Raw genomic sequence first — 57671 nt, 5'->3', positions numbered from 1 at the left:
GGCACTGTGCCCAAAATCTCCCTTACCCCACCTTCTATGACGCATGGCACTATCCACCCACCACACCCCATCCCCAAGTTCCCAACTGGCAAACTTTCCCCCAAGACATTGCCAGAGAAATCAATAATCAAGCCGAATTATCCAATCAAATCCAACTTTTGTGCATCGACAGCAAAAACTTCATCAACCCCGACAACCCCGCCACCAAGATTTACACCCAAATGCTGAAACAAGGCTGTCCCAAATGTGAGGATGGCACACCGAAAACAATGGCAGATTTACAAACCTATTGGGATTTGCTGCTGATGGATAGCGAGAAATCTTGCATCTTTGTATTCTACAACTCGCGGGGGGAAGAGGCGACTGGATTTAGCGAGACTTTTGTCAATGATTTAAGCAAGTTTGACGGTAATATTGCGATTGTTGGCGACTATAACGCGGATTCGCTGACAGTTTTTTCACCCAGTCAATCTGATATGATTGGAGCGATTGTGCGGTGGATTTGCCAAATTGTGTGGGAAAGTTAATTAATATAGTTGTAGTATTCGTAGGGTGCGTCGCTATAAAAAATCCCTAGGAAAAGATAGACAATCTTATGGCGACGCACCTTACAAAATACTGGAGTAAACTACCTGGAGTTTCACGGGGCCCAACACTTCTTTTGTAACATAAGTGTTGCATTGTTTTAAAGTCTGTGAGTGATGGGATAGGTGCGTCGCTTTCAGATTATCGATATTTAGTTAGAGATTTTTCATAGCGACGCACCCTACGACTACTACACTTTTCAATCTTATATAAATCAATACGGTTCAGATAAGAGATTCCTACATATAAAACATATGAAAAATAGATACTGCGATTGCTTCGTTCCTCGCAATGACAATCTTAACTGAACCGTATTGTTATATAAATTATGTTTTATTGGCAGAGTCCCCCGCCGGATACTGCACGTGCCGTTTCCCTACAGATGATTCGCTTTTTCAAAGGTATTGCTACACTTTTCAATCCATACAAATTATCTTTTATTGGCAGAGTCCCCCGCCGGAGACTGCACGTGCTATTAGATTGTCGATATGTAAGTCAGAGATTTTTGGTGGCGGCGCACCCTACGAACTAACTATAAGTGCGATCGGGTGATACGCATCCATAACCCACGAGAGAAGTTTTTAAGTCTCGCTTTTGGGTTTTTCTGGCCCAGAGGGTACTTCTCCCCTTTGTTGGGCTTCCAATAAAGCTGTTTCCACGAGAAAGGCTATCAGGTTAGCTGTGGATCTGCCTTGTTTGTCAGCCCATCGATCTAAAGCTTCATATACGTAATCAGGAAAGGTGACGTGAACGCGCTTGCTCAATGTAAAAGTTGGTTGGTTGACTAACGCTTTTAATGGTACAAGCTTAGGCTCCCGATCGTGTTGTTACTCTGTTCTTAAAACTGGACTGACACAAATTTGGGCTTATTATGTTACAATTCCTCTAATCCGATTTCGGATCAGTCAAAAGCCAGTCCGACGCTTCCGAGGGCTCAGGACTGGCTTTGGCTCCAATTTACAAAGGAGATACATCTATTATGCGGTATGAAAAGCTTCTCAAACCGTGGATTGTGGTTCGTTTGCTTCCGAACCTGCAAAGGACAGTTGTGGGTCGGTTTCGCAGTTGGTCTGATGCAGATGGTCACTTGCGAGTTCTCAAACAACTGCTTCCCGGTGCTCGATTGACTCTACTGTTCGATCCGATCGACTAATTTGGGTTGCGACTGTCTGAAAGTGCGCGCGAGCTTCGCCACGCGCATTTTCGGACAATGTTAAACTGGACGCAAGATATGAATTAAGTTGGGTAAAAAACCGTGACAGCTACTCTACAAGTAACAGAACAGCCAACATCACAGCGCTACTTTACTCCAGAAGAATATCTAGCTTTGGAAGAAGCAGCAGAAGACAAAAGCGAATATCTCGACGGAGAAATTATTCCTATGACAGGCGGATCTACCAATCACAATCAAATTTCTGGTAATTTGTACATTGCTTTGAGTCTTGCTATCAAAAAACAGAATTATCGCATCTTCATGGGTGACGTGCGCCTGTGGATGCCGAAAAAGCGATTTTATACTTATCCCGATGTGATGGTAATTGCGGGCAAACCTGAGTATTACAACAATCGCAAAGATACTGTAATAAATCCTCAAGTGATTGTAGAAGTTTTATCGAAATCTACCAGAAATTACGATCGCAGCGATAAGTTTCAGTTTTATCAAACGCTGCCGACCTTTCAAGAGTATATTCTAATTGACCAATCGCGAGTTTATGTGGAGCAGTATTGCAAGTTGGCAAACAAGCGTTGGTCGTACACTCAGTACGATGAGGAAGATGCAGCGCTAGTTTTTAATTTCTTTCAAGTTGAAGTGCCGCTGGCAGATATGTATGAGAAGGTGGATTTTGAGGCGGAAAATGAGCCTGAAGAGAGTATGGCGGCAGAATAAGACTGTCTAAAAGTGCGATCGACTAATTTTAGTGTAGCAATTTTTCTCGCGGTCGATCGCACTTTCAGATACCTCCACCTAAACACTTTCCAAACATTCACGTTTCCCCGACTCTGATTCTGGCTGATTTCTACGCTGCAACAGCGCATCTATCGCCGGATTGATCACTTCCTGAACTTCCCCACTTTCACCATAAATTACCACCTCAAGCCATCTAGCTTTTGCTGAACCCACGGCATATTTTAAAGCTGCTTCCTGAGTAGCAAACACCTTTTCACTTGACTCTACATTGTCCTCGCTCACAGCCCACCCATTGGCATGAGGTACTACGTATAGTTTGTGATTTAATTCCTTTAATACCCGCTGCCGCAACCCAATTAAAGTAATGCCGACAATTGTTTCACTATCCTCATGATAACGGGCGATAACTCCATCGCTAATATCCACAGCTACACCCTCTCGCGGTTCTCCTAGGGAGAGATAGAGAACATCCGCTTCCCGATCGTAGAAACCTGTAATAGTTGTGGAATCTTCGAGAATTTTTACTGTTGTGTCCATATTATTCGCTTATTTGATGATGGCTGTCTTCTGAGGTAAGCTGTTGTGATAAATCCATCATAGTTATTTATTTCTAAATACACCACTACCACAAATTTCCTACTTTCGGGAATTAAGGGATAGAAGCGCAGAGCAAGTAACCCACCTGTAACGTCATCGATTTGAATCAAATCGGGGTTCTCTAAAGTTTCTAAAACTCGCTCATATTGAGCTTGCATTTCAGGGTGCTCTTTCAAGATATGCTGCCACCGCTCTCTAGTGAGGCGTATTGGAACATTATTGAATGAATAACCAGTCCAAAGTAGATTACTATCCTGTGTCATTTTATCTGAAATTTGATAAATAAGCAAGGGCATCCACAACAGATGCCCTCACCTAACTAACTACGCGCCGACAGCTTCCTTGGCTGCGTACAACACCTCAGCATTAATTAAAGCAATACCGCGCTCGCGAGCAAACTTCTCAGTATTCCGCTTCACTTTACCCCGCACAAAACCAGGGATTTTATTCAACTCTGCTTGTCCATCCTTTGTCCAATTCATATCAGAATCAGCCGAAATACCTTTAGTAATCACTTCCTTAGTATCGTGGCCGCCGAAGATTTCTAGCAAGTGGTCTTCCATTCCCAAAGTAAAGGAATTGTAGACTAAATCTACGCACTGATTCGTGCCTTCATAACCCAAAAATGGCTTGTAGCCGATCGGGAAATTTTGCACGTGAATCGGCGCAGCAATCACACCGCACGGAATATCAAGCCTTTTACCCACGTGGCGTTCCATTTGCGTGCCGAAAATCGCGGAAGGTTCTGCTTTGGCGATCGCATCTCCGATCGCACCGTGATCCTCCGTCACCAGCACTTCATCACAATACCCTTTTACCTCTTCCCGGAACCAATCAGCATCGTGTTTGCAGTAGGTTCCAGCCCACACAACGTGGATTCCCATCTCGCGAGCCAAAATCTTCGTCATCGCCGCAGCGTGCGTGTTATCGCCAAATACGACCGCTTTTTTGCCGGTTAAGTTTTGGCAGTCGATCGACCTTGAGAACCAAGCAGCCTGAGACACAAACCGCGTTTGTTGGTCAATAAAATCTTCATAATCAACATTCGCACCTTGCGCGTTCAGAACTTCCTGAATCTTGCGGATGCAGCGCGCCGTTTCCACCACACCCATCGGCGTAATATCCACGCAAGGTGTGCCGAATTCTTGCTCCAAATAACTCGCCGCCATCATCCCCAATTCCCGATAAGGAACCAAGTTAAACCAAGCGCGCGGCAGTCTTTTCAAGTTATGAACCGAAGCACCTTCGGGAATAACTTCGTTAACTTCAATTCCCAAATCCGCCATCAAACGCTTCAACTCGGTGCAGTCGTGCTGGTTGTGGAAACCCAGCGTAGACATACCGATAATATTCACCGATGGTTTTTCGCTTTTACCTTCTAAATCGCCTTTTTTGCGGGCTTTGTTAATGTAAAATTGGACGATTTGATCTAAAGTGCGATCGGCTGCTTGCAGTTCGTTTACCCGGTAATGGTTAACATCCGCCAGCATTACGTCACCTTTCGCATCCAATTGAGCTCGGTTAACAAAGTTTTCCAAGTCTTCTTGCAGAATGCTAGAGGTGCAAGTCGGAGTCAACACGATTAAATCTGGCTGCTCTTCTCTGTCTTTGCGGGTGATATTGTCCACCACCCGTTCCTGGGAGCCCCGCGCCAGTACGTGTCTGTCTACGACGCTGGTAGTTACCGGAGTGAAGTCCCGTTCTCTCTCCAACATGGAGCGCATGACGTTAAAATAGTCGTCTCCAATCGGTGCGTGCATGATTGCGTGGACGTTTTTGAAGGAAGTCGCCACGCGCAAAGTGCCGATGTGGGCTGGGCCTGCATACATCCAATAAGCCAATTTCATAGGTATTTTTCCTGATGCTGGTTGAGATTTGCCCGATCGGGCGATTACTGCTAAATTTTAAGGTTGTTTGAGATTTTCTCACCGAATGAATCCTTTAGAAATAGTAACTTTCTCAGGATTTACAGATGGAAAAAATGCTCGAACGCTTTTGCTGGTTGGGATTTGACTCGCCATTCTCACAACTTTACCTGTGTTTTATGGCAATAATTCTTAATTTATTGTCAAGTTTCGTTAAGAAACCGACACATCCGATCAAAGTAGGGTGTGCAATACGAACCTTACTCAATAAAGCTGTTGCGTGAGTCTGCGATCGAAAAAAAAACCGCAGATGTTAGGCAGATAAACACAGATAAACGCAGATAATTTTAGAAGAGGAAAGCTGGGAGCGGCACAGGTCTAATTTCTTTAAGCAAGCGACAAATTTTATCAAAGTAGGGTCGCAACGCCCATTTTACACATAAAGATATATAGATTGACTTTTTAGCCAACTCGGCATACATTATTAATGAATCCACTATTTCCCGGTGCCGAAACTTGCAAAGGGCGGGAGATATTGAGGCAAGACAAATCCTTGTTGACAAATCCCATGAAACTATCCAAAATTGACTTGAGCAATGTCCTAGCGGTGGGTCACTCTAACGGCCAGTTAGGACTGTTGATCGATCGCGGTGAAGCAGTCGAATTGATCGAAATTGCCGCACCTGAAGCTGCCATGCACGGCCTGCAAATGGTTGATTTCATCGCCAATACAGATGCTGCCGAACTCAATGGCGGTATTGAATTAACAGAAATTGCTCCGGGCTGCGAACCGATTGCGATGATGTCGGTTGATTCGGCCATGGCTAGGGCGATCGGATACAATGAAGACGATCGAGTTTTGCAAATAGAATTTAGCAGCGGGTCAGTCTATCAATACAGCGACGTAGAACCGGAAATTTGGGAATCTCTGCAAGATACTGATTCTACAGGCAGGTTTTTTAACTCCGAGATCAAAGGTGCTTATTCGAGCCTGCGCCTAGATGAATCGCCCTAAAACGGATACAGTGCCCTCGCAGGGCTATTCTCGAAAGATTAAAATTTTAGAGTTTTGTTCCTGCTCCTTTGATTCATCTGCTGAGTCAATCTCAAATATCAGATTCTGCAAATCTCAAATCGACGCTAGGCACCTATACTGAAGCATTGCACCTTTAACGGCTTTGATGGATGTGTCATGGCTTGCGTATTTTCAGAAAACACCCAGGTGCGAAGCTAACCCAAGCAATCTCCTAAAAGCTGAGATTGTTTTTTGTCAGCGGTGCGTGCGATCGCCACCTTCAAAATTTATTGTTGCTTCAGCATAGCAAAATAGCTGCCTCTCTTTCTTGGCACTTGCACAAATCCTGTATTTGTGCTTTTGTTTACCTAAATGCTGAGGTGACGAAAGCCCCTGTGCCAGAAGTCAGCAGCAGCTCTTGGCTGGATACACTATGTCTTGCCACACATCCCAAAATATATGTCTTGAGCGATAATGAAGGATAACATAGGATTTACCAAAACAAACCCGGTTCATACGAAAAAATCTGCGGTTTGTCAACGACTAGCAACGAAGAAACCGGGTTTTTAGCCCGCCGCGCGTATTAAGTCCTATAACATTGACCAAGCACACCTAATTTGAGAGAACCCAACTATGATGGCAATTCCCGGCGTTGCAGTTCTCGCTCTCATTTATGAAAGCAGCACTTCCCTAGTTTACCGCGGCCGCAACGAGCAAGACAACCAACCTGTTATTATCAAACTTATCAAAGAAGACTATCCGACTCTCGAAGAACTGAATAGATACAAGCGAGAATATGATATTACTGCTAACTTAAACCTGCTGGATGGAGTTGTTAAAGTATACAAGTTGCAGCAGGTCAGAAATAGTCTGGCAATGATTTTAGAAGATTTTGGAGGCGAATCTTTAAAAATCTTCATGAATTCTCAAAAATTTACCACTTTAGGATTTTTGACAACTGCCATCAAAGTTGCCGAAACCTTGGGTGAAATTCACGCCAAAAATGTGATTCATAAAGATATTAACCCATCTAATATAGTTTTTAATCCAGCTACAGGCAAAGTAAAGTTAATAGATTTTAGCATCTCAACTGCATCAAATCAAGAAAACGTTCCTAATAAAAATCCCAATTTTTTAGAAGGCACTTTAGCCTATATGTCGCCGGAGCAAACCGGGAGAATGAGCCGCGTAATCGATTACCGCACGGACTTTTATTCCCTCGGCGTCACCTTCTATGAAGTGCTAGCAGGACAACTCCCTTTTACCACTACCGATCCAATGGAGTTAGTTCACTGTCACATCGCCAAACAGCCCTTACCTCTGGCTGAAGTTGCGCCAGAAATTCCTCAAGCTATTTCCGACATTGTGATGAAATTACTAGGAAAAGCCGCAGAGGATCGCTATCAAAGTGCTTGGGGACTGAAAGCAGATTTGGAATCCTGTCTGTTTCAGTTGCAAACATCAGGGTTTATTTCCGAATTTGCTCTCGGCAGCCAAGATATTTCCGACAAATTTCAAATCCCTCAAAAACTTTATGGAAGACAGCGAGAATTTGAGACTCTTTTAGCCGCTTTTGAACGGGTAGCAGCCACCAGCCATCGCTCCTACCGCATCGAACAGTCCCAAATTTCTGTCATCAAGAAAGAAGTCACATCGAAAAAAGAAAGTTCCCTGTCAGTGCTGACGAGAGGACAGCATAAATCCCGCAGCGAGATGATGCTGATTGCTGGTTATTCTGGCATTGGCAAATCTGCAATGGTCAAGAATTTAGATAAACCTATTACCCGCAGGCGCGGCTATTTTATTTGGGGAAAATTTGACCAGTACAAGCGCACTATTCCTTACTCGGCAGTTGTTAGCGCTTTTTCGGAATTGGTGCGGCAACTTTTAACTGAAAGCGAAGCTCAATTAGCCGTTTGGCGCGAAAAACTCCGCACTTCCTTCGGGCAAAACGGGCAAATTATTATTGATGTACTTCCCGAAGTTGAACTGATTGTCGGAGCTCAGTCTCCTGTAGCTGAATTGGGGCCGACGGAATCTCTAAACCGCTTTAATTTAGTATTTCAAAATTTCATTCGCGTGTTTTGCCAGCCCGAACATCCGCTGGTGATTTTTCTCGACGATTTGCAGTGGGCAGATTCTGCTACTCTCAAATTGATCGAGTTGATGATGACAGATGAAGCTACGCAATATCTGTTTTTGATTGGCGCTTATCGGGATAATGAAGTCAGTCCCACTCATCCTTTAATGATGACTGTGGAGACGCTGCGAAATCAGGAAGCCATCATTAATGAGATTGCTTTGGCGCCGCTGGGGGTGGACAATATCACTCATTTGATTGCCGAGACTTTGCACAGCGATCGCGAATCTGTCAAACCCTTAGCTGAACTCGTTGTCAGCAAAACAGACGGCAATCCTTTTTTTGTAAATCAATTTCTCCAAACATTGTATCAGGAAAACTTGCTAGTTTTTCATCCGCCACAGTCGGGGAGCAAGGGTGGCTGGCATTGGGATATGACCCAAATTGAACAGTGCGCCATCACTGATAATGTAGTAGATTTGATGGTGCAAAAGTTGAGAAAATTGCCGACTCCAACGCAGCAAGTTTTGCGTTTAGTGGCTTGTTTGGGCAACGAATTTGACTTGAATACTCTCTCTTTAATTAATGAAAAAGAAGCCTCGGAAACTTTTTCGCAGTTGCTGCCGGCGATTAAGTCGGGACTGATTCTCCCAACTTCGGAATTGGAAAGCAAGTCCTTAGATTACGTGATGTTTCCGCTGTTGATTCTCAATTACAAATTTTTGCACGATCGCGTGCAGCAAGCAGCTTACGCCCTGATCGACGACTCGCAAAAAAAAGACGTTCACCTCAAAATCGGTCGGCAAATCCTCGAAAACACTCCGGCTGAGTATCGCGCTGACAGAATTTTTGAATTAGTCGATCACTTGAATGTCGCGCGATCGCTAATTCGAGACGAGCGAGAATTAATTGAACTGGCAACGCTGAATTTAGACGCCGCCCGCCGAGCCAAAGATGCCACTGCTTATGTGGCTGCCTTGCAGTATTTAACCGCAGGTATGGACGGTTTAACCGCCGATATCTGGGATTCCCACTACGACTTAGCCTTTGCCCTGCACATGGAGCGCGCTAACGTTGAGTATCTCAACGGCTATTTCGAGCATTCTGAAGAATTTATCAACATAACTTTGCAAAAAGCGCGATCGCCCTTAGAAAAAGTAGAAATTTACAACCTGCTGATCGTGCAGTACACCCTCCGCGCGAAGTACGAAGAAGCCGTCAAAGCCGGAATCCAAGCTTTGAACTTGCTCGGAATTGACTTGCCGCTAGACGGACTGCAAACAGTCATCTCCGAAGAATTTGCAGCAGCCACAAACTTTTTAGCAGGTAGAGAAATAGCTTCCTTAATTGACGCACCCGAAATGACTGTACCCGACAAAAAAGTCGCAGTCAAATTAATCACCAACTTGCTGACATCGGCATACCTCAACAATCCCGATTTGTGGAAAGTCAGCGTATTAAAAGGAGTCAATCTCTCACTCACCTACGGTTTAGTTCCCGAAGCATCCCTGTGCTACGCCGGCTACGGTATGTTCTTAAACGCAGTTTCGGGAGATTACAAAGCAGCATATCAATTTGCCATGCTGTCGCTAAATTTAAGCGAAAAATCAGGAAACATCGGCTTGAAATGCAGAGCTTGTTCCTCCCTAGTCAGTATTTTTTATTACTGGTTCAATCACATCAAAGATTCCCACACAATTAGCAATGAAGGATATCAAGCAGCCTTAGAATCAGGCGACTTAGAATACGCAGGTTATATTCTCTCCAACCGCATAGCGAATTCTTTTTTTCAAGGCAAAGAAATCTCGCAAATTCTGGCAGATACCAGCAGGTATTTGCAGTTCAGCCAAAAAACCAAAAATCAGCTTGTAACCGATACATTATTAGGAGCGGAGTTAATCCTCCGCAACTTAAGCCAGCTCACTCTCGAAAAGTTTGTATTTGAAAGCGAAGAGTTCACCGAGGCTGAATACGTAGACAACTGTCAAGCTCATCAAAATTTGTACTCGCTCTGCCTGTATCAGATTCGCAAATGCCAAGTAATGTACTGGTACGGCAACTTCAACGAAGCGCTGCAACTAGCTTTGGAAGTAGAAAAGCAGCTATCTTTTATTACCGGAGCCATCCCCGCTACCGAATGGAATTTTTTCTTTTCTCTAACTTTAGCGGCAGTTTTTCCTAATGTTTCAAAAACCAAACAAAAACAATACTTAGATAAGTTAGAAGCCAATCAAAAACAAATGAAAATTTGGGCTGACAACTGTCGCGAAAACTTTCTGCACAAGTATATGTTAGTACAAGCAGAAATAGCCAGAATTTCCAAGAAAGATTCCGAAGCCGTAGAGCTGTACGATTTTTCGATAAATTTAGCCCAAGACAGCGAGTTCGTGCAAAACGAAGCGCTGGCTAACGAACTAGCAGCCAAGTTTTGGTTGAGTAAAGGCAAATATCAATATGCCAAAATCCACTTGCGCGAAGCTCACTCGTGCTACTTGCGCTGGGGAGCAGTCCGCAAAGTTCAAGATTTAGAACAAAAGTATCCGCAGTTGAAGGAAATGACGCCGCTCAACGGAAGTTTCCAAAACAATCAAACTACCACAACTATTCATACTTCTACTGGTAGCGATGCGAGAGTTTTGGATTTAGGCACTGTCATGAAAGCATCTCTAGCGATTTCCAGCGAAATTGTCCTCGACAAACTGCTGGCTTCTTTGATGAGGATATCGCTGGAAAATGCGGGGGCACAATCTGGTTTTTTAATCCTGCTCAGAGATGGAAAACTGTTAATTTCAGCTAAGGCGTCAGTCGTTGTTGAAGATGTAGCTGTGCTGCAATTTACGCCTGTTGAACAATGTCAGGATTTACCTGTGACGGTGATTAATTTTGTGGAAAGGACTCGCTCGGATGTGGTGTTGAGCAATGCGGCTGCTGAGGGGCGATTTACGGCAGATCCTTACATCAGCAGACAGCAGCTCAAATCTCTTTTGTGTACGCCCATAGTCAATCAAGGCAAACTGATCGGCATTCTTTATTTGGAAAACAATTTAACTATCGGGGCGTTTAATGCCCACCGCTTGGAAGTTTTAAGGCTGCTTTCTTCCCAAGTTGCTATTTCTTTGGACAATGCTCTGCTTTACAATTCGGTGGAGCAGAAAGTGCAAGAGCGGACGCAGGAGTTAAATGAAAAGAACGAGCGTTTAGAAAAAACTTTGCGCGAGCTGAAATTAACGCAAGCTCAATTAATTCAAACGGAAAAGATGTCGAGTTTGGGGCAAATGGTGGCTGGCGTAGCTCACGAAATCAACAATCCTGTAAGTTTCATTTACGGCAATCTCAACCCTGCCAGCGAGTACGTTAAAGATTTGCTAAAATTAATCGATCTTTACCAGCATCATTACCCAGAACCTGCTGATGAAATTATCGATGAAATAGAAACTATCGAACTGGAATTTTTGATCGAAGATTTGCAAAAGCTGCTGGATTCTATGAAAGTCGGAGCCGAAAGAATCCGGGATATCGTGTTGAGCTTGCGGAATTTTTCGCGCCTCGACGAAGCGCAAATGAAGTCGGTTGATATCCATGAAGGCATCGACAGTACAGTGATGCTGCTGCAACCGCGTTTGAGAAAAGAGGGCGGGCGTTTGGGTATTGATGTGATTAAAAATTACAGCAAGCTGCCTTTAATTACTTGTTATGCGTCGCAGTTGAATCAGGTTTTTATGAATATTTTGACAAATGGGATCGATGCGCTACTTTTGGCAAGAGATTGCCCGGAAAGCTCTCAAAGACAGCCTACTATTACAATTTCTACAGAGGTGACTGACAGGAATTCTGCGATAATTAGAATTGCTGATACCGGCCCGGGAATGAGCATTGAAGTGCTGCACAAAATATTCGATCCGTTTTTTACAACTAAGCCTGTGGGTTCGGGTACTGGTTTGGGATTGTCGATTTCTCACTCGATTGTTGTGAGCTCTCACGGCGGAAAGTTGACTTGCGTTTCTGCACCGTCCGAGGGAAGTGAGTTTATTATTGAAATTCCGATCGCCCCACGGCAAGTTTTGTAAAGAAAGAAAAATGGCGAAGTCAAGTAAGACGGCGGTTGAAACCGCGCCTACACAAGCAAAACCCGCCTCCGCGGGTTGAAGATCGGAGGTACGGTTTCAACCGCCGTCTGCATCTAAGAAAACTTTACTTGCCGGTACAAATCGCCGATCGCAATTTCGACATCCACTGATTCGAGTCGCAAAGTATCGCCCAAAGCATACTCCGACAGCACCCACAGCCCTTGTTCGTTGCGCCGAAACAGCTCTACTCCGGGCTGTTCGGCTTGCACCAAGACGTACTCTTGCAGGGTTGAAAATTGGCGATATTTAGCAAATTTTACGCCGCGATCCACAGCTTCCGTTGAAGGTGATAAAACTTCGACAATCAAGGAAGGATATTGTACCAATTGCGGATCGTTATCGCGATCGTCGCAAGTTACCACAACATCAGGATAAAAATACTTTCGCCCTGGTTCCACTTGGACTTTGACAGCTAGGATGTAAATTTCGTAGGGCAGATTAAGGCGATCGTCTAATAGCTTGAAGAAGTTAACGCAAATCCGATTGTGATTGCGGCTTTTGCCACTCATGGCGACAACTTCGCCATCCCAATACTCGTAGCGTTCCTCTTGGGTGGGTTCCCAAGTCAGGTATTCTGCTGCACTCATCGATAGGCGATCGGGTAAAGCAACCATAATGCGATCGGGGAATCAAGTATGTTTCTAGGATAACTCAAAGATGGCGATCCCGATTCTGCGTTGCCACTTATCCCCGCCGATAGGTTCCGAGTCCACTTCCCCTTCTACTAGCCTCAATCTATCCTACGTTTTTTTTAGGTAGAGCTACTTAGAATCGGGTTTTCTATGCCAAGTATTCAGCTTTTCTCCATTTATTACACCATTTTTTAGCCGATACACACCAGAAAGTTCTAAGCGTCCATGCCATTCATTATGATTTCCACCAATCAATTGACGTTCTCCTAATACTGTCCAAATAATGTCTAAATTATTTTCAGTGAGAAAGTTAACAAGTTTATTTTTGGAGATTAAAAAGTTGGCTGGAGACAGTTCATCTAAAGGATTAAATGCAACAACTTCATTATTTGAATTCCTAAATTTAAAATAGTCTCCTGACCATCTTAATTTCATATTCTTCATTAGCCAAGCCGAAGGAATTAAAGCAGATATTGTTTCATCAGTTGAACAATCAAAACTACTACTAGCAGAATATTCTGCTGTTGTTACAACGACTGGATAAGGTAAGTCTCCGTTATTTGTGTGAGACTCCCAATAATTATCTGCATTCCATGTATGATAGGGTAAACCCCAAGAAAATTCGCCAAGAAAATCACAAATATCTCCAGATTCTGGCATCCATCTCCCTTCAAAGTTCTTATTTTTTAACCATTTGTAAGTTTCTTCCATATTTTCACAACGCACAATATAGCTTCGTATCTGATACCACATTTCTCGTTGAGAAGTTTCATATTTTTCTTCTTCTAAAGGTTCTTTTTCTGCCCAACCATAATGACCTTCAAGAGTTAACCAAACTGTTTGATCATTAGGATTAGTTAATTCAATGAGTTGACATGGATCTGGACAGTCATCTTGTTGTTTTATCCAGTCTATCTGTCCTTGTTTATCAACTTCGTCAAATGTATAGTCAAGAGATTTTAACCAATTTTTTTGATTATTTTGTTGAGATTCAGGAATTTTTTTTAACAAAAAGGATGGATCTATATCTCGGATTCCTATCTGCCAAGTTCCTTCATAAACAGGTGATTCAGATGCTTCATCTAACCCATAAGATAATCTAAATTCTAAATTATCTGCCATGCAACCAAGAAATTCATGAAGGGCAATCCATTGGTATTTTTTACCAATTCGTTCTGGTTTATTCGCAGCACGACCATGACTACCACAACGTCTATCAAACCAGCCGAACTTATCAATTGTCCATCCTAATTCAAGGACTCGCTTAACAATCCAGCGTTTGGCAATAGAAGTATCGAACCGACATTTATCTTCTCTTGGATTTTCTAAAAATGGTACAACATACTTTTCAAAACTTTCTGCTTTTTCCTGGTCAACAATTCTCAAAAAAGATGCTTTACCACATGAAACAGCTTCCTGCAATTCTTCGTCTGTAAATTCTTGTTCAAAATATTCTATACGACTTTTCGTATCTAATTCTTCATACAAATTTACATTTTCGTATATTGTTTGATATTCTTCCAATGCTTGTTTCTGTGTAGTTGTAAGAGAGTCTATAAATTGCTCATATCTATCTTTTTTAGTGGGTTCTTTTGGATCTCCTAATATACAGGAAGACCAGTAATGAGTACGATATTCTATAACATACTGAGAAAAATCGCCTCCCCTAAGATAGTGCATAACTGATGTGTATAGAAGATCAAGGCTCCATTTAGGATCGTCTTTAAGACTATTAAATTTAGTTTCCTTTGAAACACTTCTTAGCTTACATATAATTAAAAAATTTGAATCCCCGGACTTAAATAATAAAAGTAATAGTAATAGAGGTAGATTGATGTCAAAATCGAGCTTGATTAATTCAATATATAGTTTTAATTCTTCTTCTGTTGGTAGATCGAGATTCCAATCACTTTTATAAGGGGGATGAGTTTTATCAATATCTACCTTGTCTGATAAAGTACCCAAATGATTAGCTATTTCAATAACACCACGAGCATAATCACGCAAAAGTATATGTACTGGTGGTGTACCTTCTTTAAATACCCATTCATAGATTTTGTTGGCAAGTTCTCCTATTTTTTCAGCATCATTGCTAACCATTGCGACTCCATAAGCAACAGCATAAAGACGTTCTAATACATAAATATCATCAACTTCTAAAAACTGCTCGATAACTTTGACTAAAACTTGAGGTCTTGGATGTAGCATTGAAACAAGAGCTTTTGTTGCACGATCGCGAAGAAAACGATGAGATGTTGTTAAAAACCATGTCAAAGCAATTGCACAAAGTTCGATGGATTCATCTGAGATATGGTCTTTTTCGGTTTCCCATGCCCATTCAAGTAAACGATCGACTGCCCCTTTTTGTTCATACTGATCGAATAAATAAATAGACCAAATTTCATCGCGCTCTGGCATTCTCAGATTTATGAGATGACGATGAAGAGATTTTGCATTTAAAGGATGTTCAGGATCGGTAGCTACTGTCAGTAGTACATTATAAACTTTTTCTTTGTTTCTTTCTTCTTGGAATATTTCATTAAGATAATCTTTAGTTTTCTGGGTTATTTTAGTTGGATTACGCCAAATAAGACTTTGTAAAAATTGACGTTCAAACCACCATAATGGCATGGATGTTAATTCCATTACTTCTTTTTCAAGTAGTTCAGGAATTTGAATAAATAAAGCTTCCAGTAAACCACTTATACTCTGTGTATTCCATCTAGCTGCTACTAACCGGCCTAGCGGTTTATTTTCATCAAAGGATGTAGTTGGATTATTTTTATCTAGGTGGTTTTTCAGCAAATAACGGACTATTAAATGATCGCTAAATTTTTCATAGGGAAATTTAATAATATCAACCCTTTGATTTTGTTCTTCATATTCGTTTTCTGAGGGACGATAAATTAAATCTTCTGAAAGTAATCCCTCAGCACGCAGATTATAAAATAAGCTCTGTGAAAAATTATTATGAGGCAAGACAGAATTAACAATATTTTTGGCTTCTTCTCTATCTATCCAAGGCTGTTCCTTTTCTGCCATCCGACGGGCTAAAGCTTCTACTGATTGTCTTACTAAATTGGTTTTATCATCATAATCGATTCGTTCACATAAAACCTCGTTGATTGAATCTATAAATAGATTTAAAACAGCACTAATTCCTTTAATTCCTTTAGGTATTCGTGTTAAATGACGATTTTTAATTCCTTTACAAAGTGTTTTCAAAAAAAGTGGATTAGAAAACTCTGGAACTAACAAAGGAACGTTAGGCTGTTCAATACCATAATGATTGAAAAAGGTTTTCGTAGCAATATATTCATGGTTGGCAAATCCATGATGTTCAACTTTGACTAACTTTTCTTCTGAAACTAGGTTTTCTGGTATTGTTGCTTTCTCGTATGAAGTACGACAGCTTACTGCAATAGTAATGCGTGGATAGTTATTATGCAAAACAGCTAATATACCTGCTAGCTCCTTTTTCCATAGACCTTTATCATCACTCTCATTAAGAGCATCAATCAAAATCATTGCATGACTACCACAAGCTTGTGCAGCAGCATCTAATGCGCCTAAAAACTCGTCACGATTGTGACAAGAAAGGTGCAATCTCTGCATTATATGAATCCAAGGGTCGCCTTGACAAAAGTGCTGACCCAATAAAATTATGGTCGGAAGTGAGTTATCTAGACGACGTTTAGCTATATCACAGAAGAGATGAGTTTTACCTGTTCCAGCTTCACCCGTAAGTAGAAGTGCGCCTTGATTACACGCAGCAGTAATATCACTGGTAGCAAAATCGTAAATTTCTTCTCCTATTTCTTTGACTTTGAAAATTTTATTACGAACTGTTTGTAATAAGTCTTCTATTGAACGATTAATGTCTCTATTTCCTATTTTTTCTCCTTGCTGTTCGTTATGAGATGGATTCACTTGTCGAATTTGTGTGTAACTATCATATTGAAAAACTTTTTTTGACAAACAAGCAATTGAATCAAAATCAATTGATGACAAGGCCTGTCTATCAGATGCTTTTTTCAATGCAGTGATGAGTAAGTTGATATCTTTACTCAGATTGTTTACAGAGTTAGCTACATTAGGAACTTTCTCCTGTAAATCTTCTGATGGCTTCTTGGCATCTTTCCACTTTCGACAAAGCTGACTGTATAAGTTGTCAATGCGGTCAAAGAAAATATCGGTTCTACCAAGTCCTTCAAATATTTGAGCTTCTGGTAAATCAACATGAATTTCTGGTGTGTATCGTGCCCCAGCATTTTCTCTAACTTCTTGAAAATGCTGAATCATCCATTCATTAGTTAGTTCTTGTTTATTAAACCAAAAATAGGCACGACCTGCATACTGAGGTTGTGGGCGAGAAAGCCTTTCAAGAATTTCTGATTCTCCCCAATAAACAAAATCAACTTTCATATCACGTTCTTCAGCCCATCCTTTCCATTTTTGAACACGCTTATTCCAGCGAGCCATTTGGGAGTTCTGTCCCTCTTGGCGTCCATCAGTACGGTTAATGTGCAAACACACTATATATTCAATTAACTTTGGATGTTTATCCAAGGCCGGTTTAACGGATTTATCAATTTGTTGCCATTGGCTATCTCCCAATTGATCACGAAAATATTTTGCTTGCCAAACCTTCTCATTTCCATTAGGTAATTGCCAGTAACATTCAACACCACCATCTCCTCCAGGACCTTTGCGACGAAAAATAGAGCCTTTCGGTACTTCCTCAAATGATGCTAGTTGACAGCATAGTTCTTCAAATCCTTCATCTTGACTACCTTTGTGAGTGCGAATGTCTTTGAAATCGATTTTAGTCATTACTAATACTCTCCTAGACAAAACTAACTTTCTACTTAGCTAACCTCTGATTCACGGACAGGCTTATATTTTATTCATCTGCCCGATCGAGTACATAAAACTGACTGCTGACTAATGACTAATGACTGCTGACTAAAGCTTGCCGCTGAGCTTCCAACAATTCCTGAATCCCTGTTTCTGCCAAATCCAAAATTTGATTTAACTGCGGGCAGCTGAAACTTCCCGATTCGGCAGTTCCTTGAATTTCGATGATATTCAAATCTCCATTCATTACCACATTACAGTCAGTATCCGGCTGTTGGTAGCCAGCAATCACCACAATCCGCGCAAACAAGTCAGCAGCCGGCTTTAACGGCAATATTGTCGGTACTCCCAGCACAATTTGATGGATGCCCACAGACAGTTGCCGGCCGCCCAGTTTAAAGAAATGGTGCGCGTTTTCCTCCGCCACCCTGATCCGCATTCGCGACAAATCCCTGGGGCGATCGCGCTTCAGGGTGATTTTCCCGTGTTTGTCAGGATGTCCCGCCACCGTCAGCAGCCGAATTGTGCGATCGGCCCGCAACATCGGCACCAGTTCGCAAATCGCCGCAAACAGCCCGTAACCGTGGTCTGCTGGGAGTTCTAAGCCGTGCACTATGAAAGAAATGTCTGTCGAGCTTTCAACACGGAGAACAGACATTTTATTTGGGAGATCGGTAGTATTCACTAACTTTCTCTGGAGTGATGAGTTTATCGCCTGACGGCATCAAAGGTTTGGGGAGTTGAAAGCAATGGCTGTTCGCGTCCCTGCATTAATTGCGTAGCTTTCACTACTCGGAGCACAGAGTGATCAACTTGCGATCGACGTTTGCGCTTTCAGCGTTACCTACCATACATAGCGCGTTGAGGAATTTTTGTCAAGCCCTTTTTTTGATAAATCCTACCAAAGAAACCGGGTTTTTTGGAGATCGAGGGTTTCAACCGAGTATTTTCGCGAAAAAACCCGGTTTCTAGCTACCCTTGAGTCTTGGACTATAAATATGATGAATGATGAGTGTTTGAGTCAGGAATTCCAGATGGGCGATCGCCTACAATAATACTATCCAAATCTCAAATCTACAATCTACAATCTAAAATCTAAAATCTAAAATCTAAAATCGTATGACTGCACTGATTAAACCTAAGCCCAGCTTAGAACATTTCCTGAAACTTCCCGAAACCAAGCCAGCCTCAGAATTTCTCAGCGGACAAATCATTCAAAAACCTATGCCTCAAGGCGAACACAGCACATTACAGGGTGAACTTTGCACTGCGATTAACCAGATAGCCAAAGTACATAAAATTGCTTGTGCATTTCCAGAGTTACGCTGCACTTTTGGGGGTGCATCAATTGTCCCAGATGTCGCAGTATTCCGATGGGAAAGAATTCCCTTTTTGCCATCGGGAAGAATTGCTAACCGTTTTGAAATTCATCCAGACTGGTCGATTGAAATTCTGTCCCCGGAACAAAGCTAAACAAAAGTATTGAATAAATTACTGCATTGTTCCCGCAATGGTACTGAATTGGGATGGTTGCTCGCTCCTGAAGAATAAACTATTTTAGCTATATTCCCAGGGCAGAAAGTGGAATTGTACGCAGGTGCAACTCAGTTACCAATACTCAAGGGCATCGAGTTGGAATTGACCGTTGAAACTATTTTTGGGTGGTTGAGTTTTAGTTGAGTTTCGGCGAGCGATCGCCCAAAAAGATATCAAATTTGTTAAACGCTCATAAAATATGATACGATCGGTAAAAAATACCTTCAGGAGAAACAGATGAAAGCTGTTGAAGTATTCGGAACAATAGATGAGAAAGGTCAATTATTGCTCGATCGCGCGCTCGAAGACTTTCCCCCCAGCCGCGTGCGAGTTATCGTACTTTTTGCCGAAGTAGCAGAGGAAGTCGAAGTCGATCCTGATGATACTCCTATTGCCGAAGTGAAAGCAAGCCTCAGGAGAGCATTAAAGGAAGCAAAAGCTGGACAACGCATCCCCCTTTCGGAAATGTGGGAGGGAATAGATGTCGAATGAAACGCCTGTCGTACAGATTGATTTAACGCCTGAGTACAAACGTAATTTGCGTGAATTATCAAAAAAATATCGCAATGTCAGGTTAGATACTCAGGAAATTATTCAACAATTCCAAGGGGGGAACTTTATTGGCGATCGCATCCCTGGAATGGGTGAAAATTATGTCATCTTGAAGGTGAGAGTCAGAAATAGCAATATCCAAAAAGGGAAAAGCGCTGGTTATCGACTGATCTATCAAGTTGAGTCACCGACTAGCGTACTTCTATTAACCATTTATGCTAAATCAGACCAAGAAGATATAAGTCCTAATGAGATTCGTAGCATTTTAGCTGAGTTCGATGGGGATGAATAAAAAATTTCCGTGTTAAAAAGCTTGACGTTGAGCCTCCAACAATTCCTGAATCCCTGTTTCTGCCAAATCCAAGATTTGATTTAACTGACTGCGGCTGAAACTTCCTGATTCGGCAGTTCCCTGAATTTCGATGATGTTTAAATCTCCATTCATTACCACATTACAGTCAATTTCCGCCGCCACATCTTCCAGATAATTCAAATCTAAAAACGGCTCCCCTTCCAAAAGTCCGACAGACACGGCCGCTACTTGACGAATTATGGGCGATCGCTCTAAATCACCTTTTTTTACCAACTTGTTCAAAGCATCAGCCACAGCCACAAACCCGCCATTAATTGAAGTTGTGCGAGTCCCCGCGTCTGCTTGCAAAACATCCGCATCGACAAGTATCGTGCGATCGCCCAACAGTTGCATATCCAAGCACGATCGCAAACTCCGCCCGATCAGCCGCTGAATCTCTTGAGTGCGTCCCGATAATTTCATAAATTCCCGCTCTTGTCGCTGCGGCGTAGCTCCCGGTAGCATTCGGTACTCCGCCGTCAGCCAGCCTTGTCCGGTATTCTCCAGAAACCTAGGCACTCCCGGCTTGATTGTAACGCTGCAAAGTACCTGAGTATCGCCGCTTTTGGCGAGCACGGAACCGCTAGCAAATTTGTTGAATTCGCGATCGAAACTAATCGAACGAAGTTGATTTGATTTTCTGCCGTCAGGACGCTGGAAAGACATAATATTTAGGGAATTGGGAATTGGGAATTGGGAATTGGGCATTGGGCATTGGGCATTGGGAATTGGGAATTGGGCATTGGGCATTGGGAATTGGGAATTGGGAATTGGTAATTGGGAATTGGTAATTGGGAATTGGTAATTGGGAATTGGTAATTTTCTACCTAACTAATGCCCCATGCCCCATGCCCCATGCCCCATGCCCCATGCCCCATGACTAATGACTATTAGCTTCGATAATAGCAAGAATATCCTGCTGGACTTGTTCTGGGGATTGGTCGCCGTTGATAGTTAACAATTTGTGGCGGTATTCGTAATACTCTAAAATAGGAATAGTACGTTCCTCAAACAAATCGAGACGCCGCTGCAAAATTTCTGGCTCATCGTCCGATCGGGCGCGATCGATCGATCGACTCAGCAACACCTCAGTAGGCACTTTCAACCAAATCGCCCAATCTATCTCCTGCGCCAAATCCTCTAATAAAAAATCCAATTCCTCAGCTTGAAAAGCCGTTCGCGGATATCCCTCCAACACCCAGCCATTAAAGACATCCCACAGCAGCAGCCGACGGCCGATAAATCGAATCAAAATGTCATCGGGAACTAGCTCGCCTTTTTCCACATAAGGCACCGCCAACTTGCCCAAGTCTGTTTCACCAGCGATTTGGGCGCGGAGAATATCTCCTAGCGCCAGCAAAGGAATGCTCAAATTGTTGCACAGTTGTTCTGCCTGCGTTCCCTTTCCCGCTCCTGGCCCTCCCAGAATTACCAATCTCACAGTGCTTGCTCCTAGTGCTGCGACACTCAAATTCTACGCGATGTTTACCTTTTGTTAACACTCCTAGAGTCTAGCTGACTCTCATCACCTGAGCTTTTCACCCGATAAGTCTGGCACTCCCCGCCCTATTTTGCTACCCCAACCCGGTTTCTGTGCAAGTGCTTGTCTCAGGAGAGGAAAATCTGACACACGACTGCAAATGCCTCTTCTGCTAGCTTTTAACAACTTGTATATCTAGCGTGCGATCGGATGTACACTCGGCCCAGTACACTATATATTGTTAAGCAGGCTTCAACCGCGCTCTTCGGTCGGAGCCGCACTCGATACTTAGTTGCTAATTAAATATTGCCCTATGGTTGCTCAGTTACAAACCCCTAAACTCAATTTAACCCACAGCTTGCCCTACACAGTTCAAGGGCTGGTGCAAGTTTTTACAGGCCCGCACCGCTGCTTTTTTACCAGTGTCATGGCTGGGGCCCTGAGAATTGCAGGACAGGGATCTCCGGTGTTGGCGGTGCAGTTCCTCAAAGGGGGCATCAATCAAGGGCATCAGCATCCGGTGCGCCTCGGGCAAAATTTAGATTGGGTGCGGTGCGATTTGCCTCGCTGCATTGACAAAGCCGATTTAGATGAGATAGAAACGCGATCGATCGCCCAATTGTGGGAGTACGTTCAAAATGCCGCAATCTCCGGCCGTTACGCTTTAATTATTCTCGACGAGTTGAGTTTGGCGGTGAATTTAGGCTTAATTTCCGAAGCAGAAGTGCTGGCATTGATTGACAGCAAGCCACAGGATTTGGATCTGATTTTGACTGGGCCTTCTATGCCGCCAGCAATTTTGGATGTGGCCGACCAAGTTACAGAAATTCGCCGCAGTTAAGGACAATACACAAGATTGCCTCAGTCCTTTTCATCAAATTTTCGGACGGGCTCTTATAGCCCGTCCCAGAACCAAAAAATATTCGCACTGCTGTCTCGAAAGCATCCACTTCAGAACATCAATCAAAAATTTCTGCAATAACTTCCCTCTTCCCTCTTCCCTCTTCCCTCTTTCATCTTCCCTCTTCCTTCTTCCTTATTCCTTCAATCCGTTACAAAATCCGCTGCCTAACTTCCTTCTTCCTTCTTCCTTCGATCAACTGTCAACCCCTCGACTCCGCTCGGGGCTCTTCTGTCAACTGTCAACTGTCAACCCCTCGACTCCGCTCGGGGCTCTTCTGTCAACTGTCAACTGTCAACTCTTCGACTCCGCTCGGGGCTCTTCTGTCAACTGTCAACTGTCAACTGTCAACTGTTCCTACAAATCTCGCCGCGAGAGCAGAAACCACACGCCGCCCAAACCCAAAACACCGCACAAAACTCCGCCTTCCCACCCAAAAACAGTCCCCCCCGGCAAATGTCCCGGCAAAGCCTTAGAAGTAAAATTCAGTTCAGTATAGTATACCCACTGATTGTTAATCCGCCAGCCCACTCGATCGCCAAACTTCTCCCAAACTGTAGCATCATAAACACCAGCCTTTCCCCCCGACTTGAGCCACAAACCCTTCTGCACCGAAAAACCGAACCTGCGGTGACTGTGACGCACCCAAAGTTGGTCAATAGTCTGCAAATCTTTAGCGGGAAACTTCCTAATATCTTCCTCGCTCAGATAACCCCGCGAAATTTGCTGCATCACCTCCAGCATTTTTACAGAAGTTTCCTCATCAGCACCCCGCCAATTTTTAGCAGCCAGCAGCCTTTCCAAATGAGAATAATCAATCCCTTTTTCCGACTCTAAATTCACCGAAAATTGTGAATTTTCGGTCACTGGTTGAGTCGGTACAGAAGCACTCAGAACAGTTGCTTGCTGCGACTTTTCTACCGCTGGTAGCAGGACAACAGCAGGTTGTAAAACATCCAAAACTTCCACCGCCGACTTGTAGCGGTCTTTGACATATTCCTGAATCAACTTATCCAAAATCTGAGCTAAATCCTGCCCGATCTTGGTTCCTTTCGGCAAAGCCTCCCTCCACAGCCAGCGACCTTCGAGCGGGTCGTAAAGGTCATCGTGAATGTCCCCGTAGATATCGAGATAAGGCATCACAGAAGTCAGCAAGCGAATGCAAGTCACCCCCAAACTGTAAAGGTCGCTAGCAGGAACAGCCCTACCGTGGCGCTGTTCTAGCGCCGCATAACCGGGAGTTCCCAACTTAGTCCCCGTTTTGGTGGGAGCCTCAGCTACTACCTGTTTGGAAACCCCAAAATCTATCAGTACCAACTTGCGATCGCGATTGCGGCGGATCACGTTCTCAGGCTTAATATCGCGGTGAATTACATTCCGCTCGTGAACAAAATTCAGCAAAGGCAACAAATCTAACAGCAGTTCCCTGGTTTTTAATTCGCTATAAGCACCGTACTTTTCTAACTCATCCTTTAAATTATTGCCATCAATAAACTCTTGCACTAAATACAAGCGTCCATCTTCCTCAAAATAAGAAATTAGCTGAGGAATTTGCGGGTGTTTCAGTTCGTAAAGCCGCCTTGCCTCTTGTTCAAACAGTCTGACATACTTTTTGAAATGACCGGGCTTGCGCTGAAACTCCTGGGGCGGCGACAACTGTTTTATAACGCACAGTTCCTCAAATTTTCCATGATTGACCGCTCTAAAAGTCCTGCCAAATCCACCATCGCGCAGCGGCTCAGTTGCTGCATACAGGTCTTTTAGTAGTAGCTTTGAACCACAATTAAGACAATACTTTGTGCCTGGTGGGTTCTGACGCTTTTCTCTTGGGCAATCGAGATTAAGGCAGTATGTCATATATTAAAAAAATGCGAACAAAATTATATTCAGGCTGTCATTTTATTCAAGAGTCCGATCGCGAGCTGGTTTTTGTTGAGCCGAGACCCCGAACCTTACTATAATGGCAGCCACCTTCGCGAACCCAGGGGCCCTCTCGCCTCGCGAGCCCCTGAGCAAGTATAACTCTCTTGAGGGTTTGACCTCAAACTCGAAGTCCAAATCTAACCTTAAACTGCGATCGGTGCAATACATTTGATTTAGCGGTCAAACAGCCAGCCGATCGAACAAAAAGAATAATTTATGACCGGCCCAGTTAGCTCTGCAACACCGAAAAAACACTCAGGATTCTGCCTGAGATATAATTTTATTACCCGAGAGAACCAAACTAACGCGAGCTGCTGCTGCCCTCAAGTACGCGCCAATCAGCTATCTGGAGCATGAATCGACCTTAATATTTGTCAAGTATAAAATTTTACCCTAGCGACCAAATGAACCATCCAAAACTGCGTACAAACTGGAGTTAAAATAAATACTAGCAAGCTAGGGGCGAGCAACCAGAGCGCAGCGATAAAATTAGCCAGTTTTGCCTGTTGCCGATAGCAGCTATTAGCATTTACATTTATTGCGTTCGGTATACTTAATTAGGAACTGCCAGTGACACCAAAACTACAGCCATCTAAAACTTCCCCCACCCGCAAAGAATCAGTCAAAGTCCAATGGTTCGAGCGGTTCGTGGCACTGGTCGCCCTCGGAAATTTAAGTCTAGTATTATTTGACATCAGTTACATCCCCTGGCGAGATTTCTACTTCCGGCAACTGCCAGCTATTACCAAAATATACGACCCGCTTAAAGGAATTAAACCCCACCGAGACACCCAGAAATATCTAGAAACCTTACAAGAATTAAAAAATCAAGTAGTGCAAACAGGCTTAGGCTCTCCCCAAGTAGCAGCCAAATTGCAGGAAATAAACAATGTGACCGCGAAAATGATCGACGAAGATCCTTTCCGAGTAGCATCCAAAAGCGGCACCTTAGAAAAAATTAAAGACAGGATGCGCGATCGCGTCCCGAATCCCCAAGACTCCGCCAAACAATCATTCCAAACATTCTGGAGCCCTGAGTATTTAAACAAACAAGGCTGGCAACCAGAAATTAAGTGGTTTGACACCAAAATCAAGCCGTTAATCGCCATCAACTATTACCGCACGATGGGAGAAAACGGCGAATTTATAGACAACTTCTGGCAAATCGACCTGCCGTTTATGGCCATATTCGCGATCGAATTTCTAGCCCGCACCTACTTCATCAGCCGCCGCCACCGCAGCGTCACTTGGCGATCGGCCATGCTCTGGCGGTGGTACGACATATTTCTGTTCCTCCCCGGATGGCGCTTGTTGCGACTATTGCCCGTGACAATTCGCATCCACCAAGCCAAAATGCCCGACCTTCAACCCATACGCACCCAAATCAGCCGGGGTTTCGTCGCCAACTTCGCTCAAGAATTAACCGAAGTAGTAGTAATTCAACTCATCAACCAGATGCAAAAATCTATTACCACAGGCGAACTCGCCCGTCAACTATTTCAATCCCAAAAACAACGCTATCTAGACATCAACAATATCAATGAAATAGAAGCGATCGCCACCCGTCTAGTCCAAATCACCGTCTACAAAGTCCTGCCCCAACTCCAGCCAGACCTAGAAGCCCTGCTCCGCTACAATATAGAATTATTTCTCAAACAATCCCCTGTATATCAAGGATGGAAGCAAGTACCCGGACTGGGAAACCTGCCCGCACAACTAGGACAGCAATTAGTTGCAGAACTCTCCAAATTAGTCACCCTCGGCCCCCAAGATGCCTACGAAGCCTTTAAAATCGCCAGCGAAGACCCCGTAGGTAACAAACTCTCCAGCCAGCTAGTCCAACATTTCGGGCAAGCTTTAGGAACCGAACTGCAACAGCAGCAAACTTGGCAAGAAATACAACTGCTGCTGTGCGACTTCCTAGAAGAGTTCAAAATCAACTACATCCAGCGGTTGAGCGAAGAAGACTTCGAGAAAATTTTAGAACAAGCTAAACAACTGCAAGGCATAGCCCCCCATTAAGCTAACGGATGTTGGGGCAAGAAGTCATTTGTCATTTGTCATTTGTCATTTGTCATGAGCCAGATAGAATCTTTTTGCCACTCTCGCCTCTCCCCCTCTCTATCCCTCTCTATCCCTCTCGCCTCTCGCTCTCCCCTCTCCCCCTGTGGCACACTCCGCTAGCGCGATCGGTTTGTCACAGGGCGGGCGATCGAGCTAAACTGAGAACTGAGGTCAACTTCGATCGGAAGTAGCCCTGAAACTTCTTGGAAGAAACTGTTTCACCTAGGAGTGGGTCAAGCCCACTTTTTTTGTTGCATAAGTTGCAGCCAAACAGCTTGGGGCATCACACCCGCAAGTAGAAGACAAACAGCCGCGGGCGACGCCACCAAGTCATCCGCCGGCTAGAAAGCAGAAACTAGAAGGTAGAATTTAAACCCCACAAGCTCATCCTCGGGCTTGAAAATCTGACCTCTTTTTCTCCATTCCACAAATCAATTTGAGGGTTTATACCCTCATATCTTGGGGTCAAAAACCAGGTCAGTCGATTTTCCATTTTCGATTTGAGATTTACTCCACAGATGAATCTGGGAGCAGGAACTTTAGTCTAAAATTTTGGGCTGCTCACTCCTGGCGTCGGGGGGTTGTCTCCGTTGTTTGGCGGGGTCAAAGCAAAGCAATCTCAACACCTGATTTTTCCTGACCCATGTCCGAGTTCAGGAGTGTTAACTTAAGTATTCGATATGACTCACCCCCTAATCCCACAAATCATTGACTTAGCTACCCCCGTTGCGGAAACACTGGGATTGGAAGTAGTGGGAGCAGTGTTTCACACCAACCAAAATCCTCCCGTCTTGCGGGTAGACATCCGCAACCTCCAGCAAGACACCGGTTTAGCTGACTGCGAGCGGATGAGCACAGCCCTGGAAGCCGAGTTAGACGCATCCGAAATCATCCCCGACGCCTACGTGCTAGAGATTTCCAGTCCCGGAATATCCCGATTGCTTAGCAGCGATCGAGAATTCATTACTTTTAAAGGTTTCCCCGTCACAGTCAAAGCCACCGAACCCGACTCGCGAATCAAAGAGTGGAAAGGACTACTTGTGGGCAGGGATGAAACAACGGTTTATCTCAATCAAAAAGGGCGATCGATTAAAATTTCCCGCCCTCTGATTGTCAAAGTTGAACTAGACGAAGGTAAGGAGTAGTTAAGGGAAATTTTTAATTGTGAGTTGAGAGTTGTAGGGGTGGTGCCCATGTCCGGCCGAGAGATTTGAGTTTTGAGATTGCCTCGCAGTAAGCTGAAAATGCTTCGCTGCGAGTTAATTTTTAAGGCTCACATCTTTAGCTGCGGGGTTTAATTGGAACAACCAATAAAGTGTTACAGCAGCCAGCTTCCCTAATTCTATCTTTGTAACTCATCAATCATCAGCCACCACTTTTTCTCAAAAATTACCGATTACCAATTACGTATTGTCAAAGCAAAAAAGGAGTGTTTTATATGTCAATGGTTCCCCTGCCCGGACTAAAAGAAATGGTCGAAGGTATTAGCAAAGAGCGAAATTTACCCAAACACGCCGTCCAAGCAGCCTTGCGAGAAGCCCTGCTCAAAGGATACGAACGCTACCGTCGCACCCAAAAACTAGACCATTTCAGCGAAGAATACTTCGACAATTTTGATGTAGAACTCGACGCAGAACAAGAAGGTTTTCGCGTTTTGGCAAACAAAACTATTGTCGAAGAAGTCACAAACCCCGATCACGAAATATCGCTTTCGGAAGTGCAAGAAGTAGCCACGGAAGCTCAACCTGGGAGCATCGTGCTCGTAGATGTAACGCCAAATCAAAAAGAATTTGGTCGCATGGCTGCGATCCAAACAAAACAAGTCCTAGCTCAAAAACTGCGCGACCAACAGCGCAAAATGATTCAAGAAGAGTTCAAAGATTTAGAAGAAACTGTGCTTCAGGCAAGAGTGCTCAGGTTTGAAAGGCAGTCGGTGATTTTAGCAGTTACTAGCAGCTTCGGTCAGCCCGAAGTAGATGCCGAACTCCCCAAGCGCGAACAGTTGCCTAACGACAATTATCGTGCCAACGCTACATTCAAGGTTTATCTCAAAAAAGTAGGCGAAGGCTCTACTAGAGGGCCGCAGTTACTTGTTTCTAGAGCAGATGCAGGTTTGGTGGTGTACCTGTTTGCTAACGAAGTACCAGAAATAGAAGACGGGGTGGTGAGGATTGTCGCCGTAGCTAGGGAGGCAAATCCGCCCTCCCGCCACGTCGGCCCCCGGACTAAAATAGCAGTTGATACTCTCGATCGCGACGTAGACCCCGTAGGAGCCTGCATCGGAGCGCGGGGATCGCGGATTCAGGTAGTAGTTAACGAATTGCGCGGCGAAAAAATAGACGTGATCCGCTGGTCACCAGACCCTGCAACCTATATTGCTAACGCTCTGAGTCCTGCTAGAGTAGACGAAGTGCGTTTGGTGGCCCCAGAAGGCAGGCGCGCTCACATCCTAGTCGCGGAAGACCAACTGAGTCTTGCCATTGGTAAAGAAGGTCAGAACGTCCGCCTCGCAGCCCGCCTGACCGGTTGGAAAATCGATATCAAAGATATTGCTAAGTACGATCGCGACGCCGAAGACAGTAAACTGGCAGCAGAAGCAACCAGGCTCGAAGAACTAGGAGGCGATGACGGCTACGCAGACGAAGCATTCGGCTACGATGGCGACGAGGAAATCGCAGAAGACGATCCCAAAGAGGAGGCCGCCGCCGACGAAACCGAAGCCCCAGTCTAGAAATTAGTCTAGAAACTGGGACATTGACAAAATTTTCTTGAGTGGAAGACAAGGAGGACTTGTCTCCCCTCGCACCCTCCCCCCTACTGTCCCTATCACTCCGATGAAACCGAACTACCGGTGCTGTGCAAGTTGTCGAAAAATAGCTCCTAAGGAAGCTTTTTGGCGAGTAGTCAGGGTCTATCCTTCTCATCAGGTACAATTAGATCGTGGTCTCGGTCGTTCCGTTTACCTCTGTCGGGAGAGTCAATGCCTCAAAGCAGCTCAGAAAAAAAATCGACTTGGGCGATCGCTCAAAGCACCTGTGTCTGACGAACTCTACCAAACACTTTGGCAGCGTTTAGCCACATCTGACTGTACATCTGACTCGGGATCGATCGGACACCAAACCGACAAGAGTTCGGTCTCAACTGTATAAACCCTCGCGGGCACCCCTACCAGTAATTATTGGTAGCGCCAGCTCTCAAACCCCGATCCGATCAGCCCACCAGTCTGGAAAGATTTGTGTCAGATTAGATAAGGGTAGGGTACTAGCAGAGGTATCCTCAAGGTGGAAAGACAAACTTTAAAGGTTGAGAAAGTGGCAGTTGCCAAAATTCAGACTAGAGAGTTGTCCGGCTCCCAAACAAACTTGAGAATTCTGCAACCGCAGACTTCAGCGAAAAGTTGTATCTTTTAGATAAAATTGCTGAGCGAGTACCAAAACCCCGATTCCTGACACTGAATCAATCACAGCGAATGATGTCGTCATTAGAACAAAAAATCAAAATGTAAAAACTGGTTGGCACAAAAGAGGGCAGAGTGGATGAACAACGGCAAAGTAAGAATTTACGAATTATCACGGGAACTAAATTTGGATAATAAAGACATCTTGGCAGTTTGCGAGCGGCTCAATATTTCAGTCAAGAGCCACAGCAGCACAATTACAGAATCAGAAGCAGAACGCATTCGCAAAACAGCGGAAAAATACGTAGCCAGCCACTCTTCCCCCGGCAAGCCAGCTCCCCCTGAAAGAGCAGCAGCGCCATCGAGAGAATCTGGCCCTCACCCTAACGACCAACAAAAAAAGCAGCAAATTTTAGAAATACGCAGTCCAAAAGTACGGCCGGCTGGTGCCTCCTCTGGGGCAGCGGGCAGCGAGGAAAACAAAAACCAGCCAGGGGCAACCGTGGCAACTCCTCCCAAATCGCCCGCAACTCAACAACTCCAGCCTCCAGCTAAACCGAATATCAATCGACCTGTACTGTCAAAGCCAACTGTCGCTGGCTCTGGGGCAGCCCCAGAAACAGTGTCGGAAAAAGTCTCGGAAACTGTAGGTGCGATCGCCCCAGCGGAAACAACCGCCGAGGCTCAAGCACCTGCGGCACCCTCGGCACCTGCGGCACCCTCGGCACCCTCGGAAAAGGCTCCGGAACGCACCCAACGCCCGCAGCCAGCACCTCCGGGCCCGTCGGCAAAACTCACGTCGCCTCCAGTTAGACCAGCATCCGAGTCGGCTAACCGCAACCCACAAACTCAGGGAAACAAACCGGTACTGAAACTAGCCAGAACCGAGCAAGAGCAATCAGAACAAACAGAAACTCAGGAAGCGCCGGCCAAACCGAGCCGCCCCAGCAGACCCGCACCGGGAGGTACGGAAGCTCGCGACGCGCAAAGACCGCGCCGGGAAGGCGCTGGCGGCCCAGTAAAAACAGCACTTGCCGATCGACCCCAGCAGGGCCCGCGCCGGAGCCTTGCTCCCGCAACATCAGCCGCCGGGCTGCGTAGTCGGGGTGGCGACACCGCATCCACCGGAGACGACGCAGACGAGGACGGAGACGATACGCCTTTGCTGGATACTCTTCTGCTTCCTAAGCCGACACTACCTCGTCCAGCCAAAAAGACCCAGGTCATTTGGGAAGAAGATGATGACGAAAACTCAGATGCTGCTAAAGCTGCCAAAAAGGTCAAGCAGGCACGTTCTCGCCTCAAACCAATTGACGAGGATGACGATGACTTAGAAAACGGCTTGGATCTGCCAGCACCAGTGACGGTAAGCCTATCTCTAGCTCGCCCTGCGAAAGCGAAGACACAAGCACCACCAAAGTCAACACCAACTCCGGGCGCACCTGGAAGCAGTGGCAAAAATAAGAGACCGGGCCCTTCTCACGATAAAAGTTCTTCTAGTTCTTCAGGCGGACGTGGCAACCGGGGCAAAACAGCGGAAGCTAAGGTAGAACGTCCTGAAAAGCTGCTGCTGAGCAGACCGATGACAGTTCAAGAATTAGCAGTTACTTTGGCGGTTCCCGAAACCGAAATTATTAAACGGTTGTTCTCTAAAGGTATTGCGGTCAACATTACCGAAACCCTGGACATTCCAGCGGTGAGAATGGTAGCCGAAGAAATGGGCGTAGAGGTAGAAACCCCAGAAAAAGTAGCTCCAGCGATCAAAGTGATCGAGATGCTGGACGAAGCAGATATGGAATACCTCCAGCGCCGTCCGCCAGTGGTAACGATTATGGGCCACGTGGATCACGGCAAAACTACTTTGCTCGACTCGATCCGCAAAACCAAGGTCGCTCAAGGAGAAGCTGGGGGGATTACCCAGCATATCGGCGCTTACCACGTGGATGTGGTACACGAAGGCAAGAGCCAGCAGGTGGTATTTTTGGATACGCCTGGTCACGAAGCCTTCACAGCAATGCGGGCTCGGGGAACGCGGGTTACGGACATCGCCATCTTGGTGGTGGCGGCGGACGACGGCGTGCGACCTCAGACAATTGAAGCTATCAGTCACGCGAAAGCGGCGAAAGTGCCAATTGTCGTGGCTATTAATAAAGTTGACAAGGAGGGTGCTCAGCCGGAACGGGTGAAGCAAGAACTCACTGAGTACGGCTTGGTTGCAGATGACTGGGGCGGCGATATCACGATGGTTCCCGTCAGCGCTATCAGAGGCGAAAACCTGGATACGCTGTTGGAAATGATTCTGACAGTCGCGGAAATGGAAGACCTCAACGCTAACCCGAACCGACCTGCTAAGGGTACTGTGATTGAAGCTCACCTCGACAAGGCAAGAGGCCCTGTAGCAACTCTGTTGGTGCAAAACGGTACTCTGCGAGTGGGCGATATTGTGGTCGCAGGCTCGGCTCTGGGTAAGGTGCGGGCAATGATCGACGATCGCGGCGATCGCGTAGAGCAAGCAACTCCATCCTTCGCGGTGGAAGTGCTCGGCTTGCGGGAAGTTCCTCGCGCCGGAGATGAGTTTGATGTCTTCGCAAACGAAAAAGAAGCAGCGGCGATCGCCGATGGAAGAGCTACATCTCAACGAGATTCCCGTCTGCTGCAAGGCGGTCGGATCAGCCTCAGTGGCTTCTCTCAACAAGCTAAGGAAGGCGTTCTTAAGGAACTCAACTTGATCTTGAAGGCAGATGTCCAAGGCTCCCTCGAAGCAATTGTCGGCGCTCTAACTCAACTTCCTCAAAAAGAAGTTCAACTCCGACTGCTGCTATCTGCTCCAGGGGAAATCACAGAAACGGATATTGACCTGGCTGCAGCAAGTAATGCTGTGATTATCGGGTTCAATACTACTCTCGCCAGCGGCGCTCGCCAAGCGGCCGACCAAGCGGGCGTAGACGTGCGGGAATACAGCATTATCTACAATCTCTTGGATGATATTCAAGGGGCGATGGAAGGTCTGCTGGAACCCGAACTGGTGGAAGAACCTCTGGGTCAGGTGGAAGTGCGTGCTGTCTTCGCGATCGGTCGTGGGGCTGTCGCTGGATGTATGGTACTCTCTGGCAAAGTCATCCGTAACTGTAAGGTGCGGGTGCGCCGGGGTAACAATGTAGTTTACGAAGGTGTCCTCGACTCCCTCAAACGGATGAAGGAAGATGCCAAGGAAGTCAATACTGGCTTTGAATGCGGTATTTCCTTGAGCGGGTTTAGCGACTGGGCGGATGGCGATATTATTGAAGCCTACCGTATGGTTACTAAGCGTCGCACGTTATCTCAATAGTTTTGAGTTGTGAGTGTTGAGTTGGAAGAGAATTTTTGAGTGGCAGGTAACTAAAATGCCGATCGCCCGACACTATTCTCTTCACTCAATACTCCGACATTTGGCAGGAAAGCAGTTGACAGTTGACAGTTGACAGTTGATAGTTGACAGTTGACAGTTGACAGTTGACAGTTGACAGTTGACAGGAAAGCAGTTGACAGTTGACAGTTGACAGGAAAGCAGTTGACAGTTGACAGGAAAGCAGAATGAACTTCCTAATCGTCTTTACCTTTGCTTAAAATTTAAAATTTGCTCGCTCCAATAAGAATTACCGAAAGAAACCCAATTTTCTGCTCGTAAGTCTTTGGTTTTACAGCTAAATATTTACTCCTCGCATCCGGTTTATGGGTCAAGAGTGCATCCAAAAATCTCAATATTCAAAATTCAAAACTCCTAATTCAAAACTAATCATTAATTAAAGTGCGTTCTTTTTGGTCAGAGCCTTTCTTGTGGATTCACCTTTCTGGAGCGGCTGCATTGCCGATTTTCCTCGGATTGTGCTTGCTGGGACTCGCTGTGGGTTCTCCCATGCTCCCTGTCTGGTTAGAAGTGTTTTTAGTGGCTGTAGCAGGTATTGCTCCTGTGCTGTGGATGCAGTGGTTCCGCCCTTTTTACATTTTTAGTATTTTAGTTGTGGCGCTGAAACCGCAGAATTTAACTTCTGTGCAGCAGCAGATTATGAGTCGGTTTAAAACTAAATTAAATCAAGGAATCGCTCTTTTTATTCCTGTTTTGTTGGCAGTAATTTTGTGGCAGCTATATCGATTTGCTCCTCTCGCTGCTGGGGTGGCTCCGTTTCCTCCTTCTTGGCGGTGGGCTGGATTGTTGTTGGCAACTTCTGCTTTTTTAGCTAGTAATTTGTTTTTGCAGGTGTCTGCTAGTGTCGTGGCTGTTTTGCTAACGCCGGAATCGGAATTTGCAGCTACCAAGCCTTATGCTTTAGACAAAATTCGGCATGATTTTACGATCGCACCTTGGCTAGTCGATCGACTTTTGCCAGCTTTCGCAGCCGAGAAGACAACTGCTGCGGAGCCTGCATCGGTGGAGTCAATTAACCCTGCATTCCCGATGGAGAATTCGTCAGCCACGAGTATTGTCAGCCCAGAACCTGCTGACACCAACGGTGCTACACCCCTACCCGAGCAGTCGGTGGAAAAGTGAAATAAAAAATTAAAAGTTAGATAATTGTAGTTTAAGCTACTTTAGTTTGAACATATGTATGCAATAAAAAAATCGGTAATGCTTCTGGTCTGATTGAGATTATTAATAGTCTTAATATTTAATTTTAAATCCCAGGTTCTCGATATTTATATTGGCTATTTGGAAAGAAGAATCTATAATAGAAAGTGTCAAGGTAAGCTTTCAATCCTTACAGGGGATTAAAACAGAGGTATAAAAATATGGCGAATTATCTACCGATCGCACAAGAACCTCAAGCGGCAGAGCCAATCGAGCTGTGCGAAGATTCTGAAATCTGGGACAGTCTCAAATCGGCGATCGGCGCAAGTTCAGGATTTCAACGCTGGCAGCTCGAACTCAATTTTGAGAATCAGCAGCAAAATGCCACCATAGATCAGCAGGTGCGCTCCTATCTGCGCGAAACGTTAGAAACTTTGGCTTACTGAGCGCCCTCAAACCAAATATTGTCACGGTTTGTGAATTTTACAGCCCAATTCTGCTGGCATCCCCTCCAATATGCTAAGTGAGTGGCGAAAGTGAGTGCAGAGCGCAACTTCCTACATCAAATTGCAGGGGACAGTATTTCTACTTATTAAATAGCAATTAATTCCCGCATCCTACCCGCAACAGACACTCAGAAAAATTAACTCAAAATCAGCTCCAAATCCCCAATACAAAGCGAATCAACCGCGAGATATTGACGCGTCTGCGGTCTAAACTCTATATAATAGGATAGATGCAAAATAAAATTAACAGTGCTGGAGTGGCGGTAGATCGAACTGTCCAAATCCACCTGATTGCAAATGTTTTGCACTGTATGTCTTAATTTAATACTATACAACCAGAGCTTAGGAAGATGCGTTTAGTCATAGTTCAGTATGCGGGCGATTACGCCGAAGCTTTCGAGCGCTTAGCTGGAGGCGGAAGCGAAAACTACTACGCTCAAAAATATTCTGTTGATGCCGTTACCGAGATGGCAAAACGATCGGAGTCAGTAACGGTTATTTGCTGCATAGCGCCAAAATTTGAAAATAAGGTTCTAGAAAACGGCGTGCGGGCGATATCTTGCGGATTCAATGACAAAATAGATTCCCAAAAATTGATCGAGTTAATTGCCGAGCAAAATCCGACTCATTTAGTGATGCGGACAATTATTCCAGATGTTTTTAAGTGGGCAATCAAACGTAAAATTAGAACCCTCGCTGTATTTGCAGAATCTATTGGTAACGCTACTTGGCGCAATAAATTTAACAACTACTTTCTCGCTAAGTTGTTGAATAACAAGCAAATAGAATGGGTGGGAACTTACGGAATTACTTCATCTTTATTGTTTAAAAACATTGGAGTCAACCCGGATAAAATAATTCCTTGGGACTTTCTTTTAGATAGCGATCCCGGTTCTCTGGCACCGAAACAAATACATCCAAATGTCAAGAATTTGAAATTATTTTATGCTGGTTTGTTAGTAGAAAGTAAGGGAGTTGGCGATATCTTAGAGGCAGTAGCAAAATTAAAAGAGCGCCATATATCAGTTGAGTTAAAAATGGCAGGAAAAGGAGAAGAAAAGTTTTTTGCGCGCCGAGTAGAAGAGTTACAAATTAAAGATTCTGTACAATTTCTGGGAATGGTGCCAACTCAGACTTTAGAACCTTTAATGAGAGAATCCGATCTCGTTTTAGTTACTAGCAGGCACGAATATCCCGAAGGATTTCCCCTCACTATTCAGCACGCTTTGCGTACTAGAACACCGATAGTAGCTTCGGATCACCCGATGTTTAAAACCCACTTGAAGCACGGCGTTAACTCCATGATTTTTGAGGCTGGGAACTCTCTGGCTTTAGCAGAATGTATGGAAAAATTAATCGATGACACAGCGCTTTACCACAATATTTCTGTGGCTTCTCACTCAACCTGGCATCAGTTGCGCCTGCCTGTCAAATGGGCCCAATTGATCGATCGCTGGCTGGATGATACCCCTGAAAGCAAACAGTGGTTGTTTGAACAACGGCTGGCTTCTGAATACTACAATCCAAAATCTCGCCCATAACTAAGACAACCCTTCGCGGGTGCAGGCAGAAAATGCCTGGGATGTGTTTGGACGAGGCTGAATTCATCACGTTGCACAGGCGATGTGAAATTGATTAAAATAACCCCTAACTGCTGGCCGCGAGCGAATCAGTTAGGGGTTATTTTAATGTTGATACCAGTTTATAAACAGGATGCAACTGTAGAGAATATCTAAACGATTATCCAGTAAGTCATTCCCAATTCTTTAATCTTCAATGCGAAAACAGAAAATGGGATGACTTGATGGAAAACTTTAGCCTGCGGTTGCTAAAACAGGATTTTTAGCTTTGCCGATCGCCAAACACTTTGTAACACCAGCAATTACATCTTCCACATCTGCATCGGTTAATTTTGCCGAAATTGGCAAACTAATTGTGTGCATTCCGATGTAGCGAGCATTCGGATAGTCTTCGGGCTGCCATCCAAACATTTCTTGGTACACAGGATGTTCGGCCAGACTCATGTAATGTACGCCCACACCGATATTTTCAGCATTGATAGCGTTGAGAAACTCATCGCGGCTGATGCCTGTTTTGGCTTCATCTACCAGAATGGTGTACAGGTGATAACCGTGAATTGTATCAGGTTCGGGGTTGGCGGGCAAAGTAATCGGGAGATCCGCAAAGGCTTCGTTGTAGCGCTGCCAAATTTGCTCCCGGCGCTGCCAATAGGGGGCGACTTGTTTGAGTTGATGAATGCCGATCGCAGCTTGCAGATCCATCATATTGTATTTAAAACCGACTTCCACGACTTGATAGTGCTTGTAGCCCGAGTCACCGAAGCGCTTCCAAGCATCTTTGCTCATACCGTGGAGCGCTAAAATTTTGAGCCTGTCAGCGTCTGCTTGAGCGCGAGCCAGAATCATGCCTCCTTCACCTGTAGTGATGTTTTTGGTGACATAAAAGCTGAAGCATCCGAAGTCGCCAAATGTGCCTGCTTTCTTTCCCTTGTACTCGGTTTCGATCGCGTGAGCGCAGTCTTCAATTAACTTCAAATTGTGACGGCTAGCCATCGAACACAGCGCATCCATATCGCAGGGACGGCCCGCAAAGTGAACCGGTAAAATTGCTTTAGTTTTGGAAGTTATTTTAGCTTCCACTTGAGCCGGATCAATATTCATTGTTACCGGATCGACATCTGCCAGTACCGGTGTTGCTCCGGCGTGGACGATCGCATTAACTGTAGCGCAAAAAGTCATCGGAGTAGTAATGACTTCATCTCCTGGTTTTAACGAAGCAGCGAGGATGCTCAAGTGCAGTGCCGCCGTACAGGAATTAACTGCTATCGCATACTCGGAACCCTTATAAGCTTTGAAGTCATTCTCAAAAGTCATGACTTTCGGGCCTGTACCCAACCAACCTGTTTTCATGGTTGACACCACTTCTTGAATTTCAGCATCTTCGATCGCCGGAGCGCCGAACACCAAGAAACGGTCTTTTGAACGAGTAGGATTGTTGTTCATGTTGCTAGTGTTACCCAGTTAATAGAGTCGAGCGAGTGAAAGTGTACTACCCTGACCAGTATGATTTTATGTCAACGATTTGAGGTGCTGTTCATTAATCCAGTCTCTCGGCGCTTGTGTTTTCAACTTTTGAAAGTCAAGAGTTTTGGGGAATACGTTGTAAAGGGCATCTGTCTTAGCACGAGCTTACTAATGACGGGCCGTTTTTGGGCAATTGCCCGACTCTGACAGCGTTTCTCTATCTTAAGACAGATAATCTGCATTGTCCACCCGATATTATTTCAGTTTATGGGCGATACAGAAACACTTACCCGCATTTTTTTAAGTTAAATACTTCGATCGGTAAAAATACGGATATTTTTTGATTTTTTTTGTCATACCTCGAATATTTATCCCGAGACTTCTGGGACAGCCAAGTTAAAATGCGGCAAATTTTTCACAAACAAAATCTGACTGGGCCGTCATTGATGCAGGTTGAGAAACATTCACACGGGCGATCGCACAAATCAACCATCCCCGACAAAATGCCCTACAATCTGGGCACGCGAATCTTGTTGAGAATGTCTTGCAGCCGTTCGGCAACGCCACCAAATTGTTCAGACAGAGCTACAAGTTTACCGTAAGCTTCAACTAAGCGATCGCCCTCAACATCAACCTCAGCAGCCGGATAATTCTTCATCGCTTCCAGCAGAGTAATCTCGTTATCATTAGTTGCAGATAGTACCAAAGCCTCGCGCAGCGCTTCTCGATTTGCTTGGACAGAAGGAGTGCGAATTACCTGACCCACCTCATCGAGAATGATTTCTCCCAGCTTGCTGTTGAGCGTTTCATTCACAAACCTTTGACTGACTTTCACCGGTCTGGTCAAACTCCTGCGAATTGCTTCCGGGTCTTTTTTAGCCTGGGACAGCAGCATTTCTAATCCGGGCGACATTTTCCCAGTTTGTGCAAAAATTTCTAATTCGCTGACGGGTAAAGTCACGCGGATCGCGCTGTATTTGAGCACCACCTTTTCGGCAGCCACCGCAGCACTGCTATAAAATACAATTCCCGCCGTTGCTGCCAAAAATAACGTCCACGGCCTTTTCAAGAATAACAAGTTCACAGTCAAGCCTCCCAACATCTGTTGTTTCTACTTAGACTTTGACACATTTGGTAACGTGCAGCTCCTAGCATAATGCCCTGCACCAGCTCTTCTATAAATGAAGGCTGGTGCAGGGCTTAAATTTATTTAATATGTTTAGGGTCTTTATGAAAGCTGACCCCAATTGAACGAACAGCAGGCAGTTTATGATTAGGGTCTTTAAATTTGCTGACCCCAGTTCAACCCACTTACTTATAATGACAGGGATCGATGGCAAACCAGGATTTCGTAATAATTTCTTTATAATTATAACTTTTCCTTGCCTGAGATATCTTTTTATGTAAATTTGTAAAGCTTTGTTACTTGGACTTCGGGGCTCGGGCTGCGGCGCGCTGCTCCAGGCGAAACAGGAACACCATCAGAGCGACGACTCCGACTTGGAGGGCAAAATTGGGCAAAGCAGAGCCAATTTCGCGGCCCGAGGCAATTTTAGCCAAGAAAACCACGCCGCCAATAAAACCCGAAGCACCGCAAGCTACGTAAACAAACTGTCGCAGAGGCCGGTAGGGAGCGGCCATTTCTGCGGTTAAACGCTCGTATTGTTGGCGGCTGAGGTTGCGTGGGTTTTTTGGGGTGGTGCGATCGTCCGAATTGGGAAATGGCATAAATTTAAGCAATCAGTAAATTAGGATAGGGCAAAAAAAATCGGGTTTCTGGGAAAAATCCTCGGGATCAGGCGGTACATACAGCCCAAAAACCTGGTTTTTGGTACTGTCGGCAAGTTGGGAGTACAACCAATATGTCACAACTGCCGAAATAAATCACCGCTGGAGCAAAAGCACCACAGTTTGCAAACAGCCGACAAAAACGCCCAAAATTCCACCTAAATTGACAATTCCCTGCAACTCGCTTTTGACAATTCCTTGAATTGCGAGCTCTAAATCTTCGGGAGAAGTGCCTTTGACTCGATCGACAATTACCTGGTCGATATTCAAAATCGGGATCGCCTGAGCTACAATACTTTCTAAATCGCGCTCCAGATACCGATCCAACACCAAAGCCAATTCTTTGCTGACAATTTCCAGGGAAGCACTCATCACCGATGAAGTTTGCAATCGATTCAGCAGCAACCGCGAAATATTTTCCCAGTCAATAGATTTGCTCAAGCCCTCAAGTACCTCTGTACCGCGCTGTTGAACGTAGGTGCGAACGCTGTCGCGCATGGTTTTTCGCAACTGTCTCACCGTCGAAACCGGTAAGTTTTGCATCGACAAGTTTTGCAGCCATTCTTGAAGGCGCCCGCGTATTCCCAAAGAAACAGTTAATTCTGCTAACCGCTGATTTGTGACTTGTCTGTCATCGAGACAAAAAGTCCGCAGCCGAGTTAAAGTGTTACGCAAACCAAACAAATTTGCTACTACCCAATACGTGCCGCTGGTTTTTTCTCGAAACCCTTCATCGATAATCGAAATATTGCGATCGGTCAAAAAGTCAATCAGAGCCTGTCGCAGCACTTCCGGCGGTATTACTATCTGCAACAGCCAATCAGCCAACTGACCAGCCTGAGCTTCTGTTAACTGAATTTCCAGCAAAACTTGGTCAAAAATTTGATTGAGCTGAGCTTCTAAAAAATCTTCCCGGCGCGCCAAAACTTTGAGAATTCGCGGCACCGATTCCCCCAGCAAATCTCGCAGAATATTAGCCAGAATTTTAGCAGTTTTTTGCTCTGTGTCTGCTTTTACCTGATCGAGCGCCAACTGCAACAGCCAGAGAATTACCGACTGCATCCGCTCGGTTTGGAGGAGGCGCCGCGCCAGATTTTGCAGTTCTTCAGGTGTCAGCAGCGAACCCATAATTGTGTCGGAAATGCGCTTGGCCAAGCGCTCTTGGTTCCGGGGGATCAAGCCGGGAGTGAAAGGCAACTGCCGCCCTTTGATATAAATGGCTCGATAGGGGCGGAACAGCATTTTGATAGCTATATCGTTAGTGAAATAGCCAATAATTCCTCCCACTACAGGCGGGGCTAACAACAGCCAAATGTCAGACGGGTTCATCAATAATTGGGGAATTGGGAATTGGGAATTGGGCATGGGGCAAACAGGCCAAACAGGGTATTGGCCAAACAGGCCAAACAGGGTAATTGGGTAATGGGTAATAGTTAGTGGTTACTTGTTAGTGATTTTTCTAATAACCAATGCCCAATGCCCAATGCCCAATGCCCAATGCCCAATGCCCAATGACTAATGACTAATGACCAATACTCCCATCATAGCTCCAGCAATGGGATAGTGGGTGGCGGTGGCAAATCCGGCTTGGTGGGCGATCGCGACTTGCTCTTTGCCGATCGGGAATTTTTCTAAACTAGGATTAATGTAGGCATATTCTTGAGTCATGCCAAATTGCTGAGCCACGGGAACGACAAGAGTATCTAGATAAAACTCTTGAAAGCTCCGCATCAGGGAATTGCTGGGGCGGTGGAGGTCGAGAATAGCGGCTGTTGCGCCCGGTTTGAGTACGCGGTGCACTTCCTGAAGACTGCGGGGGATGTCCGTCACGTTGCGTAAACCGTAACCCATGGTGGCGCAGTCGAAGTAATTATCGGCAAAAGGCAAGTTTAGGGCGTCAGCTTCTACCCAAGAAATCGAACTAGAAGGGGTGAGAAAAGGTCGATCGCGCTTAGCTGCAACCGCCAATTGTTCGGCGGAAAAATCCACTCCAAATACGCAACCGGTAGGCCCTGCTTGTTTTGCCAGCAACAATGCTATATCCCCACTGCCGCAACACAAATCTAAGCAAGTATTTCCGGGGGCGGCACCGCTCCATTTCACTGCCATTTGCTTCCAAATCCGGTGCTGCCCCAAGCTCAACCAGTCATTCATTTGGTTGTAAACTGGTGCAATTCGATTAAATATAGTTTTAATTTGTTCTGAGTTATTAGTCATTAGTAATTAGTCATTAGTAATTGGTCAGTTGTCATTGGTCAGTTGTCATTGGTCAGTTGTCAGTTGTCAGTTGTCAGTTGTCATTGGCGAACAATAATTAATTCGTCCATTCATGTCATGCTGTCGCCAGCCATTAATGCTGTCTTATTTATTATCTATGGGTTATCTTTTGTCTTGAATCATGGGTTTGCTATCATTTTCGACTCTCGACAGAGAGCCGACTGATGACTGATGACGGCAGGACTGATGACGGCAGGACCGATGACTAATGACTAATGACTAATGACTAATGACTAATGACTAATCACCCTTGAAAACTCGTCAATACCAGAGCCACTTGTTGAGCGGCGAGGTGAACTGTTGTTAGTTCGTCGGGCCGCAGGGAGCAAGGTTGGTTCCACTGGATGGACATCAGGGCGAGCGATCGACCGTTGTGAATTACCGGCACGGTTAGGTGAGCTTGAATGCCTGATTTTTGATAGTGTGGCAGGGTGGCGAGGGCTGTGTCGCCAGCAATATTCACAGCACCCTGAATAGTTTGAGATGCGATTGCTTCTCGCGCCAGAGGGTCATCCGCCAGCCAATTTTCCACAGTTTTGCCGCTGGTGTGACTGCCTTGGGCTGGCATTAAAATATTTTCTTGCACAATTTGCAAAATGCAAGCGTCGGCCAAAAAATTATCGCTCACAGCAGTAGCAATTGGCTCTAAACTTGCTTCTGCACTCGGATAATCCACAGCCGTTTGCATGATGGTTGCTAACAGTTGTATTTGATTTTGGGCGCGGTGCAATTCCTCAGTCCGCTGCTTGAGAACTTCATAAGTCTCGGCAGCCTTTTGCACCACCATTTTCAATTCGTTAGGGTCCCAAGGCTTGGTGATATACTTGTAAACTTGTCCGGAGTTAATGGCATCCACCAAGTCTTCAATATCCGTAAAACCAGTCAAAATAATTCTGACCGTATTCGGGAATTGCGGGACGGTTTTGCTGAGAAACTCGGTTCCCTTCATTTCCGGCATTCGCTGGTCGGAAATGATGACGGCGACCTCGCCCTCGATGCCGAGGACTTCCAAGGCACGAATCCCGCTCTCAGCTTTGAGCACGTTAAAATCTCGTCGGAAAGTGCGGTAGAGTAAATCCAGATTGTCTGGTTCATCGTCTACTACCAGCATTTTGGGTTTTTTTGGTCTGTGTAGGGTCATGAGCTGGCGTTTAATGTGATCGAGCTCTGGAATGGCATTATCCATAACAATACGATAAACTCCCCTTTGTAAGTTTAGGCGAGCAACTATTCTGTAACAATAATCTCATACTTCCCTTGCTATCGCTCTGTCGCGATACGAACCTTCGTAGTATCCAATTATACATAGATTAACGCTAGTTTTTGATTCAATTATGACTGATACACCGCAAGATTTTTCTCCTCCTGCACCTGCACCCTCGGCTAATGCTGTGGATGTCGAAAAGTTAATTCGATCGCTCCGCCGCAAAGAAGGCACTTGGGTAGAGTGGGGACAAGCCTGCACGGCGCTGCTGCAAGCAGGCTGCAATTCTCAGGAGATTTTTGAACAAACTGGTTTTGAGCCTATTCAGCAAAATCAGGTCAGCGTCGCAGCCCAAGTTTACACCAGCATGGTCAATGGTGGTGCTTCGGAGGAAGTTCGATCGCACTTCACGCGCAAAGGTAGTGATATTTTATACGAATTTCGCATACTCTCACAAACAGATCGTGCCGGTGCAGCAGCTTTGATGCTGGCCCACAATTTGGATGTTGACGACGCCCGCCAAGTTGCTAAAGCGATGAAAGAGTTTTCGCACTTCGGGAGTCTGCCGCAAGGATTCACAGACACTCCCGGGGATGCTGTAGCTTACCAGTGCTGGCAGTTGGCGAGACAGAAAAGCGATTTGCAAGAGCGATCGCGCTTAATTGCTCGCGGTTTAAAATTAGCTAGCAGCCAAACCGCTAGGGCGCAAATCGAGCAGTTGCTGGTCGATTTTACCGTAGTTCCGAGGCAGGAAGCTCCCCGCTTACCAGTTTATCGGCTCGATACCGAGGAACAACTACCTCGGATTGTCCCGGTTGTAGGCAAACTGCCGCTTTCTACGTCAGACTTGCTGGCAGTGCCTTTGCCGGAAGAAATCGGGCAGTTCCGCATGGTAAAATTTTCCGGAGCCGGAGCTTGGGTGGCGATTCCGGGATGGCAGGTAATTTTGAACGCCGCAGATCCGGTGGCGGTTTTGGAAATGAGCGATCGACTGCCGGTACCGCTGCAAGGTAAAGTCGAAGAAGTTTTGATTATTACCGATCGCGCCCAAAGACAGTGGGATGCTGACAGTTATTTCCTCGCCGATAACGCGGGAAATTTAGAATTGCACTGGTTTGAAACAGCACCACAGTTGTCAATTTTGGGGCGAGTTGTTTTGGTGATGCGTCCGAAGAAGATTGTGGACGAAGATTATACCAAAGATGGATGGCAAATTGATGATTAGACAGTTGACAGTTGACAGTTGACAGCTTGCGCTGAGCGACTTGCCCCGAGCGAAGTCGAGGGGAGTCGAAGAGTTGACAGTTGACAGTTGACAGCTTGCGCTGAGCGACTTGCCCCGAGCGAAGTCGAGGGGAGTCGAAGAGTTGACAGTTGACTGTTGACTGTTGACTGTTGACTGTTGTGATTAGTAGGGTGCGTCGCCATCGAAAATCCCTAAACAAAGATCGACAATCTCATGGCGACGCACCTTATACCATTTTTGATTGGCGATTTTCAATTGGAAATGACATCAAGTGCGATCGATCTAAAATTGGTTCGTAGTGCGTCCTGGCGTCCGCAGCCAAGCAAGCGGACGCCAGGACGCACTACGAACAGTTGTCAGTAGGCTACGACATCTAATGACAACTGTCAACTCTTCGACTCCCCTCGACTTCGCTCGGGGCAAGTCGCTCAGCGCAAGCTGTCAACTGTCAACTGTCATAGGCGGTTTCGGTTCTGAAATTTTCGGAACAGAATGCTGTTTCTTAAATCGAATAACACCGTAAGTCGCAGCCCCAATTACTAAGAAATAAGGACTATAAGCCAACAGCCAAATAGCTGAAGCAAACAAACCGAGAGTTAATTCGCTCACAGAATGAGTGGCTTTTCCCCAAGTTTCCTGCGCCCGCAAACCGAGAGAAGGTTCGGGATCTTGCTGGGCTGAGACTGCTGCTTCTAGGGTTAAGCTAATGGTAGAATAGGCTACTTGATTCCGCAAACTTTTTAACTGAGCGTCGATGCGCTCGATCGACTCCCGAATATTGCTCAACTGTTCAGAAGCCTTGAGCACGTCGCCCACAGAGCCGGAGCGATCCATAATTTTTAACACAACTTCCTCGGATTTGCGGAGGTTGCGTAGCCTCGCCTCGCTGTCAACTAATTGCTCGCTAACATCCTCAGCGGTAAGCCCTCGATTTTCCACACTTCCGAGTTTTGCTAAAGCATCTAAAGTAGTTTCTAACTTTTCTTGAGGGACGCGAATCTGCACCGTTGCAGTTTGGCGTACACTAGAATCAGGCGGCTTTTGGTTTTGGAAAGCCAAGATATCGCCTCGCTGTTTTTTGACAATATCGGTAACAGATTTAGTGCTGCTGTCAATTGATTTAACAACTAAACTGAGTTCGGCTTTTTTAATCAGTTGGGGAGCAGTTGCTGGACTTTCTGCGGCTGTTTTTTTTGCGGTGTCAGCAGCAACTTTTGCATCTGCATTTGCGGGTTTGCTTATAGGTGCGGGTGCAGATTGTGGAGCCGATGCGACTACTTGCTTTTCACTGCTGCGGGATGAAGCAAAACGGTTTGTGGAGCCAGCAGCGGCTGGATTTTCTCCGCTGGTGCTTCCCGGTGGTGGGGCTCCGCAGCTTGGTAACGCAATGGCGGAGGATAAAGTTAATAATGCTACCACCGCAAAGCGAATTTTGCTGTTGTTGGCTGGGTTTGGCTGGTGTGGCCCGAAATTGGTTTTGAGGTGAGTTTTCATTGGGGATTTTTCCTGTAAAAAGGTTTGGGTATTGGATTTTATGCTGGTTTTAATCTAAGCTCAGATAGATAAGGTTTGTTGAGCGGATACGGAAATTGAAACGGTAGAGGTTAATTTTTTTTTATTTTTAACCGCAGATGAACGCAGATAAACGCGGATGGAATCATGACTGATGAATTTGATCCTGATTTTAGTCGATCGACTGCCGAGATCGATCGCCCGAACAGCACTTTCTCCGAGTTAGAGCCGGCCGCCCTTTTGGCTGCTGCTTGCGGTAAAATTCGCGACAGCTTGCGTAAGGGCCAGCACGAGATGGCAGATTGGGCGGGCGGGCCCCTTGCGGTTTCGGCGGTTCCAGGGGCCGGGAAGTCTACGGGAATGGCTGCTGCGTCGGCAATTGCGATCGCCCGCAACCGACTGCACAACCGCCGCCAGTTAATTGTGGTGACGTTTACGCGATCGGCTGCTGCTAATATTAAAGCTAAAATTCGTCAAAGATTGGCAGAATTGTCTTTATCTCAAGGCGGTTTTGCTGTGCACACTTTGCACGGTTTAGCTTTAAATATTGCGATGCGCCATCCCGACTTATCGGGTTTAAATCTCGAAAATTCGACATTAGTCAATACCACTCAAAGTCATCGTTTAATTCGCACTTGTGTAGAACTTTGGATCGGAGAAAATCCGCGCCGATATCAAGTTTTGTTAGAAGGACAGCAATTTGATGGAGAAGAAACAGAGAGATTGCGCCGACAATCGGTTTTGCGGACAGAGATTTTGCCGCAGTTAGCTAAAACTGTGATTCACGAAGCAAAATCTTCGGGTTTATCGCCCGAAGAGTTGTTAGAAATGGGCAATATTGATTCTAGAGACGACTATGAAATTTTAGCCGTAGCTGGCGGTTTATATCAAAAATATCAGGCTTTGTTGAGAAGTCGGGAATTCATCGATTACGACGAAATGATTTTAGCAGCTTTGCGGGTGTTGGACAATCCGAAGGCTAGGGCGATCGAGCAAAAACAAGTATTTGCGGTTTTCGAGGACGAAGCCCAGGATTCTACACCTTTGCAGACTAAGCTTTTGAAAATATTAGCTAGCGAAACCGACAGTCCTAACTCACTGGAAAATTTTATCAGAGTTGGCGACCCAAATCAAGCAATTAACTCAACATTCACTCCCGCCGATCCGATTTATTTTCGGAAATTTTGCGAAGATTGCCAAATTGAAAATAAGTTAGCAACGATGGACGGTGCAGGCCGCAGCACCCAGGTAATAATCGATGCAGCTAACTTTATGTTGCAATGGGTAAATAGCTCAGAATTAGCAGGAACCGAACAGCCTTTTCGAGACCAAACAATTAAGCCAGTTCCTAGTGATGACCCACAGCAAAATGCTAATCCCGCTCCGATCGGGATTGGATTAGAATTGCATACTCCCCGCGATATTTACCATACAGTTGAGTTGATTGGTAAGCGGGTAATTGAGTTGGTAGAGGAATTTTTACCTGCGGATTTTGAATGGGAAAGTTACCAGCAAAATCAGGAATCTGGCGGTGAAGCCAGTGATGAAGACAATCGCGCCAAATTGCCATTAGAAAATCTCAAATCGATGGCAGTTTTGGTACGAGAAAACAAACAAGGCAAGTTTATCAAAGAAGTCCTGGAAAATCCGCGAAAACACGGATTGAGCTGTGATTTGCGGAAATACGGGATTAAAATTGAGGATGTGGGAGAACGCGACAGACATTCTCAAGTACCTTGGGAAATATTAACACTGCTGCAATTTCTCGATCGCCCGCACTCACCAGACTACCTAAAAGCAGCCTTAAAGATTTTGAGCGATCGACAACTCATCCCCAAACAAGACTACAATACCTTTGCAACCAGCCCCGAACAATTCCTGTATCCAGGCCCCCTAGACCCGCAGCAGTCAGAACCAGTTCGCAAATGCCGTTATTTTTGCTGCGGTTTGCTGCAAGCACGCTTAGAGTTACCGCCCTACCAAATCATCTCATTCTTAGCCTTAGCGCTGCAATACGACCAAACAGAATTAGCCACCGCCGACAAATTAGCAGAACGAGTAGCAATCCAAACCGCCGGTAACAATTCAATGAGTAATATTTTGTCAGTGCTCAGCGAAATAGTCAGTTCCGAAAGATTTGAACCCGTGGATGCAGACGACAAAATAGAAGAACGCTACACCAGCAAAGGTCAACTCACAATTATTACCATGCACAAAGCCAAAGGATTAGATTGGGATTGCGTATTTTTGCCATTTTTGCACGACCAAACCATCCCCGGAAGTTTGCGAGTTTTGCCACAAACTAGATTTCTCGGAGATTTCACCTTAGCCGAAGTAGCAAGAGCGCAAATTCGAGCGAGTTTGCACGAAAAATATCCATTACCAAATCTCGGCGAAGCCTGGGAACAAGCAGGTTATTTGAAAACAGCAGAAGAGTTTCGATTGCTGTATGTAGCCATGACAAGAGCAAAAAGCTTGCTGTGGATGGCCGCCGAGAAGAAAGGGCCTTTTACTTGGAACAAACCGGAGAATTTGCAAGAGCAAAAACCTTGTCCAGTAATGCCTGTTTTAAAACAGCAATTTCCGGGAAACGTGATATTGTAAAAATAGCGACGAGTTACTATAACCTATTTATAAAACTCCCCCTCACCTCTCTTCTCTTCTCTCTATCTTGTCTTCCTCCGCGCCCTCTGCGCCCTCTGCGGTTAAAAAAATCTTATTCTTAAATCAAATAGAATTGCACAAAAACTAACCATGACCAACCCAGAAATTCACACAACTAACGTCACAATTCCCAACAGAGATTTGCAAATCGCCGCTTACCTAGCCCAACCCGCCGGCGCAGGACAATTACCCGCAGTTATCGTGATTCAAGAAATCTTTGGCGTCAACCCACACATCCGCGAAGTTACTGACAGAATAGCAAAAGAAGGATATCTGGCGATCGCCCCAGCCATTTATCAACGTCAAGCCCCCGGCTTTGAAACCGGCTACACACCCGAATCCATCAAAATCGGCAGAGAATACAAAGAACAAACTACCGCATCCCAACTGCTGAGCGACATTCAAGCCACCATCAATTACCTCAAAACCTTACCATCCGTCCAACAGCAAGGTTTTGGCTGCATCGGTTTCTGCTTTGGCGGACACGTCGCCTACCTCGCCGCCACTTTGCCCGAAATCAAGGCTACAGCGTCGTTCTACGGCGCCGGTATCGCCACTCTCACCCCCGGAGGTGGAGCTCCCACGATCGATCGTACAGCCGACATTAAAGGCACTCTCTACGCCTTTTTCGGCACTCAAGATGCCAGCATTCCGTCAGAACAAGTTGACCAAATCGCCGCAGAATTGGAAAAACACATAATTCCTCACCAAATTTTCCGGTACAATGCCGATCATGGCTTCTTCTGCGACCATCGCGGCAGTTACAACGCTACCGCAGCAGCCGAATCGTGGGTGCAGGTGAAGCAGCTATTTCATCAAGAACTTCAACCAGCTTAGGGTGTGGAAGATGGGAAGATGGGGAGAGGGGGAGAGTGGGAGAGTGGGGGAACATCTTCCTTCTTCCTTCAACAACTGACAACTAACAACTGTCAACTGACAACTGACAACTGACAACTGATAACTGACAACTAAACTGACATGAATTCCAAATCTACAGGTTCTCAAAGCGCAAAAGCATCTTTTTCAATGGATGATTTTGCTAAAGCCCTCGAACAGCACAATTACGAGTTCCAGAAGGGACAAGTAGTGCGCGGCAAAGTGTTCGAGTACGATTCAAACGGCGCGTATGTTGATATCGGCGGCAAGTCTTCGGCTTTTTTGCCGATCGAAGAGGCTGCTTTGAGAATGGTAGCAGATTTGTCCGAAGTGGTTCCCCTAGACGAGGAACGAGAATTTTTAATTATCCGCGAACAAGATGCAGACGGCCAAGTTACTCTGTCTCTGAAACAGTTACAAATTCAGCAAGCTTGGGAAGATTTAGTTGCTTTGCAGGAAACTGGTAAAGTGCTTCAGGTGCGGGTTTCTGGGGCGAATAAGGGCGGCGTGACGGTGGATGTTGAGGGGATGCGCGGTTTTATTCCTCGATCGCACTTAGCCCAACGCGATAACATAGAATCGCTAATTGGTCAATCTTTAACCGTGAATTTCTTAGAAGTCGATCGCGAACGAGAAAAACTCGTACTTTCGCAACGGATGGCGACTCAATCTTCTGCCTTCAGTCAGTTGCAAATCGGTCAATTGGTAGAAGGAAAAGTCAGCAGCATCAAGCCTTTTGGCGTGTTTGTGGACTTGGAAGGAGTTAGCGGTTTGCTACACATTAAGCAAGTTAGCCAAAAATATATTGAGAACCTCGGACAAGTTTTTACCCCAGGCCAACCCCTGAAAGCCGTGGTGCTCGATCTAGATGAAAGTCGCGGGCGAATTTCGCTTTCTACTCGGGTACTCGAAAATTATCCAGGGGAAATGGTGGATAAAATGGCGGATGTCATGGATACCGCAGAAGAGCGATCGGAACGCGCTAGAAAGACTGTTTCTTAAGTCTCTATCTAATTTAGAACCCCGACTTATTAAAAAAGTCGGGGCTCTAACCGAGCGATGTTTGAGGTTTAATTAGGCTGAGTTATTACTCTGGCATCTTAGCTTGCGTGCCGCGCGCGCGACGCCAATAAAATTGGTTCGTAGTGCGGACTTCAGTCCGCAAAATGCTGCGGACTGAAGTCCGCACTACCAACATAAAACTTTAACTCCCAAATTGTCTTACTTTTTCCGTCAGCTATAGCGGTTTTCAAAAAAGTGAGGATAGCCCAATGCCCAATGCCCAATGCCCAATGCCCAATGCCCATATTACATTTTTACCCCATTAGCTACTACCCCAAATACTGGAAAATCCGCTATATTTAGTTGATATAAGGCTTTGTTTACCAACTCGCGATTAGTTTTTTCTATTTTTACTATCAGTACGGTACCATTAGTTTGAGAAGCTAGTAAATGACCGTCAGCTAAACCAATTAAAGCAGGCGTATCGTAAATTACTAAATCAAATAAGGTGAGGAATTGTTCCATTAAATAGTGCATCTTTCTGGAAGAAAGTAATTTAATTGGATCGGGGGGGATAGTACCAGCGGTAAGCACAAAAAGATGTTCGTCGTCTGGTACTTGCTGAATGACCTCATTTACACTTAAATCAGAAGTCAAAATATTACTTAAACCTCTAGCATTTGAGACGTTAAGGTATGCGTGCAGTTGAGGCGATCGCATATTAGCATCCACCAATAATACTCGTTTACCAACAGCCGAAGCAGTTTTAGCTAAATAAACTGCTACCGTGGACTTACCCTCACCTTTCACAGTCGAAGTAATGGTTAAAGAATTTATTGGCTCTTGGGCGCTTAATAACTGAATATTTGTGTATAAGTAGTGAAATGCCTCTGTCAAAGGGAAATTTTTGTCATTTGACACGATGATTCGTCTTAAGGTGGCGCTGTTAGTCGTTGAACTGACGCTAGTGAATTTAGCCGCAGCAATTGCGCCTCGACGAGATTTGATTTTCATTGCTTTGGCGATGGGTATTACACCCAACAGCGGACATTTCGTTGCCGATCTAATTTCTTCGGGAGTATGGAAAACAGTATGTAAAACTTCTACTAGAAAACCTACAGCAAGACCCAGCAAACTGCTAATCACGAACGCGATCGCTAAGTGCCGCTTGGTTGGTTTTGGTTTTACTACATTGGGAGCACCACTTTCGTCTCTGACTAACTCTGGTTTAGATAAAACTTTCCAAGAGTCATTAATTTGACCGCTGTCTAGCTGCAAAGTTTTTTGTTTCCCTAGGAACAGTTTAAGATTCTCGCGAGCTATGTCTAGTTGTAATTGTATGTCTTCATAGCGACGTTGAGCCTCCGGCATTAAAATTAGTTTGTCTTTCAGTAATTTTTGGTTGTTAGACAGCACCCGCTGGCGAGATTCCAACTGTTGTATCTGTGCATTCATCTGAAACAAAACAGATTTAGCTTCTCTTTGCATTAAATCGCGCAAACTTTGTTGCTTTTTTTTCAAAGATTTAATGGGAAGGCTATCTTCATAAAATTGTGTAGAGCTTAAAGCTACTTGCGACTCTATATCATTTACTCTCCCCATTAAACTTTCATAAGACTTAGGACTAATCTCAACAATCCAACGATTATCACCTTTTAGAGAGCGTTGTTCGTAGGTTTCATACAGTTGCCTGTTTTGTGCTAATTGTGATTCGACTTCAACGAGCTGAATGGCTAAGTTATTTATCTGATCGGATAGAAGGCGACTGCCTACCTCTGGCTGATTAAAATTATACTTTGTTCTTAATGTTTGTAATTCGTTTTGCAATTTATCTACTTTCTGTTGCAGTTCCGGAATTTGCTGATTGATAAAATCCAGACCTTGATTGCTCAACTTCAAACGCTCTTGGCGCATATATTGTAAGTAATATTTTAATGTTTCTTCCAGTATATCTTTAATGCGGATTGAGTCTCGATCTTTGTAAGTAATTTCTAATAGTTTAGTCCCCGCTTCTTTGCCATCTTGCACGAAGCTAACTCGCTGAATATTTAATTGGTTGTAAAGTCTATTATAATCTAATTTAGGATATTTTTTTTGCAACTTGTCATATAAGGGTGCTAGCACTTCCGGGCTTTTTAAAACCCGCGTTAAACTTTGATAGTCCACCGAGTAATTGTCTTGCGCCGAAGATTTAATTTTGCTCAATTCTGTGAGACCTAAACTATTATTCTGAGCTTGGACATAGAGCTTTAGTAGCTGATCGTCAGAGGTAACTGGTTCTACTAAAACAGTACATTTTCCTTCGTACTCAGAAATAGTTTTTTTGGAATTCAAGAGAATTAAACTACCAGTCATAGCAGCCAGGGTTGCAGCTACTGCGACCATCACTAGAGCGCGACGTTTGAGTACAGCCAGTACCCAATTCATATCAAGAACTTGGTCATCCTCTTCTGGCTTACTAGCTAGGTAATTACTGGAAGAGCCAGACAGGTAGTGACCGTTCATGTCATTTTTTAGGAAAGAAAACTGTTTTTTATCCATAATACTAAGGTGATTTTTTATTGGTTGTTAAGGTAACGCAAACGTGCAAATGCTCTGGATTTGGTAACAAGGATAGATAATTTTACCAAAGATTGGAGTTCCTGATGTGAGAGCCGTGTTGATTTTGTCGGCGAACGCTGCATTTTTATAACGTAGCAGTATCAATATATCACTGTCTTGAATAAGTGGGTTGGTTTGACAGTCAATTCTTCGATTAAAATTCATTGTAGTTGAATGTGCGATCGAAAAGCGCGATCGTTTGGCCAAATTAGTTCGACACATTTACTAGAGTTAGCGTTGCGTGGTTGGAAAACACCAGCATTCATAATTGCTTGATTTAAGAAGTAGTTTCAACCTCCGGAACATTGACTTGTGCGATCGCGCTTTTGTGCAGGTGCGCCACCACAAAACTAGAAGTAGCTAGAACCAAAAAATACCCTGAGTGCGTAGCCGCCCATGTCGGAACACAGATCCTATGCCTTCTGGTAGTATACTATCTTGAAAGGTAAGTAAATAGGCCTAAATATTTTTTTTGCTTAAGTAACACAATGTCAAGCGACCGTCCCCACAGCAGTTGCTTTCTGAGCGAGAAAGCGATTGCTAACGTTTCACTTGCTTTTGACTGCCCGTGCCAGTAGACGATCGGGAAAATATATACAGTCATTGCCAGGATAACTGAGTAATTCGCTTTTGGTTGCGAATGCTTTACATTATGTTACGTAGGAAACATCTATTTGTACCTACATAATTATTGTCTGAGTCGCCTACTTCTCGGGTTCTGAGCAATGGTACGCAAGCTTGAGAGTCTCCAGGCAAAAACTTGATAATCTCTACTAAGCTGCGATCGTACATATCAATTTTCATATTGTCTCCACCACTTAGATCGCAGTCAGTATTAATGCTCATTGCTGGATTGAGTCGGGAGTATCGGGGTTCTACAAGCATTTGAAGTGCGCTAGCTTTAATAAAAAATGCTTTTTGGAACGATCAGGCGATCCCGAATAATCATTTCATCGGTAGCAACAAATTTGACGTTATAGGTAAAGGCATGAAAGAAATTTTAAAGATTCCGATGTTTGCGTTTATGCTGTTGTGTGTCGCGGCGATGGCCTTTGTAACTGTTTATATTTTAGTGGCCCGCCATCGCAAATTTGCTGCCAGAGTAGAAAAGATTTTTGTGGGCATACTCTTTTTTACTATCACCAGTAGCTCTGGAGTCACGCCCATGATGTTTCAGAAAATTCATCCTAGCATTTTTTTAAACACTGAAACTACAGCAGCAACTATTGTCGGTCAACTTGCTATTTATTCGGGGATGATTTTAATTTTAATTCCTCGATTAAGCAAAACAACAAAGAATTTCGTTAATGCTTGTATAAAATGGATTATAGGAGATGGTTGTTTTTGTTTGTTTTTGTTAATGATGACTTTATCTCCCTTGTGGTCAGAAACTCCCGAACTTAGTTTTCGGGCTGTTTTGACTCTCTGGGGAATCACGCTAGTTTCTATATATGTAGGAAAAGAATATAGTTGGGGAGAAATTTATGGGTTGTTGAGATGGCTTAGTTGTTTATTAGCTGTTTGGGGAGTCGTCCAAAAAAATCCCTCGTCAGACGGCTGCTGGACGGGAATTTTAAGCCATAAAAATCCTTTTTCTTTTCAAATGGCTAACACTGCTTCTTTATGGATTTTATATGCTGTAAAAGAAAAAAGATATCGATATTTCTCATTACTGATAACTCTCGTAGCTTTAATAGGATTGCAAAAAGGTTGTAGTGGTGCCAGTAGAATTCTGACGGTGATATTAATCAGTTTTTGGGTTTATTTGTCTGTGTTAAAAAGATTGCCTGTGAGGTGGGCTTTTTTCTGCTTTCTTTTATTTTTGGTGGGCAGTATATGTATTGGTATTATAGTGTTAAATAATTTAGAGGCTATTGTTGTGGATGGTTTAAAAAAAGATATGACTTTAACGGGTCGGACAAATTTTTGGCCTTTAATTATCGATCGCATTAATGAGAAACATCCCATATTTGGTTATGGAATAACGGGATTTTGGCAATCTTGGCGGGGATTGGAAGACCCAGCTTACGGCATTGTAGACGTTAAATCTGGTTTTATACCGCCCCACTCCCATAATGGTTTTATTGATATACTTTGCGAACTGGGTTGGGGCGGATTGTCGTTGTTCTTTTTTTCATTTATTAATAATATATTCAGAGGTATAAAGTGCCTGATTCAACAAGATTTTCCAGAGTCAGCTTTGCCTTTGTATCTATTAACGTTTATGCTAATGACTAATTTGACAGAGGGGGGATTATTGGCCATTGGTACTTATTGGTGTTTTTATGTAGTTTTATCGGTAAAATTGAGCTGGGATACGAAGGCTAAGGATAATTAAGACTGACGGTGTTGGCTTTTTTTCATGTATAATGGTCTGGATATTGGAGTGCGATCGCACTTTTTAATCTCCAGTCCTACAAGATTCGTTTGATTGCGGTAATTTACAGGGTATAATATTACCATAATTCACGCCACTGTCCGATTAACTGGTGCGATTGCGAGGGATTTCCTACTATATGCTATAGGTGGAAGGCGGTGTTTAACAGTTGACAGCTTGCGCTGAGCGACTTGCCCGCCCGCGAAGTCGAGGGGAGTCGAAGAGTTGACAGCTTGCGCGCTCGCGACTTGCCCGCCCGCGAAGTCGAGGGGAGTCGAAGAGTTGACAGTTGAGTGCGAAGTTTTTAGGCAGGGGATTTAAGCCCCTGCCTAAAAACAATCCACCTAAAGGTGGGGGCTTAAATCCCCTGTGATGACGGTAAGTTTTGTTTAGTTAACATGACTCGAAATTGTTTCACTCTCCACCTGTGCTTCCACCGACCAAGGATTTTCCATGTCTACTGCTTGTTTCGGCTGATAAACCGCCAAGTCGAACCAGAAAGTAGTACCCGCGTTAACTTCGCTAACTAAATTAATTTTAGTGTGGTGCTTGTCAATAATGTTTCTGACAATTGACAGACCTAATCCGGTTCCTTCTAAAGTGTGAACTCGGTTTTCTACCCGGAAAAAGCGATCGAAAATTGCTTGTTGGTCTTCGGGATCTATGCCAATCCCCGTATCAGAAATTTCGATCCGCACCACGGGAAAATGGTTGGAATTGGGTGACAAGTTGTGGTTCGCCGATGCGCCCTCTTTGCGGGCGGGTGCGTGTGATTCTAGCAAATACGCTCGAATTGCTACCTTACCGCCGGACTCGGTAAATTTTAAGGCGTTTCCGACTAAATTTGCAAATACTTGCAGCAGCAAATCGTAATGACCTAACGCAGGCGGCAAATACGGGTCAACTTCTTGCTCTAATTCGATACCTTTATCTTTGGCATTTAACTGATAAGTCCGCAGGGTTTGTTCCACTGCTTGCGGGAGGTCAACTGCGTCTAATTGATAAATTCGGCAGGATTCCAGGCGCGACAAGTCTAGCACGTCGTTGACTAAACGGGTGAGGCGATCGGTTTCTCGATTGGCGATTTCTAGGAATTCGCGGCGCTCGCTTTCTAGAAGGTCTTCTCCGTATTCGTGGAGAGTTTCAATAAAAGATTTGATATTAAATAAAGGGGTTCTCAATTCGTGAGAAACATTGCTAATAAAATTGCTTTTAGCCTCATTTAGTTCGACTTCGCGAGTGATGTCTTGTACTGTCATCGCAATACCTTTGAGACTTTCTCGGTACTGTCCGGAACCTTGATGTTTGGAGGTTTGCTCGTAGAAAGTACACTCGATCGCAGTTGGGCGTTGCGGCTCGGTACAGGTATTTTCCTCGTCGCGCACGCAGCTTCTGCACAGGGGATCGGCCCCCGGGGCTTTGTGGAGAATTACGGTGGTTAGCAGAATCCGAATTGTGCGGTTGACTGGTTGGCTCAGAGTAATCCGAAATTCGCCGCCTTCGCGATCGCCCGCTGCTATTTCGTGCAGAGGTCTTGCTAACTCGCGCTGCACTTCCGCAGGTAAAATGTTGACGACGTTGACTCCGATCGCATTTTTACCTTCCCAGCCAAAAATCCGCCGGCCAGTCGGGTTGACTAAAATCACTTGCAAATTCGCATCCAGCAACAGCGCCCCGTCAGCAATAGTTGAAACCAAAGTTTCTAGCTTGGCTTTTTCGGCTGTCAACTCTTCTATATTTTGTTCTTCATAACTTTCGAGTTTCTCGGCCATCTCGTTAAAACTGCCGATCAACTCGCCCAATTCTCCCCCCAAAGGCAGGTCAACTCGTTGCTTAAAATTCCCGCTGGCGATGTTTTTGACCCCGAACACTAATTGTTTGATCGGCTGAGTAATTGTTAGGGCATTAAATACAGCGCCCAAAATTACCATCACCCAAATCGTGACAAATACTGCTAAAGTGACATCCCTGGTCAGATTTGAAGAGATAACTGCTGCGGGATTTGGGTTAATGCCGATCGCCAAAACGCCTAAATATTTGTCCTCGTGAATTAGTGGCACAAATACGTCGGTAACTTCTCCGTCTGGCGTCAAGTGCTGCCGCACTAAAGGCAAAGAAGTCAAATTTCTCGCTTCAATATCGGCGATAAAATTATC

General features: G+C 44.9%; 43 protein-coding genes and 1 pseudogene (2 of these 44 running past the window's edge). 23 read left to right on the top strand and 21 right to left on the bottom strand.

Annotation, left to right across the window (positions count from 1 at the left end; translation table 11 throughout):
- On the top strand, window positions 1-527 hold the 3' end of the coding sequence (locus QZW47_RS10155) for a HEAT repeat domain-containing protein (protein ID WP_293126682.1). The gene continues 3343 nt to the left of window position 1, outside the view; the window shows 527 of its 3870 coding nt (coding positions 3344-3870); its start codon lies off the left edge, out of view; the stop codon is at window positions 525-527.
- A 639-nt stretch (window positions 528-1166) separates the two neighbouring features.
- On the opposite strand, the gene QZW47_RS10150 is transcribed toward QZW47_RS10155, so the two are convergent.
- Complete coding sequence (locus QZW47_RS10150; RefSeq protein ID WP_190659196.1) at window positions 1167-1349, bottom strand: hypothetical protein; 183 nt, start codon at window positions 1347-1349, stop codon at window positions 1167-1169.
- Window positions 1350-1531: 182 nt separating this feature from the next.
- Between QZW47_RS10150 and QZW47_RS10145 the strand changes: the two genes are divergently transcribed.
- Both QZW47_RS10145 and QZW47_RS10140 read left to right on the top strand, forming a co-directional pair.
- On the top strand, window positions 1532-1738 hold the full coding sequence (locus QZW47_RS10145) for a hypothetical protein (protein ID WP_293126937.1): 207 nt from the start codon (window positions 1532-1534) through the stop codon (window positions 1736-1738).
- A 102-nt stretch (window positions 1739-1840) separates the two neighbouring features.
- Window positions 1841-2473, top strand: a complete 633-nt coding sequence (locus QZW47_RS10140; RefSeq protein WP_293126678.1) for a Uma2 family endonuclease — start codon at window positions 1841-1843, stop codon at window positions 2471-2473.
- 78 nt (window positions 2474-2551) lie between these two features.
- Here QZW47_RS10140 and QZW47_RS10135 read toward each other — a convergent pair whose 3' ends face one another.
- The 3 genes from QZW47_RS10135 to bchB are packed head-to-tail and all read right to left on the bottom strand — an operon-like array spanning window position 2552 to window position 4938.
- Entirely contained in the window at window positions 2552-3031 is a 480-nt protein-coding gene (locus QZW47_RS10135) for a DUF2188 domain-containing protein (protein WP_293126676.1), read from the bottom strand.
- Window positions 3016-3387, bottom strand: a complete 372-nt coding sequence (locus tag QZW47_RS10130) for a hypothetical protein (protein ID WP_293126674.1) — start codon at window positions 3385-3387, stop codon at window positions 3016-3018. The genes QZW47_RS10135 and QZW47_RS10130 overlap by 16 nt, the downstream gene beginning before the upstream one ends.
- 27 nt (window positions 3388-3414) lie before the next feature.
- Entirely contained in the window at window positions 3415-4938 is a 1524-nt protein-coding gene (gene bchB, locus QZW47_RS10125) for a ferredoxin:protochlorophyllide reductase (ATP-dependent) subunit B (protein WP_293126672.1), read from the bottom strand.
- A 505-nt stretch (window positions 4939-5443) separates the two neighbouring features.
- Here bchB and QZW47_RS10120 point away from each other — a divergent pair.
- The 3 genes from QZW47_RS10120 to QZW47_RS10110 all read left to right on the top strand — a co-directional run bounded on the left by QZW47_RS10120 (window position 5444) and on the right by QZW47_RS10110 (window position 12118).
- The gene (locus tag QZW47_RS10120) at window positions 5444-5971 is read left to right on the top strand and encodes a KTSC domain-containing protein (RefSeq protein ID WP_293126670.1); all 528 of its coding nucleotides are present in this window, start codon (window positions 5444-5446) and stop codon (window positions 5969-5971) included.
- Window positions 5972-6216: 245 nt separating this feature from the next.
- Entirely contained in the window at window positions 6217-6456 is a 240-nt protein-coding gene (locus QZW47_RS10115) for a hypothetical protein (protein WP_293126668.1), read from the top strand.
- Window positions 6457-6604: 148 nt separating this feature from the next.
- The gene (locus QZW47_RS10110) at window positions 6605-12118 is read left to right on the top strand and encodes an ATP-binding sensor histidine kinase (protein ID WP_293126667.1); all 5514 of its coding nucleotides are present in this window, start codon (window positions 6605-6607) and stop codon (window positions 12116-12118) included.
- Between the two features lie 113 nt (window positions 12119-12231).
- Here the strand turns inward: QZW47_RS10110 and QZW47_RS10105 are convergent, their stop codons facing one another.
- The 3 genes from QZW47_RS10105 to cas6 form a co-directional block, all read right to left on the bottom strand.
- On the bottom strand, window positions 12232-12792 hold the full coding sequence (locus tag QZW47_RS10105) for a Uma2 family endonuclease (RefSeq protein ID WP_293126665.1): 561 nt from the start codon (window positions 12790-12792) through the stop codon (window positions 12232-12234).
- A 147-nt stretch (window positions 12793-12939) separates the two neighbouring features.
- On the bottom strand, window positions 12940-17643 hold the full coding sequence (gene avs2, locus QZW47_RS10100) for an AVAST type 2 anti-phage system protein Avs2 (protein ID WP_293126663.1): 4704 nt from the start codon (window positions 17641-17643) through the stop codon (window positions 12940-12942).
- A 118-nt stretch (window positions 17644-17761) separates the two neighbouring features.
- The gene (gene cas6, locus QZW47_RS10095) at window positions 17762-18325 is read right to left on the bottom strand and encodes a type I-MYXAN CRISPR-associated protein Cas6/Cmx6 (RefSeq protein WP_293126661.1); all 564 of its coding nucleotides are present in this window, start codon (window positions 18323-18325) and stop codon (window positions 17762-17764) included.
- Between the two features lie 461 nt (window positions 18326-18786).
- Between cas6 and QZW47_RS10090 the strand changes: the two are divergent.
- The 3 genes and pseudogenes from QZW47_RS10090 to QZW47_RS10080 all read left to right on the top strand — a co-directional run bounded on the left by QZW47_RS10090 (window position 18787) and on the right by QZW47_RS10080 (window position 20047).
- Window positions 18787-19347 (top strand): annotated as a pseudogene (locus tag QZW47_RS10090) (Uma2 family endonuclease).
- Between the two features lie 93 nt (window positions 19348-19440).
- On the top strand, window positions 19441-19695 hold the full coding sequence (locus tag QZW47_RS10085) for a hypothetical protein (RefSeq protein WP_293126659.1): 255 nt from the start codon (window positions 19441-19443) through the stop codon (window positions 19693-19695).
- The gene (locus tag QZW47_RS10080) at window positions 19685-20047 is read left to right on the top strand and encodes a type II toxin-antitoxin system RelE/ParE family toxin (protein WP_293126657.1); all 363 of its coding nucleotides are present in this window, start codon (window positions 19685-19687) and stop codon (window positions 20045-20047) included. The genes QZW47_RS10085 and QZW47_RS10080 overlap by 11 nt, the downstream gene beginning before the upstream one ends.
- A gap of 12 nt (window positions 20048-20059) precedes the next feature.
- On the opposite strand, the gene rph is transcribed toward QZW47_RS10080, so the two are convergent.
- Together rph and QZW47_RS10070 are read right to left on the bottom strand one after the other, a co-directional pair.
- Window positions 20060-20773: a ribonuclease PH gene (gene rph / locus QZW47_RS10075; protein WP_293126927.1), complete on the bottom strand. Its 714-nt coding sequence runs from the start codon at window positions 20771-20773 to the stop codon at window positions 20060-20062.
- Between the two features lie 214 nt (window positions 20774-20987).
- On the bottom strand, window positions 20988-21548 hold the full coding sequence (locus QZW47_RS10070) for a nucleoside monophosphate kinase (protein WP_293126655.1): 561 nt from the start codon (window positions 21546-21548) through the stop codon (window positions 20988-20990).
- A gap of 352 nt (window positions 21549-21900) precedes the next feature.
- Here QZW47_RS10070 and QZW47_RS10065 point away from each other — a divergent pair, with 352 nt between their 5' ends.
- The gene (locus tag QZW47_RS10065; protein WP_293126653.1) at window positions 21901-22428 is read left to right on the top strand and encodes a P-loop NTPase family protein; all 528 of its coding nucleotides are present in this window, start codon (window positions 21901-21903) and stop codon (window positions 22426-22428) included.
- A gap of 417 nt (window positions 22429-22845) precedes the next feature.
- Here QZW47_RS10065 and QZW47_RS10060 read toward each other — a convergent pair whose 3' ends face one another.
- Entirely contained in the window at window positions 22846-24345 is a 1500-nt protein-coding gene (locus QZW47_RS10060; RefSeq protein ID WP_293126651.1) for a GUN4 domain-containing protein, read from the bottom strand.
- Window positions 24346-25059: 714 nt separating this feature from the next.
- On the opposite strand from QZW47_RS10060, the gene QZW47_RS10055 reads away from it, so the two are divergent.
- The 8 genes from QZW47_RS10055 (at window position 25060) to QZW47_RS10020 (ending at window position 36465) form a co-directional block, all read left to right on the top strand.
- Window positions 25060-26433 carry a hypothetical protein gene (locus tag QZW47_RS10055; protein WP_293126925.1) on the top strand — a complete coding sequence of 458 codons (1374 nt, stop codon included), beginning with the start codon at window positions 25060-25062 and terminating at the stop codon, window positions 26431-26433.
- 722 nt (window positions 26434-27155) lie between these two features.
- Entirely contained in the window at window positions 27156-27620 is a 465-nt protein-coding gene (rimP, locus tag QZW47_RS10050) for a ribosome maturation factor RimP (RefSeq protein WP_293126649.1), read from the top strand.
- Window positions 27621-27913: 293 nt separating this feature from the next.
- Complete coding sequence (gene nusA / locus QZW47_RS10045; RefSeq protein ID WP_293126647.1) at window positions 27914-29206, top strand: transcription termination factor NusA; 1293 nt, start codon at window positions 27914-27916, stop codon at window positions 29204-29206.
- Between the two features lie 103 nt (window positions 29207-29309).
- Window positions 29310-29624 carry a YlxR family protein gene (locus tag QZW47_RS10040; RefSeq protein WP_293126645.1) on the top strand — a complete coding sequence of 105 codons (315 nt, stop codon included), beginning with the start codon at window positions 29310-29312 and terminating at the stop codon, window positions 29622-29624.
- 387 nt (window positions 29625-30011) lie between these two features.
- The gene (gene infB, locus QZW47_RS10035) at window positions 30012-33200 is read left to right on the top strand and encodes a translation initiation factor IF-2 (protein ID WP_293126643.1); all 3189 of its coding nucleotides are present in this window, start codon (window positions 30012-30014) and stop codon (window positions 33198-33200) included.
- Between the two features lie 459 nt (window positions 33201-33659).
- Window positions 33660-34400, top strand: a complete 741-nt coding sequence (locus QZW47_RS10030; protein WP_293126641.1) for a low-complexity tail membrane protein — start codon at window positions 33660-33662, stop codon at window positions 34398-34400.
- 239 nt (window positions 34401-34639) lie between these two features.
- Complete coding sequence (locus tag QZW47_RS10025) at window positions 34640-34864, top strand: hypothetical protein (RefSeq protein ID WP_293126639.1); 225 nt, start codon at window positions 34640-34642, stop codon at window positions 34862-34864.
- Between the two features lie 410 nt (window positions 34865-35274).
- Window positions 35275-36465 carry a glycosyltransferase family 4 protein gene (locus tag QZW47_RS10020; RefSeq protein ID WP_293126637.1) on the top strand — a complete coding sequence of 397 codons (1191 nt, stop codon included), beginning with the start codon at window positions 35275-35277 and terminating at the stop codon, window positions 36463-36465.
- A 273-nt stretch (window positions 36466-36738) separates the two neighbouring features.
- On the opposite strand, the gene QZW47_RS10015 is transcribed toward QZW47_RS10020, so the two are convergent.
- The 6 genes from QZW47_RS10015 to QZW47_RS09990 form a co-directional block, all read right to left on the bottom strand.
- Window positions 36739-37947, bottom strand: a complete 1209-nt coding sequence (locus QZW47_RS10015) for a DegT/DnrJ/EryC1/StrS aminotransferase family protein (RefSeq protein WP_293126635.1) — start codon at window positions 37945-37947, stop codon at window positions 36739-36741.
- A gap of 529 nt (window positions 37948-38476) precedes the next feature.
- On the bottom strand, window positions 38477-39052 hold the full coding sequence (locus QZW47_RS10010) for an alpha/beta hydrolase (RefSeq protein ID WP_293126633.1): 576 nt from the start codon (window positions 39050-39052) through the stop codon (window positions 38477-38479).
- 338 nt (window positions 39053-39390) lie between these two features.
- Window positions 39391-39696 carry a DUF3493 domain-containing protein gene (locus QZW47_RS10005; protein ID WP_293126631.1) on the bottom strand — a complete coding sequence of 102 codons (306 nt, stop codon included), beginning with the start codon at window positions 39694-39696 and terminating at the stop codon, window positions 39391-39393.
- 156 nt (window positions 39697-39852) lie between these two features.
- Window positions 39853-41085, bottom strand: coding sequence for a DUF445 family protein (locus QZW47_RS10000; RefSeq protein ID WP_293126923.1), 1233 nt, complete (start codon window positions 41083-41085; stop codon window positions 39853-39855).
- 186 nt (window positions 41086-41271) lie between these two features.
- A complete protein-coding gene (gene ubiE, locus QZW47_RS09995; RefSeq protein WP_293126629.1) occupies window positions 41272-41973 on the bottom strand; it encodes a bifunctional demethylmenaquinone methyltransferase/2-methoxy-6-polyprenyl-1,4-benzoquinol methylase UbiE in 702 nt (233 codons plus the stop codon).
- A gap of 304 nt (window positions 41974-42277) precedes the next feature.
- Complete coding sequence (locus QZW47_RS09990; protein WP_293126627.1) at window positions 42278-43219, bottom strand: response regulator; 942 nt, start codon at window positions 43217-43219, stop codon at window positions 42278-42280.
- A 148-nt stretch (window positions 43220-43367) separates the two neighbouring features.
- On the opposite strand from QZW47_RS09990, the gene QZW47_RS09985 reads away from it, so the two are divergent.
- The gene (locus QZW47_RS09985) at window positions 43368-44462 is read left to right on the top strand and encodes a RuBisCO accumulation factor 1 (RefSeq protein ID WP_293126625.1); all 1095 of its coding nucleotides are present in this window, start codon (window positions 43368-43370) and stop codon (window positions 44460-44462) included.
- Window positions 44463-44924: 462 nt separating this feature from the next.
- On the opposite strand, the gene QZW47_RS09980 is transcribed toward QZW47_RS09985, so the two are convergent.
- Window positions 44925-45977 carry a DUF4349 domain-containing protein gene (locus QZW47_RS09980; protein WP_293126623.1) on the bottom strand — a complete coding sequence of 351 codons (1053 nt, stop codon included), beginning with the start codon at window positions 45975-45977 and terminating at the stop codon, window positions 44925-44927.
- A 165-nt stretch (window positions 45978-46142) separates the two neighbouring features.
- On the opposite strand from QZW47_RS09980, the gene QZW47_RS09975 reads away from it, so the two are divergent.
- The 3 genes from QZW47_RS09975 to QZW47_RS09965 all read left to right on the top strand — a co-directional run bounded on the left by QZW47_RS09975 (window position 46143) and on the right by QZW47_RS09965 (window position 50537).
- A complete protein-coding gene (locus tag QZW47_RS09975; protein ID WP_293126621.1) occupies window positions 46143-48599 on the top strand; it encodes an ATP-dependent helicase in 2457 nt (818 codons plus the stop codon).
- Window positions 48600-48749: 150 nt separating this feature from the next.
- Window positions 48750-49496: a dienelactone hydrolase family protein gene (locus QZW47_RS09970; protein ID WP_293126619.1), complete on the top strand. Its 747-nt coding sequence runs from the start codon at window positions 48750-48752 to the stop codon at window positions 49494-49496.
- 141 nt (window positions 49497-49637) lie between these two features.
- Window positions 49638-50537: a S1 RNA-binding domain-containing protein gene (locus QZW47_RS09965; RefSeq protein WP_293126617.1), complete on the top strand. Its 900-nt coding sequence runs from the start codon at window positions 49638-49640 to the stop codon at window positions 50535-50537.
- Window positions 50538-50689: 152 nt separating this feature from the next.
- Here the strand turns inward: QZW47_RS09965 and QZW47_RS09960 are convergent, their stop codons facing one another.
- From QZW47_RS09960 to QZW47_RS09950, 3 genes are all read right to left on the bottom strand, one after another.
- Complete coding sequence (locus QZW47_RS09960) at window positions 50690-50842, bottom strand: hypothetical protein (RefSeq protein ID WP_293126615.1); 153 nt, start codon at window positions 50840-50842, stop codon at window positions 50690-50692.
- Between the two features lies 1 nt (window position 50843).
- Entirely contained in the window at window positions 50844-53042 is a 2199-nt protein-coding gene (locus tag QZW47_RS09955) for a polysaccharide biosynthesis tyrosine autokinase (protein ID WP_293126613.1), read from the bottom strand.
- 741 nt (window positions 53043-53783) lie between these two features.
- On the bottom strand, window positions 53784-53984 hold the full coding sequence (locus QZW47_RS09950) for a hypothetical protein (protein WP_293126611.1): 201 nt from the start codon (window positions 53982-53984) through the stop codon (window positions 53784-53786).
- A gap of 142 nt (window positions 53985-54126) precedes the next feature.
- On the opposite strand from QZW47_RS09950, the gene QZW47_RS09945 reads away from it, so the two are divergent.
- On the top strand, window positions 54127-55476 hold the full coding sequence (locus tag QZW47_RS09945; protein WP_293126609.1) for an O-antigen ligase family protein: 1350 nt from the start codon (window positions 54127-54129) through the stop codon (window positions 55474-55476).
- Window positions 55477-55904: 428 nt separating this feature from the next.
- Here QZW47_RS09945 and QZW47_RS09940 read toward each other — a convergent pair whose 3' ends face one another.
- A protein-coding gene (locus QZW47_RS09940) for a HAMP domain-containing sensor histidine kinase (protein ID WP_293126607.1) crosses the window boundary here: on the bottom strand, window positions 55905-57671 show its 3' portion. It continues 399 nt past the right edge of the window; 1767 of the gene's 2166 nt are visible here — the last part of the coding sequence; its start codon lies off the right edge, out of view; the stop codon is at window positions 55905-55907.

Source organism: Microcoleus sp. bin38.metabat.b11b12b14.051 (assembly GCF_013299165.1).
In the GTDB taxonomy this organism is placed as follows: domain Bacteria; phylum Cyanobacteriota; class Cyanobacteriia; order Cyanobacteriales; family Microcoleaceae; genus Microcoleus.
The sequence above is the reverse complement of the archived record's forward strand: the minus strand, read 5'-3'. Positions and strand labels throughout refer to the sequence as shown.

Excerpts from the sequence above, each read along its gene's own strand:
- QZW47_RS10135 (WP_293126676.1), bottom strand. The coding sequence starts at position 3,031 with ATGGACACAACAGTAAAAATTCTCGAAGATTCCACAACTATTACAGGT.
- QZW47_RS10130 (WP_293126674.1), bottom strand. The coding sequence starts at position 3,387 with ATGCCCTTGCTTATTTATCAAATTTCAGATAAAATGACACAGGATAGT.
- bchB (WP_293126672.1), bottom strand. The coding sequence starts at position 4,938 with ATGAAATTGGCTTATTGGATGTATGCAGGCCCAGCCCACATCGGCACT.
- QZW47_RS10120 (WP_293126670.1), top strand. The coding sequence starts at position 5,444 with ATGAATCCACTATTTCCCGGTGCCGAAACTTGCAAAGGGCGGGAGATA.
- QZW47_RS10110 (WP_293126667.1), top strand. The coding sequence starts at position 6,605 with ATGATGGCAATTCCCGGCGTTGCAGTTCTCGCTCTCATTTATGAAAGC.
- QZW47_RS10105 (WP_293126665.1), bottom strand. The coding sequence starts at position 12,792 with ATGGTTGCTTTACCCGATCGCCTATCGATGAGTGCAGCAGAATACCTG.
- avs2 (WP_293126663.1), bottom strand. The coding sequence starts at position 17,643 with ATGACTAAAATCGATTTCAAAGACATTCGCACTCACAAAGGTAGTCAA.
- cas6 (WP_293126661.1), bottom strand. The coding sequence starts at position 18,325 with ATGTCTGTTCTCCGTGTTGAAAGCTCGACAGACATTTCTTTCATAGTG.
- QZW47_RS10085 (WP_293126659.1), top strand. The coding sequence starts at position 19,441 with ATGAAAGCTGTTGAAGTATTCGGAACAATAGATGAGAAAGGTCAATTA.
- QZW47_RS10080 (WP_293126657.1), top strand. The coding sequence starts at position 19,685 with ATGTCGAATGAAACGCCTGTCGTACAGATTGATTTAACGCCTGAGTAC.
- rph (WP_293126927.1), bottom strand. The coding sequence starts at position 20,773 with ATGTCTTTCCAGCGTCCTGACGGCAGAAAATCAAATCAACTTCGTTCG.
- QZW47_RS10065 (WP_293126653.1), top strand. The coding sequence starts at position 21,901 with ATGGTTGCTCAGTTACAAACCCCTAAACTCAATTTAACCCACAGCTTG.
- QZW47_RS10060 (WP_293126651.1), bottom strand. The coding sequence starts at position 24,345 with ATGACATACTGCCTTAATCTCGATTGCCCAAGAGAAAAGCGTCAGAAC.
- rimP (WP_293126649.1), top strand. The coding sequence starts at position 27,156 with ATGACTCACCCCCTAATCCCACAAATCATTGACTTAGCTACCCCCGTT.
- nusA (WP_293126647.1), top strand. The coding sequence starts at position 27,914 with ATGTCAATGGTTCCCCTGCCCGGACTAAAAGAAATGGTCGAAGGTATT.
- QZW47_RS10040 (WP_293126645.1), top strand. The coding sequence starts at position 29,310 with ATGAAACCGAACTACCGGTGCTGTGCAAGTTGTCGAAAAATAGCTCCT.
- infB (WP_293126643.1), top strand. The coding sequence starts at position 30,012 with ATGAACAACGGCAAAGTAAGAATTTACGAATTATCACGGGAACTAAAT.
- QZW47_RS10025 (WP_293126639.1), top strand. The coding sequence starts at position 34,640 with ATGGCGAATTATCTACCGATCGCACAAGAACCTCAAGCGGCAGAGCCA.
- QZW47_RS10020 (WP_293126637.1), top strand. The coding sequence starts at position 35,275 with ATGCGTTTAGTCATAGTTCAGTATGCGGGCGATTACGCCGAAGCTTTC.
- QZW47_RS10015 (WP_293126635.1), bottom strand. The coding sequence starts at position 37,947 with ATGAACAACAATCCTACTCGTTCAAAAGACCGTTTCTTGGTGTTCGGC.
- QZW47_RS10005 (WP_293126631.1), bottom strand. The coding sequence starts at position 39,696 with ATGCCATTTCCCAATTCGGACGATCGCACCACCCCAAAAAACCCACGC.
- QZW47_RS10000 (WP_293126923.1), bottom strand. The coding sequence starts at position 41,085 with ATGAACCCGTCTGACATTTGGCTGTTGTTAGCCCCGCCTGTAGTGGGA.
- ubiE (WP_293126629.1), bottom strand. The coding sequence starts at position 41,973 with ATGACTAATAACTCAGAACAAATTAAAACTATATTTAATCGAATTGCA.
- QZW47_RS09990 (WP_293126627.1), bottom strand. The coding sequence starts at position 43,219 with ATGGATAATGCCATTCCAGAGCTCGATCACATTAAACGCCAGCTCATG.
- QZW47_RS09985 (WP_293126625.1), top strand. The coding sequence starts at position 43,368 with ATGACTGATACACCGCAAGATTTTTCTCCTCCTGCACCTGCACCCTCG.
- QZW47_RS09980 (WP_293126623.1), bottom strand. The coding sequence starts at position 45,977 with ATGAAAACTCACCTCAAAACCAATTTCGGGCCACACCAGCCAAACCCA.
- QZW47_RS09975 (WP_293126621.1), top strand. The coding sequence starts at position 46,143 with ATGACTGATGAATTTGATCCTGATTTTAGTCGATCGACTGCCGAGATC.
- QZW47_RS09970 (WP_293126619.1), top strand. The coding sequence starts at position 48,750 with ATGACCAACCCAGAAATTCACACAACTAACGTCACAATTCCCAACAGA.
- QZW47_RS09965 (WP_293126617.1), top strand. The coding sequence starts at position 49,638 with ATGAATTCCAAATCTACAGGTTCTCAAAGCGCAAAAGCATCTTTTTCA.
- QZW47_RS09960 (WP_293126615.1), bottom strand. The coding sequence starts at position 50,842 with ATGGGCATTGGGCATTGGGCATTGGGCATTGGGCATTGGGCTATCCTC.
- QZW47_RS09955 (WP_293126613.1), bottom strand. The coding sequence starts at position 53,042 with ATGAACGGTCACTACCTGTCTGGCTCTTCCAGTAATTACCTAGCTAGT.
- QZW47_RS09950 (WP_293126611.1), bottom strand. The coding sequence starts at position 53,984 with ATGAGCATTAATACTGACTGCGATCTAAGTGGTGGAGACAATATGAAA.
- QZW47_RS09945 (WP_293126609.1), top strand. The coding sequence starts at position 54,127 with ATGAAAGAAATTTTAAAGATTCCGATGTTTGCGTTTATGCTGTTGTGT.